Origin of the sequence: Bacteroides congonensis (assembly GCF_900130125.1) — a bacterium.
Lineage (GTDB): Bacteria > Bacteroidota > Bacteroidia > Bacteroidales > Bacteroidaceae > Bacteroides > Bacteroides congonensis.
This window is the reverse complement of record NZ_FQXY01000010.1, coordinates 922744-980414: the sequence shown is the minus strand read 5'-3', so window position 1 is coordinate 980414 and position 57671 is coordinate 922744. Positions and strand designations below refer to the sequence as shown.

At 41.9% G+C, this 57671-nt stretch carries 34 protein-coding genes and 1 pseudogene (2 of these 35 only partly in view); 16 read left to right on the top strand and 19 right to left on the bottom strand.

Annotated elements, in window-relative coordinates; translation table 11 throughout:
* The 5 genes in view from BQ7997_RS15100 to BQ7997_RS15080 are tightly spaced (at most 55 nt apart) and all read right to left on the bottom strand, a layout consistent with a single transcriptional unit that may run on beyond the window.
* Positions 1–531: the start of a glycan-binding surface protein gene (locus BQ7997_RS15100; protein ID WP_073347083.1), read on the bottom strand. 642 nt of this gene lie to the left of the window's left edge; the window shows 531 of its 1173 coding nt (coding positions 1–531); the start codon lies at positions 529–531; the stop codon falls past the left edge of the window.
* Between the two features lie 33 nt (positions 532–564).
* A complete protein-coding gene (locus tag BQ7997_RS15095) occupies positions 565–2361 on the bottom strand; it encodes a RagB/SusD family nutrient uptake outer membrane protein (protein WP_073347082.1) in 1797 nt (598 codons plus the stop codon).
* Positions 2362–2384: 23 nt separating this feature from the next.
* Positions 2385–5630, bottom strand: coding sequence for a SusC/RagA family TonB-linked outer membrane protein (locus BQ7997_RS15090; protein WP_083589290.1), 3246 nt, complete (start codon positions 5628–5630; stop codon positions 2385–2387).
* A 55-nt stretch (positions 5631–5685) separates the two neighbouring features.
* Positions 5686–6126 carry a hypothetical protein gene (locus BQ7997_RS15085; RefSeq protein WP_008646906.1) on the bottom strand — a complete coding sequence of 147 codons (441 nt, stop codon included), beginning with the start codon at positions 6124–6126 and terminating at the stop codon, positions 5686–5688.
* A 32-nt stretch (positions 6127–6158) separates the two neighbouring features.
* Positions 6159–6599 (bottom strand): hypothetical protein, encoded by a 441-nt coding sequence (locus BQ7997_RS15080; RefSeq protein WP_004324123.1) that lies wholly within the window; start codon positions 6597–6599, stop codon positions 6159–6161.
* Between the two features lie 236 nt (positions 6600–6835).
* Between BQ7997_RS15080 and BQ7997_RS15075 the strand changes: the two genes are divergently transcribed.
* On the top strand, positions 6836–10828 hold the full coding sequence (locus tag BQ7997_RS15075; protein ID WP_083589251.1) for a hybrid sensor histidine kinase/response regulator transcription factor: 3993 nt from the start codon (positions 6836–6838) through the stop codon (positions 10826–10828).
* A 17-nt stretch (positions 10829–10845) separates the two neighbouring features.
* On the opposite strand, the gene BQ7997_RS15070 is transcribed toward BQ7997_RS15075, so the two are convergent.
* The gene (locus tag BQ7997_RS15070; protein WP_073347081.1) at positions 10846–11721 is read right to left on the bottom strand and encodes a DMT family transporter; all 876 of its coding nucleotides are present in this window, start codon (positions 11719–11721) and stop codon (positions 10846–10848) included.
* A gap of 14 nt (positions 11722–11735) precedes the next feature.
* Complete coding sequence (locus BQ7997_RS15065) at positions 11736–12602, bottom strand: Rpn family recombination-promoting nuclease/putative transposase (protein ID WP_073347080.1); 867 nt, start codon at positions 12600–12602, stop codon at positions 11736–11738.
* 211 nt (positions 12603–12813) lie between these two features.
* Between BQ7997_RS15065 and BQ7997_RS15060 the strand changes: the two genes are divergently transcribed.
* Both BQ7997_RS15060 and BQ7997_RS15055 read left to right on the top strand, forming a co-directional pair.
* Entirely contained in the window at positions 12814–14565 is a 1752-nt protein-coding gene (locus tag BQ7997_RS15060) for an AAA family ATPase (RefSeq protein ID WP_073347079.1), read from the top strand.
* Positions 14555–14782 (top strand): annotated as a pseudogene (locus tag BQ7997_RS15055) (hypothetical protein); the annotation flags it as partial. The gene BQ7997_RS15060 and the pseudogene BQ7997_RS15055, both read left to right, overlap by 11 nt.
* A gap of 446 nt (positions 14783–15228) precedes the next feature.
* On the opposite strand, the gene BQ7997_RS15045 reads toward BQ7997_RS15055, so the two are convergent.
* The 10 genes from BQ7997_RS15045 to BQ7997_RS15000 form a co-directional block, all read right to left on the bottom strand.
* Positions 15229–16692, bottom strand: coding sequence for a glycoside hydrolase family 125 protein (locus BQ7997_RS15045; protein ID WP_073347078.1), 1464 nt, complete (start codon positions 16690–16692; stop codon positions 15229–15231).
* A 2-nt stretch (positions 16693–16694) separates the two neighbouring features.
* Positions 16695–18989, bottom strand: coding sequence for a GH92 family glycosyl hydrolase (locus tag BQ7997_RS15040; RefSeq protein WP_073347449.1), 2295 nt, complete (start codon positions 18987–18989; stop codon positions 16695–16697).
* A 19-nt stretch (positions 18990–19008) separates the two neighbouring features.
* Positions 19009–21114, bottom strand: coding sequence for a GH92 family glycosyl hydrolase (locus BQ7997_RS15035; RefSeq protein WP_073347448.1), 2106 nt, complete (start codon positions 21112–21114; stop codon positions 19009–19011).
* 132 nt (positions 21115–21246) lie between these two features.
* Complete coding sequence (locus BQ7997_RS15030) at positions 21247–23013, bottom strand: fimbrillin family protein (RefSeq protein ID WP_073347077.1); 1767 nt, start codon at positions 23011–23013, stop codon at positions 21247–21249.
* Between the two features lies 1 nt (position 23014).
* The gene (locus BQ7997_RS15025; RefSeq protein WP_083589250.1) at positions 23015–24457 is read right to left on the bottom strand and encodes a DUF4972 domain-containing protein; all 1443 of its coding nucleotides are present in this window, start codon (positions 24455–24457) and stop codon (positions 23015–23017) included.
* A gap of 19 nt (positions 24458–24476) precedes the next feature.
* Positions 24477–26381: a RagB/SusD family nutrient uptake outer membrane protein gene (locus BQ7997_RS15020; protein ID WP_073347075.1), complete on the bottom strand. Its 1905-nt coding sequence runs from the start codon at positions 26379–26381 to the stop codon at positions 24477–24479.
* A gap of 5 nt (positions 26382–26386) precedes the next feature.
* A complete protein-coding gene (locus BQ7997_RS15015) occupies positions 26387–29497 on the bottom strand; it encodes a SusC/RagA family TonB-linked outer membrane protein (protein ID WP_073347074.1) in 3111 nt (1036 codons plus the stop codon).
* A 31-nt stretch (positions 29498–29528) separates the two neighbouring features.
* Complete coding sequence (locus BQ7997_RS15010; RefSeq protein ID WP_073347073.1) at positions 29529–31166, bottom strand: glycoside hydrolase family 76 protein; 1638 nt, start codon at positions 31164–31166, stop codon at positions 29529–29531.
* 39 nt (positions 31167–31205) lie between these two features.
* The gene (locus BQ7997_RS15005; RefSeq protein WP_073347072.1) at positions 31206–33479 is read right to left on the bottom strand and encodes a GH92 family glycosyl hydrolase; all 2274 of its coding nucleotides are present in this window, start codon (positions 33477–33479) and stop codon (positions 31206–31208) included.
* A gap of 217 nt (positions 33480–33696) precedes the next feature.
* Positions 33697–36249, bottom strand: a complete 2553-nt coding sequence (locus BQ7997_RS15000; protein ID WP_073347071.1) for an AfsR/SARP family transcriptional regulator — start codon at positions 36247–36249, stop codon at positions 33697–33699.
* Positions 36250–36517: 268 nt separating this feature from the next.
* On the opposite strand from BQ7997_RS15000, the gene leuS reads away from it, so the two are divergent.
* The 4 genes from leuS (at position 36518) to BQ7997_RS14980 (ending at position 41869) form a co-directional block, all read left to right on the top strand.
* Positions 36518–39352: a leucine--tRNA ligase gene (gene leuS / locus BQ7997_RS14995; RefSeq protein WP_073347070.1), complete on the top strand. Its 2835-nt coding sequence runs from the start codon at positions 36518–36520 to the stop codon at positions 39350–39352.
* Between the two features lie 95 nt (positions 39353–39447).
* Positions 39448–40365, top strand: coding sequence for a YitT family protein (locus BQ7997_RS14990; protein ID WP_073347069.1), 918 nt, complete (start codon positions 39448–39450; stop codon positions 40363–40365).
* Positions 40366–40414: 49 nt separating this feature from the next.
* A complete protein-coding gene (locus tag BQ7997_RS14985) occupies positions 40415–40996 on the top strand; it encodes a non-canonical purine NTP diphosphatase (RefSeq protein WP_073347447.1) in 582 nt (193 codons plus the stop codon).
* Positions 40997–41026: 30 nt separating this feature from the next.
* Positions 41027–41869: an OmpA family protein gene (locus BQ7997_RS14980; protein ID WP_073347068.1), complete on the top strand. Its 843-nt coding sequence runs from the start codon at positions 41027–41029 to the stop codon at positions 41867–41869.
* Between the two features lie 162 nt (positions 41870–42031).
* Here BQ7997_RS14980 and nadA read toward each other — a convergent pair whose 3' ends face one another.
* Positions 42032–42970: a quinolinate synthase NadA gene (gene nadA, locus BQ7997_RS14975; protein WP_073347067.1), complete on the bottom strand. Its 939-nt coding sequence runs from the start codon at positions 42968–42970 to the stop codon at positions 42032–42034.
* Between the two features lie 491 nt (positions 42971–43461).
* On the opposite strand from nadA, the gene BQ7997_RS14965 reads away from it, so the two are divergent.
* The gene (locus BQ7997_RS14965; protein WP_044657039.1) at positions 43462–43989 is read left to right on the top strand and encodes an RNA methyltransferase; all 528 of its coding nucleotides are present in this window, start codon (positions 43462–43464) and stop codon (positions 43987–43989) included.
* Positions 43990–44357: 368 nt separating this feature from the next.
* On the opposite strand, the gene BQ7997_RS14960 is transcribed toward BQ7997_RS14965, so the two are convergent.
* A complete protein-coding gene (locus BQ7997_RS14960; RefSeq protein ID WP_073347065.1) occupies positions 44358–44936 on the bottom strand; it encodes a DUF4294 domain-containing protein in 579 nt (192 codons plus the stop codon).
* Between the two features lie 145 nt (positions 44937–45081).
* Between BQ7997_RS14960 and BQ7997_RS14955 the strand changes: the two genes are divergently transcribed.
* The 8 genes from BQ7997_RS14955 to BQ7997_RS14920 all read left to right on the top strand — a co-directional run.
* Positions 45082–47130 carry a helix-hairpin-helix domain-containing protein gene (locus BQ7997_RS14955; RefSeq protein WP_073347064.1) on the top strand — a complete coding sequence of 683 codons (2049 nt, stop codon included), beginning with the start codon at positions 45082–45084 and terminating at the stop codon, positions 47128–47130.
* A gap of 43 nt (positions 47131–47173) precedes the next feature.
* The gene (locus BQ7997_RS14950; protein ID WP_009001328.1) at positions 47174–47677 is read left to right on the top strand and encodes a sigma-70 family RNA polymerase sigma factor; all 504 of its coding nucleotides are present in this window, start codon (positions 47174–47176) and stop codon (positions 47675–47677) included.
* A 39-nt stretch (positions 47678–47716) separates the two neighbouring features.
* On the top strand, positions 47717–48892 hold the full coding sequence (locus BQ7997_RS14945; protein WP_073347063.1) for a FecR family protein: 1176 nt from the start codon (positions 47717–47719) through the stop codon (positions 48890–48892).
* Positions 48893–49024: 132 nt separating this feature from the next.
* A complete protein-coding gene (locus tag BQ7997_RS14940; protein ID WP_073347062.1) occupies positions 49025–52375 on the top strand; it encodes a SusC/RagA family TonB-linked outer membrane protein in 3351 nt (1116 codons plus the stop codon).
* Between the two features lie 16 nt (positions 52376–52391).
* On the top strand, positions 52392–53915 hold the full coding sequence (locus tag BQ7997_RS14935) for a RagB/SusD family nutrient uptake outer membrane protein (RefSeq protein WP_073347061.1): 1524 nt from the start codon (positions 52392–52394) through the stop codon (positions 53913–53915).
* A gap of 9 nt (positions 53916–53924) precedes the next feature.
* The gene (locus BQ7997_RS14930) at positions 53925–54614 is read left to right on the top strand and encodes a DUF4843 domain-containing protein (protein WP_004324150.1); all 690 of its coding nucleotides are present in this window, start codon (positions 53925–53927) and stop codon (positions 54612–54614) included.
* An 18-nt stretch (positions 54615–54632) separates the two neighbouring features.
* A complete protein-coding gene (locus BQ7997_RS14925) occupies positions 54633–56273 on the top strand; it encodes a PKD-like family lipoprotein (RefSeq protein ID WP_004324151.1) in 1641 nt (546 codons plus the stop codon).
* 15 nt (positions 56274–56288) lie between these two features.
* A protein-coding gene (locus BQ7997_RS14920; protein WP_073347060.1) for a zinc-dependent metalloprotease crosses the window boundary here: on the top strand, positions 56289–57671 show its 5' portion. It continues 966 nt past the right edge of the window; 1383 of the gene's 2349 nt are visible here — the first part of the coding sequence; its start codon is at positions 56289–56291; its stop codon lies beyond the right edge, outside the window.

The following is a 57671-nucleotide window of genomic DNA, read 5'->3' as shown; positions in this document are numbered from 1 at the left end:
CAGTTCCGTATCGCCAAACTTGATGACAGATGACGAATTCTTGCCAAATCCATATAATTCAAAATATTTGCCCTTTATCTGTAAGGACGTGCCGGGCAAAGCAAATTCATTATACAGACCGTTTATTTCCATCGCAGGGACATCCAGTTTGAATTCACAAGTCGTATTCCCCCGCTCTGTTTCATAATATAATTTGTTCGTGATTTCTTCAGGCATATCCCCCGGTAAAGGGAAACACGCCTTTTTTGACGTCGCATACACTTCCGACAAATCCACTTCCATATTATTGAAAGTAATTTTCGTCACATTGCTCAAGTTCTCCCCGACCAACACAATCATTTCACCAAATCCCCCTTTGGTCAGCGGAACCTGTAAATCCGTATCATCCGGAGAATAGATGCCCTGCACATCGGGTGCTCCAAATGAGTTCATGCCATCATCATAACCATCATTATAAGTTACAACATCCTGACAAGAGAACAGAGTTGCCAACAACACTGTCCCTATCAATATTCTATTCAAAGTCTTCATATTATTCATAAATTATTGGGTTGAACATACGGCTTAGTTCCAGCCCGGATTATTTTTATCAATAGCCATATTGGTAGAAACTTCCAACGATGGCAACGGATACAGCAAATGACGGAACTCACGACGTTTGTTAATACTTCCCTCGTCATAAGGAGTACGCGTACCATCTTCATTGATTCCACCCAAAGAATTCATTACGTCCAAATATATTCCCCAACGAAGCAAATCCCAACGACGGTCACCTTCATAAGCCAGTTCCTTTGCACGTTCTTCAAAAATGACCGAACGTAACTCCACTTTCGTTTCAATAGCACCGTCTCCGGTTACAGAAGCCTCTTTGGCATTCGAACGGATACGAATATCATTTAAGGCATCAATCGCATCCTGTGAAATCCCGTCATTCAATTCGCATTGTGCCTCTGCGTAAATCAATACAATATCAGCATAACGCAAGAATGGCCAATAAGCATCCGTACGGCCAATCGTGGGGTCTGTCACATCGGCATATTTAGTTGTAAAGGCGAGGCAATTAGATGATATGCTGTTCGTATAGGTGAGTCCGTCATTGAATGGCGCTACAGGTTCCTGCACTTTCACGTCGTCCATATTCTTACCGGTAGCCATCAACTTATATTCCGGGGTTCCCGGATAATAATATCCCCTGCCATTCTTCACCTGACTGTCATACTGGAAGCGATGCTTGACTCCTTTCGTTATACGATAATCTTCGTTATCAAACAAGCAATACCAATGAAAACGATTGCCTACCCAAGGGCCTTTCTGCAATACCCCTCCGGCATCCTGCATGCCGCAGTACCATTGATGTACTCCGTTACCATACTCTTCGTCAGCACTCCTTGTCCGTACGGAAAACATATGTTCACTTTCATCAAAACCGCTTTTCTTCCACAATTCATCAAAAGACAACAGTCTGTAAGTCCCATAACTCACATCAGGATTCCTCCCCATTATAATACCTGCATAATACGCCGCTTTCTCATAACAGTCTTTCCAGTCAAGCGATTCATAACCTGCCACCTGTGTCTTCTCGAATGTATTCGAAACCGGATTAGTCAATATTTTCGTTCCTGCATTATAACTATAGGAAGGACCGGACTTCACAATCATCTTTTCTCCTGCCGGAAGCGCACCCGCCCCCATAGTGGCATACACTTTTGCCAGCAGGCCAATCGCAGTGCCCGCAGCGACATGTCCCTTTTGATATTCGGCATCCGTATTTTTATACATCATACCGGCTGCCTGCTCCAACAAACGTATAATCTCCGCATACACATCAGGAATAGGACGACGAGGCTGGTTATAGCTGGCTCCTTCACTGATAGCGACATCAAACAACGGAATTTCACCATATGCACGGGTCAGCAAGAAATAAGAGAATGCTTTCTGAAAATAAAGTTCTCCCAACGCATTCCGTTTTACTTTCTCATCCGCACCGGTTATTTCATTTACATAATGTATGGCTACGTTTGCCCGATGAATCAAATTATAACAACCCGTCCAAATAGAAGTCGCATACTCGTCCGCCTGAAAGTTTCCCGCTCCCAAATTACTGAAAGCCCAGTCCGGCCCGGTTATATAATCGGAATCAAGTTCCAGGCAACGTGGAAAACTACTATAACGGAACATATTGTTTCCCCATTTACTATATACTCCGGTCAGCCATAAATCTACAGCCGCATTATTATTGCCCAATTGGTCGGGACCAACAAAAGCATAAGGTTCCTCCTTCAAAAAGTCACTGCAAGAAGCCAGCCCCAGACTGCCCGTTGCCCAAAGACTTAAAACAACATACAATTTATATAATTTCATAATTCTATATCTTAATGGTCAGTTTAAAAATCTACTTTTAGTCCTAATGAGAATGTACGGCTACTCGGATAAGAATATATATCCACACCACGCCGGGAAGTATCAGAACCAAAGGCGTTTACTTCCGGGTCAAACCAACTATACCCGGTAATGGTAAACAAGTTGGTAGCATTTCCATAAATATTGATAGAACTGATACCCTTAAACTTAGGTCTCCATGTATAACCGATACTAAGATTCTTCAACTTCAAATAAGAGCCGTCTTCCACGTAACGATTTGAAATTAACATAGTCCGTTCATAACTATTCACCGCTTTAGGCCATTTGGCAGAAGCCCTGTTTGTTTCTGTCCAACGAGTATTATAGGCATCTACAGGAATATTAGCCGTATTTCCCATCTTTACTTCCATCAGGTTACCATTAAAAATATCATTTCCCTGGCTTCCCTGCAGGAAAAAACTCAAAGTGAAATTCTTCCACCGGAAATTATTGGTTATACCATATACATAGTCAGGGTTCGTATCACCAATCACTACCCTGTCTGCATTCGTTATGGCAGGGTCATCGTCAAAATTCCGGTACTTTATTTCTCCAATCATACTCTTCCCCTTCGCACGGACACTTGGATCCGGGGAAGCCATGACTTCAGCCAGATTATTATAGAAACCATCTTCTACGTACCCGAAAATTGTTCCGATAGGATAGCCGTTACGCTGCAAGAATACATCATCCGCTTTATACCATAATCTTGCGGAAAACTGGTCGGAATCAAGTCCGCCAACTTTATTTTTATTGAAAGATATATTGGCGTCGATGTCCCACTTCAAAGGAGTATTCCGCAATACATAGAATTTTCCGGAAATCTCCAGTCCTTCATTCGTCACATATCCCCTGTTCACCATCATACTTGAGAAACCGGTACTGGAAGGTATTTTCACCTCCTGCAGCAAGTCGCGCGTTTTCTTATAATAATAATCCACAGTCAGGTTGACGCGATTATTAAAGAAGCCTATATCCAATCCGGCATTATACTGGGCAGTTGTCTCCCAATGCAAATCTTCCGCTACGGGCCCACGCCATTCCACTTCTGCGAAACCGCTGCTGATAGCACCACCACTAAAAGGATAATTAGCAGGATTCAACATGGGCAAAGTCCGGTAACTTCCAATCCCCTGATTACCCGTCTCACCATAGCTGAGACGCAACTTCAAATTACTGAAAATATTCAGGTTCTTAATAAATTTCTCTTCCGACAAACGCCATGCCACAGCTCCCGAAAGGAAGTTTGCCCATTTATTGTTTTCCGTGAATTTACTGGAACCGTCAACACGATAAGATGCCGTAAAGATGTATTTATCCATCAACGTATAATTGATACGCCCCAAAAATGAAGCCAATGACGAATCCGTACGGTCGCTCTTCAATTTGCCGGGAAGTGTACCCAGGCTCATATCATATTCCTGAGTCAAATCACTGGGAAATCCCGTAGCCGACATCGATTTACTTCCATAGTCCCTCTTCTCGACAGTAAAACCGCCCACGGCATTAACGGAGTGGATTTTCTTGAATGTCTTATCGAAAGTAAACAAGGACTCGGCAGTAATTCCCATACTCCAGTTGGTAGACTGTCCTGCCTTACCGTTTATATTATTAGCTTCGGAACCTTCTGATGTCCTGCGGCCATAATACGTGCCGCGTTCCCTGTTTGTATAGTTAATACCCAAGTTCTGACGGAATTTCAAAAACGGGAACAGCTTTATTTCTAAATAAGAAGAAGTAAATACATTATTGGACTTCAGGTTATCCTTTGCCGAGTTAATATAAGCATAAGGGTTGGATGCCAGCCAGCTCAATTCGTCCGAGTTCAGTGTCTCGTCGTCACTCGGGTCATAAGTAGTCGGAAACACGAGCGCGGAACGGATAACTCCATAATCATTAGAGTTCGTCCGGGAAAAGTCGGTGTCCGTATGAGAAAAGCTGATATTCACTCCCATATCAAGCCAACTCTTAATCTTGCGCCCCATATTGGCACGAATCGAATAACGTGTAAAACCAGATTCCTTGATAATACCCTGTTGTTTCAGATAGTTGCCCGAGAACGAGTGCCAGCTACCGTTTCTGGAGCCACCGGACACACTGATATTATATTCTTGCGAGAAACCGTCCTGATAAATCAAATCCTGCCAATCGGCCACACCGACTTTCGTTGCATTGCCGTACTCATCCGTGTAAATGCCCGGATTCAGAAAATCTTCCGGTGCAGGATTGTACTTACCTTGAGACTTGTCAGAATTGCTATACGACCACTTTCCCGGATAAGGCAAAGAAGTGTATGCTTTTCCATGATACTTATAACTATTCTCTACTTGCTCATTCCTGTATAGCGCATATTGATAAGCATCCAATACATCTACGCGGTTAGCAATCCGGGAAAAAGAGAAATTAGCAGTAAACCTCACCTTATCCGCCCCCGGTTCTCCACGCCTGGTCGTAATCAATACAACACCGTTCGCACCACGTGAACCATAGATAGCCGTAGCCGACGCATCCTTCAAGACTTCAATTGACTGTATATCATGCGGATTGATAAATGCCAGAGGATTGGACTCATTATTTCCGGAATTGGCATCGCTGCTTGGTGTCCCCCCCGCGTCATAAGGTACGCCATCTACAATATACAAAGGCTGTGAATCCGTAGAAAAAGAGTTCGTACCACGAATCTGTATACTGATACCACCACCGGGAGCACCGTCACTTTGATTCACTACCACACCAGCTATTTTTCCCGCAAGTCCCTGGCTCAAATCCGCCGGATTTCCCCTCATCAAGTCATCCCCTTTGATTTGTGACACAGCGCCGGATAAGTCCCTCTTTTTCATCGTACCATAACCCACTACCACGACCTCATCCAATAATTCCGCGTCATCCGACAGCTCCACCTTTATTTGGGACTGTCCACTTTTCAAAGTTATTTCTTTCGATTTATAGCCGACAAAAGTAACGGACAATACAGCCTTTTCCGGCACACCGTTCAACGTAAACCGACCGTCTACATCGGTTATCGTACCTTTGGACGTACCTTTCACCACTACATTGGCGCCAATGACCGCCTCACCATTCTTATCGACAACCGTTCCCTTAATTGTCCTGCTCTGCTGTACAGCTTCATACTCCTCCGGTGCGATAGCCCGTACGTTCACTATTCCTCCGAATAACAACGCCAGACAAGCCCCTGTTATCAACATATTCTTATGAAAATTCTTTTTCATATATATCAAATTAAATGTTAACCTTTAAAATTTGCCATTTCTTTTCACGCCGCAACTATTTTTTCTCCTTGAGATTCAAGGATTTCAGTTTGACTACTCCCGCTTTTGTTGCACTGATACCCAAACCGTCAACAGAATTTTTATATGCCGGTTCCAGTTCAAGAACAGCTTTCTTTTTTCCTGCAGGAACCTTAACCTTGGATTTAATTTTCTGGTCTTTATCATCTTTAGCGGAATAAGTTGCCATAAACATGACATCCATAGGCAAAGCCTCCTCAAACTCAATCACGACACAATCATATGCCGAGCAATCCAGGCGGGACAGCCACCAGCCGCCTCCCTGCCAATTTTTAGTAAAAGTAATGGTAGCTGTTTCCGCATCAAACTGTGCTTCCCCCCAAGATTTAAACTTTTTGGTTTCCACATTGTAATCTTTCGCCCACACTGATGATACAGTTAAAAGCAAAAGTACGGCAATTAATAAATTTTTCTTCATAATACATCGTTTTATTAAGATTAATAAAAAAGTTATCGTTTCATTTCTTCCAAAACCAGAGATTTCACACAAACCGTACCCGGTTTCGAACCACTGATACCCAGACCGTCTATGGATTTCTTATAAGTAATATCCAACATAATCGCTGCCTCTTTTTTTCCGGCAGGAATTGTAACCTTAGATTTGAGTTTCTCATTTCTTTCATCCTTCGCCGAATAGATGACTATGAACACGACATCCATGGGCAAAACCTCCCGAAACTCAATCCGTGCGGATTCATATTCCGAACAATCCTGCGCCAACCACCAGCCACCACCCTGCCACTTCTGTGTCCATGTTATTTTCATGCCTTCCATGTCAAATTGTGTATTTCCCCAGGGCTGAAAGTCTTTTGTCAATACATTAAAGTCCTTTCCGCATACGGAAGATGCTATCATAAAAGAAGTTGCAGCTATTAATAGTTTTCGTTTCATATCCTGTTATTTAATTCCGGTTTCCTATTTTGATACCTGTATCTATAGTTTATTTCGATAGCAAATATAGAGAGAGGATAACCCTCCCTCTTTCTCCAAATGAGTTTCAGGCTGTCCTTTTTGTATCTTGATACATTTGCGCTACTATCCTGATACATTTCGGAATATCAGAAGCGACCGGAAAGGGATTTCCGATTCCTAATTTTCATATCTTTGCAAAAAACGAATCAATCCATATGAAAAAACATCTCTTATCTGCATTGTTTTGTCTATTTGTCCTGACGTTGCAAGCCAGCGAAAGACTTAATTTCCGTACCTTTGATGTAAAATCCGGTATAGCTGACAACTATGTGCAATCTATCCTGTGCGACAGATACGGTTTTATGTGGTTCTCCACTCTCAACGGATTAAGCAGATATGACGGCTATCAATTCAAGACATACACCACTACACAATTGGGAGCCTACAACAACGACATTGAATTTACAGCGGAAGACGCTTCGGGCACAATCTGGATAAAAACTCCCAAATCTTATTATTTCTATAATCGCGAAAAGGATGAAATTGATGACCACATAACTCCTATACTGGAACAATCCGGAATATATGGAACTCCGGACAACTTATACATAGATAAAGATCTGAATTTATGGTGTACAGTCAATTCTACCCTCTATTATTATGTATTCAGGCAAAAAGAACTTTATACTTTATCTCTTCCTCAAAATTGCCAGGTGCTGCAAATCGATTGTTACCAGTCAAACGCTTATGTACTATTGTCGGACAGCTATATTTATCACGTCGACTGGAGAGCGCAAAACCTTTGCAAGGAAGTGCAGATTGTCCTGCCCCTCGGATGGAAACAACGAATGTACATAGACACCTTTTCCAGGCTTTGGCTTTATGTCCCCCATACCAAAGGAGTATGTTGTTATGACCCTAATGCCAAAGAATGGTTTCCCTTTCCCGGAGAAAAAGAGATTACCAACGAACTTATCACAGCCGTTATAGACGACGGAAAAGGGAATATATGGATTGGTACGGACAACAAGGGCATTTACATAAGTTATCATCAGGACGGAAAAGGATATGAGAGACTTAGCAAGGAAGTGGACAATCCATTTTCATTGCCCAACAATCATATCTGTTGTTTTTATAAAGACCATTCGGACATAATGTGGGTAGGTACAAGCAAATTGGGAGCTACCTTCACAAGTCTGCACAACGTCACATTTGAAACCTGCCGGTTGCCCCAGCAAGAAGATGTAAGTTGCCTTGTGGAAGACAAAGACGGAAATCTATGGCTGGGATTTGACGGGGAAGGACTGGCTTACTATGACAGGAAAAAAAACAACTATACTTTCATTTCGAAAAAACAGGATGCTATCCCTTCCGATATAATTGTATGTTCATATAAGGATTCAAAAGGACGGCTTTGGTTCGGCAGCTACGGCAACGGAGCGTTCTATGAGCAAAATGGAAAATTCAGCAAAGTGGCAACTACATACGAACAAAAATATTCTATCGATTATGTCCGATGCATCACAGAAGACAAATATGGGAACATTTGGTTGGGAACCATCATGAACGGAATCTACTGTCTGGATAATGCCGGAAATATAACGCCTTATACTATGGAAAAAACCGGAATGCTCACCAACAGTATCACCACATTCTCGTGTGCGGACGGAATCAATCTCTATATAGGAACCAGTAGCGGACTGTATTGCATGAACACTGAAACCAAAGAAATATCACTTCTGGAAAACAACAATTCAGCTTCAAATTTATTTGAAGAAGTACACATCAACTGTATTTATCAGGATACAAGGGGGCTTTTATGGATTGGCACCCGGAAAGGTATGGATGTATATAACAAAAATACAAAAGAACGAATTCATTTGTCTACCAAAAACGGATTGTCTCATGATTATATACGGGCAATCACTGAAGATAAAGAAAAAAACATATGGGTGACTACCGACCACGGCGTGACAAACATCATAGCGACCAACTCACCGGAACCTTCATCCAAATTTCTCTGTTATCCTTATTTTGAGGAAGACGGAATAGGAAATATGGCTTTTAACAATCATTCCATTACCTGTACTCAACAAGGTGAAATCCTGATGGGGGGCTCTGGGGGCTATCTACGTATCAATCCACGTTTCATAAACTACCGTCATGAAAGCCATCCGGTTATATATACCAGTCTTTACCTCGCCAACCAGCGCATGGAAGTAGGCAGTAAAAACAGTAACGGACGTATATTACTCCACAAGAATATCCAATTGCTGAATGAAATAACCATGGACTATTCCGACAGTAACTTTGCATTAGAGGTTTCTTCCATGGACTACAACTCCTTGCATAAATTACAATATGCTTATCGTTTGAACAAAGACGAAGAGTGGGTTAAACTGGAAGGAAACCGGATTTACTTTAATAAGCTTTCTCCCGGAACCTATCAATTGGAAGTAAAAGTATACGAGAATAATAACAGTTATAAGAACAGTAAAGCCAGTTGCCTTACGATACATGTCTTACCTCCTTTTTGGTTGTCCGTTCCGGCATATATAGGCTATACCCTACTTCTAGCAGGTGTTATCATTTTCTTCTTCCTGAAAATGAAACGTAAGCACATCCGTAACCTTAGCCAGCAAAAACGTGAAATGGAGATAATCCAGCAACATGAGATGGATGAAGCCAAAATGCGCTTTTTCACGAATGTCAGTCATGATTTACGCACTCCTTTATCGTTGATAATCATTCCTTTAGAAAAATTATTGTCTTCTAATCTGGAGAAAGGAGTAAAAGAAGAGCTGGAACTGATACACCGAAATTCGGAAACTCTTTTAAATGAAGTAAACCAATTGCTCGATTTCCGGAAATTAGACCAACAGAAAACGCAGTTAATGCTTTCCCACGGTAATCTTTCGGACTTCGTAAAAGAAGTATGCGGTTCCTTTATCCCACAAGCCGTCAAAAAAGGCATAAACATCCGTCTACACATAAACGAAACGAAAATGGATATGGATTTTGACCGTAACAAGATACAACGTATCCTGCTTAACCTTTTATCCAATGCTGTAAAATACAATTACGAGAATGGAGAAGTCACCGTTACGTTGGCCAAGATAACATCCAACGGAATAGAGAATGTACAAATACAGGTTGCAGATACCGGAATCGGCATCAAAGACGAAAACAAAGATAAAATATTCGACCGTTTCTTTCAAGAACAACATTCTACCACTACCTACGTAGGAAACGGTATCGGTCTGCATATTGTGAAAGAGTATGTCGCTATGCATCACGGGACAATCACAGTGGAAAATCATATTCCTCAAGGGACAATATTTACCATCACTCTCCCTGTCACTCACAATTATGCAGTCAATGATGAAAAACAAAATGACACTGAAATTCGAAAAGAAACGGTTGATGAGGTATCCGACACAACAGATGCTCATAAAACTTCCCTATTAATAGTTGAAGACAATGACGATTTCCGTAACTTTCTCATCAACTGCCTTAAAGACACTTATCAAGTATTTGACGCGCCTAATGGGAAAGAAGCATTGGAAATACTTGCCCACCAATCCATACAGATTGTCATCAGCGATGTTATGATGCCGGAAATGGACGGAATGGAACTATGTCGTAAAATAAAGACAGATATCCGTTATTCTCATATTCCTGTAATTCTACTAACAGCACGCACAGCCGATGAACATGAATTAAGCGGATTAAAAGAAGGAGCAGACGATTACATTACCAAGCCATTCAATCTGGAAATACTTCTTTTGCGTATTCAGAAGATATTAAAATGGACGAAGAACAACCATGAGAAGTTCAAAACCATTGATATATCTCCGAGTGAAATAACCGTAAGTTCTCTGGACGAACAACTCATAGAAAAAGCTATTCGTGCAGTTGAAGAAAATATGGATAATTCCGAATTTTCTGTTGAAGAACTAAGTTCTTATGTAGGGATGAGCCGCGGACATCTTTATAAGAAACTAATAATGATTACCGGCAAATCTCCTCTCGAGTTTATACGGGTACTACGTGTCAAACGCGGAAAACAATTACTGGAACAAAGTCAACTGAATATTTCTCAAATAGCTTATCAGATAGGACTTTCTCCCAAACAGTTTGCCAAATATTTCAAGGATGAATTCGGATATGTGCCTTCTGAATACATAAAAAATAACAATACAAACTAAATACAAGTTTTACTCTTCTATTTTTTCTCTGCCAGATAAACTCCCAATATAATGCTACCGGCTCCCAATAATGTAATCCATGTTATTTGTTCGTGGAGAATAATTACGGATGCCACCATCGTCACCAGCGGATTGAGATAGATATAATTGGAAGCTCTGACGGTTCCCAACTGTTTCAATACCACATTCCAGAGGACATAGCAGACCAAAGAAGCCAATACAGCCAGAAACAGGAGATTGGATAATACAACCGGTTTTAAAAGCATATCGAAATCCGGTCGCAGTGGATGAAGGAGAAAGGCGGGAAGTATAGTCAATACTCCATAAAAAAATATCTTACGGGTAATAAACAGGGTAGGATAACGCCCCGTCATTTTCTTTATTACCAAACTGTAAAAAGCCCACGATAAAGCAGCAAGCAAAGTAAGCAAATCCCCTACCGGGGATAATTTAAGCACAAAACTACCATTGAAGACCACCAGTCCCACCCCGATTAAAGCTAATATGGAACCATAAATCAAACCTTTGGTAGCTTTTTCACTCTGATAAAAGAGAAGGGAAAGAATGGTGGTAAGCAAAGGAGCTGTGCAAATGATGAAAGCAACATTGGATGCTTGCGTGATTCCCAAAGCTGTATTCTCTGTAAAGAAATAGAGTGAACCACCGAAAAGCCCTCCGGCCATTAGCCAAAGCTCGTCTTTCCAATTATTGCAAAACAGAAGTTTAGGAGAAATAATCCAAATACCCAGATAAGCTATCAGAAAACGATAGAAAAATATTTCTTGAGGGGTCAGTCCGTGATTAATCAGTACTTTAGTTGATATAAAAGTAAGCCCCCAGATAGCAACTACCAGTATCGCAATCAGATGATAATATCCGTGCTTCAATTTCATATTATAACATGCCTTTATAACTTGGCAATCTCGTCAAGACTCAGACCGGTGATATCAGCAATCATCGTGCTGTCCAATCCTTTGTCCTTCATTTTCCGGGCATTAGAGAGACGCTCTTGTTCAATACCTTCCAATCTTCCTTCCAACTTTGCTGAATCAATCACATCATTCTGAATCATTACCGCAGTGAGGTGTTCATCGTATGCCATACGTTCTTGTGGAGTCATAGAGTAATATTTCAGTTTCTCTCTTGCCTCTTCCAATCCGGGAGCAGTGGTATCCGGGCGTATCACACCACTCTTCAGATATCGCATCCATTCTTCCATTGGAGTAACAGCCACCTTATCAAACTCATTTACACGGATAAGTACATATTCGGGAAAGATTTCTGCGGACATGCGGGTAACAATCGCATTCTTTTCCTTGACATTCACTTGCAGCTTATCACCGGTATGCACACCGATAAAATTGTTTTGCCCGTAATACAAATAATCGCTACCTATACCGATATCAAAATAAAGAATACTAATGGAATATATCTTCTTTACATGATAGTAAGTTTCTCCGAGCGAGATATGCTCTGTAATGGCTTTAGCCACCCCATAAAGAATGCGTTCGAGATAGTAAAGCTCACGTGTATTTTGTATTTCAATGATAATGATTTCATCTTTACTATTGCGAGCTTTGATATCTACACGATTGAATTTATCATCGATACTCTGTTGGTTACTTTCGCTTTCCAATATTTCCAGAATGGTCACCTTCTCACCAAGAAAGACTGTAAGGAAACCTTCGAGAACTCCAAAATTAGCCTTTTGACGTAACAGCCGCTTAATAGCCCAGTCAAATCGTATATATCTATCTTCCAAATGATTATCCATGATTATTCTCCTTTCAAATTAGAACATAGCAAAGATATTGCTTTTACTTTGAATTACCATAAGAACGAAAGACATTTTCTTAGTAAGTATATGGCTAAGTATATGGAAAACAAAGATGGAGAGAAGTTATGGAACGTTTGTTTGGAGAAATAACAAAAAGCCCGTACCTTTGTTTATGTTCAAAGAAAACTCCTAAAATAAGGCATAAGTTATGGAAGAATATATAGCACCGGACAGGAAACGTATCCCCTATGGCATGATGAACTTTGCAGTAATCCGCCGCGACGACTGTTATTATGTGGACAAAACCCGGTTTATACCCATGATAGAAGAAGCGGACAAGTTTTTCTTCTTTATCCGCCCGCGCCGTTTCGGCAAAAGTCTCACAGTAAATATGTTGCAGCACTATTATGATATACTTGCCAAGGATAAGTTCGAAGCGCTGTTTGGCGACCTTTACATCGGAAAGCACCCTACGCGCGACCGGAACAGCTATCTGGTACTATACCTCAACTTCTCCGGAATAGTAGGCGAACTGCACAACTACCGCAAGGGACTGGACGCGCATTGTGGCACCACCTTTGAGAACTTCTGCAAAATATATGCCGACTACCTGCCACAAGATACGGTGGAAGAATTGCGGACAAAAGAAGGAGCAGTGGAGCAACTGGACTTTCTCTATCAGGTATGTGCACGTGTCGGACAGAGAATTTACCTCTTTATTGACGAATACGACCATTTCACCAATGCCATCCTCTCGGATATAGAAAGCCTGCACCGCTATACGGACGAAACGCATGGCGAAGGTTATCTGCGTGCCTTCTTCAATAAAATTAAAGCCGGAACCTATTCAAGCATCGAGCGTTGTTTCATCACAGGCGTAAGTCCCGTGACAATGGACGACCTCACAAGCGGGTTCAACATCGGAACCAACTACTCCCTCACACCGGAATTCAACGAGATGATAGGGTTCACGGAAGAAGAAGTGCGACAAATGCTCACTTACTATTCCACTACCAGTCCCTTCAACCACAGCGTGGACGAACTGATAGAAATAATGAAACCCTGGTATGACAACTACTGCTTTGCAGAAGAATGCTATGGTGAAACTACCATGTACAACTCCAACATGGTGCTCTACTTCGTCAAGAACTACATCCAACGAGGAAAAGCCCCCCGGGATATGGTAGAAGACAATATCCGTATCGACTACGAGAAGTTACGTATGCTTATCCGCAAGGATAAAGAGTTTGCCCATGATGCTTCCATCATACAGACATTGGTAAGCGAAGGCTACGTCACCGGAGAACTGAAAAAAGGTTTTCCTGCCATCAATATCACCAACCTAGACAACTTTGTGAGCCTGCTCTACTATTTCGGCATGCTCACCATTAGTGGCACGTATAAAGGAAAGACCAAACTCACCATCCCTAATCAGGTAGTCCGTGAACAAATATACATCTATCTGCTGAGTACCTACAACGAAGCCGAACTCAATTTCAGTAGTTACGAGAAGAACGAACTTGCCAGTGCTCTTGCCTACGATGGCTCCTGGAAAGCCTATTTCGGTTATATTGCCGACTGCCTGAAACGTTACACTTCCCAACGTGACAAACAGAAAGGTGAATTTTTTGTCCACGGCTTTACGCTTGCCATGACGGCACAAAACCGCTTCTACCGTCCCATTTCCGAACAGGACACACAGGCAGGTTATGTCGATATTTTCCTCTGTCCGCTACTGGATATCTATTCCGACATGAAGCACAGCTATATTGTGGAACTGAAATATGCCAAATATAAAGACCCCGAAAGCCGCGTGGAAGAACTACGTCTGGAAGCTATTGCCCAAGCCAATCGCTATGCTGACACTGATACGGTGAAAAGAGCAGTAGGCACTACACAGCTTCATAAGATTGTGGTGGTATACAAAGGAATGGATATGCCGGTATGTGAAGAGGTTTAATAAACTGTGCAAGGCATATATTGAAGCGCGATACAACCGGTTGTTCACCGTCAGCAGAGAGCAATACGAGTATATGCTGGCACGAACAGAGGTACTGCGCGAAGTGACTATCCGTGAATGTGCGGCACGCCTGGCATATTACGACGAGATGATAGAAAAAGAAGAGAAAAGCAAGATACGAACCGTATATTGTAAAGTAATACGCCAACCTTTATAGTACCCCTTTCATGTATAGTTTGTTTATCGAATATCTTCCTTTTTAAATAGTAAGCACTCTCTCTTCTTTACACTTTACGTCCGAAACCGTATAAACTTACTTCGAGTTTATAATAAATAAGTGAATAGTTTATTATAAACGGTATCCAAGTTTATTATAAACTATTTTTCGGTACTTTCAAAAGCACGGACTGAATTATCACAACAGAAATGGGCAAGAACCTTCACAGTTTCTTGCCCATTCGTTATCCTCGTAGTGCATTACACACCTCTAACCTATTGAACTTATGTAATAATATTTATATGTTCCATCTTTCATTCTCTGTTTTAATTTCTTCAAATATACGAATTAAAAACGAGAAAGTCAATAGGGAAAGCGTGTATGTATCACATTTTGTTTTTTTATGTTGTATGCTGGTTTATCCTAAAAAGAAAACCAGACTGATGTCATTGTATACTATTCAACAAGTCCACCTTCCCTTCATTGATCAACTTCAAAATAAGTTCACCAAAAAGGGTATTCTGCCAAGCAAACCATGCACGAGTAAATTTCTTCGGATTATCTTTATGGAAAGATTCGTGCATAAAGCCAGTATCGGCATCTGTATCCATCAACATCTTGATGCATGTTTTGATTTCGGCATCATTCTGGCTTGTGAAAGCCTTCATCATAATACTCATAGGCCACACCATATCATAACCGATATGCGGTCCACCGATTCCTTCGCCTGCCTTACCTTTAAAGAAATAAGGATTGTCTTCACTCCATACAAAACGGCGGGTATTCCGATAAATCGGATCATTTACATTCACATCACCCAGATAAGGCATTGCGAGCAAGCTCGGCACATTGGCATCGTCCATCAGATGATGATTGCCAAAGCCATCTACCTCGAATGCATAGATTTTACCATATTTAGGATGATTATACACCGCGTATTTCTTTAAAGCTGTTTCCACCTCCTGCGCCAGTTCCTTACATTCTTTAGACAAAGTTGACTTCTTGTTCACCTTCTCCAGAATCTCGGCAGCCTTACGCAAGGAAGATACGGCAAAAAAATTGGAAGGAACCAAGAACTGAAGAGTGGTAGCGTCATCCGAAGGACGGAAACTGGAAACAATCAAACCAACTGGTTTCACCGGCGCTCCAAAACCGTCATTACTCACAGTATCCAGTGCACGTTCCGTCTTACGTTGGAATTTATAAGGGCCTACCACTTCTTTGCGTTGTTGCTCTTTGAATGTCTTCAATACGTTATTGATTGCCTGGATCCATTCTTCGCTGAATATGCTTGTATCTCCGGTAGTCTTCCAGTAATGATAAGCCAGACGCAACGGATAGCACAAGGAATCAATTTCCCATTTACGTTCGTGTAACTCCGGCTTCATATCCGTAAGGTCACTCATCCAATGACCGTCAGGAATAGCACCGTCATTAAACGCATTTGCATATGGGTCAATATTGATACATTTAAACTGGCGAAGGATAACACCGGCCAACATATCTTTCAGTTCAGGATCCGAATTGGCCAATTGCACATATGGCCATACCTGTGCACCGGAGTCGCGTAGCCACATGGCGTGAATATCACCCGTATATACAAACGTATCCGGTTTGCCATCGCTCCCCTTACGGAAATGTACAGTCGTATCCAACGTGTTCGGAAAGCAATTGGTAAACATCCATGCCAACTTCGCATTCTTTAAAAGCTTCTGTACGCGAAGAATCTCCTTTTCCACCGCATTGGAACGGAACAGACGATTGGATATTTCCGGGCGACTATCTTTCTGAATAGCATCCGCCAAACATACATACATTTCCGTCTTACGGTTCGAGGCTTGTAGCTGACCACCACAAAGAAGTATGCCTGCCAACATACCGGCGCTGATATATTTGATTTGTTTCTTCATGATTACTTCTTCTTTTTTAATTCATTAGAGAAAGAATAAGGAAAATCGGTTTCTTTTGTACCACGTTGCTGGTTGGGATTTGCATCCATTTTGCAAAAAATGGTAGCGCCATTCATCAAATCCTGATGGGTCAGGTAGTTTTTGGTATGTTCTTTACCGTTCAATGTCATCAATGAAATGTAACGTTTATCGTATCCGTTATTCGGAGCAGAGATAGTCACCGTCTTTCCGTTTTCCAGATGTAACTTCATCTCCTTGAAATAAGGAGTACCCAAAACATATTCATCCGTACCCGGACATACCGGGTAGAATCCCATTGCAGAGAATACATACCAAGCAGAAGTCTGGCCGTTGTCCTCATCACCGCAATAACCGTCAGGAGCAGGAGTATAAAGTTTGTTCATCACTTCACGAATCCAATGTTGCGCTTTCCAGGGTTGACCGGAATAGTTGTACATATAAAGCATATGCTGAATCGGTTGATTACCATGAGCATAGTTACCCATATTCATGATCTGCATTTCACGGATTTCATGAATAACGGCTCCATAATAGCTTTCATCAAAAATCGGAGACAGAATAAATACAGAATCCATCATTTGATTGAATCCGTCTTTACCACCCATCAGGTCGATCAGCCCATGAGGGTCATGGAATACCGACCAAGTGTAATGCCAGCTATTTCCTTCTGTGAAAGCGTCGCCCCACTTCAACGGATTGAACGGAGACTGAAACGTACCGTCCTCATTTTTACCACGCATCAGTTTGTACTCGGAATCGTAGAGTTTTTTATAATTCATTGCACGCTTGGCAAAGATATCAATCTCTTTTTCCGGTTTCTTCAAGGCTTTACCCAATTGATAGATACACCAGTCATCATAAGCATATTCTAGTGTACGGGCTACATTCTCGTTAATGCCTACATTATAGGGGATATAGCCTAATTTATTATAATATTCATATCCCAGACGTCCGGTAGAGCGGACTTTCGGATGCACTGCGTTCGCTCCGTGCTTCACAGCTTCCCACAGTGTCTTGATATCATACCCTTTCAGGCCTTTCAGATAAGCGTCGGCAACTATAGAGGCGGAGTTGTTTCCAACCATGCAGTCCCTATGACCGGGACTCGCCCATTCCGGAAGGAATTCGCTTTCCTTATAGGTATTCACCAATCCTTCCTGCATCTTCGTATTCATGGATGGATACATCAGGTTGAGGAATGGGAAAAGACAACGGAACGTATCCCAAAAACCGGTATCGGTAAACATATAACCCGGAAGCACTTCACCGTTGTAAGGGCTGTAATGCATCACATCTCCTTTAGCGTCTATCTCGTAAAAACTTCTGGGGAATAGAACCGAACGATACAGACAGGAATAGAATGTACGTAGATGGTCAATATCATCATCTTTCACTTCGATACGTCCAAGAACATCGTTCCATACTTTACGCCCTTTCGCTGCGATTTGTTCAATATCATCCGTACTTAATTCTTTCAGGTTCAGTTCCGCTTGCTCAAGACTGATAAAAGAAGAAGCTACACGCACATTTACCCGTTCGCCCTTGCGAGTTTTGAAACCAATCAGTGCGCCGGCATGGTTGTCGGTCGCTTCCAGTTTGTTGGTATCAATCACACCGTTAGCTACGGCAGCCGTATAAGTAAACGGTTTATCGAATACCAGTACAAAGTAGTTTTTAAAGTTTACAGGAACACCACCGCTGTTTTTAGTGGTATAACCGATAATCTTGTTCTCCGAAGGGATTACTTTCACAAAGGAACCATTATCGAAGGCATCCACCACTACGTAAGAATGATCGTTTTCGGGAAAAGTAAAACGGAAAATTACCGCTCTCTCTGTCGGAGCAAGTTCGGTTACAACATCATGATTGGCAAGATATACCTTATAATAATAAGGGGTAGCCATTTCAGCTTTGTGAGAGAACCAACTGGCACGTTCATCCTGATTAAACACTGCCTTACCGGTAATAGGCATAATGGCAAACTGACCGTAATCATTTATCCAGGGACTTGGCTGATGGGTTTGTTTGAATCCTCTGATCTTGTCAGCGTCATACATATATGTCCATCCATCGCCCATTTTACCAGTCTGCGGAACCCAAAAGTTCATTCCCCAAGGCAGCGCAATGGCAGGGTAAGTATTTCCAGCAGATAATGCATGCTTTGACTGTGTACCAACCAGCGAACTAACGTAATCCACCGGTCCGGTAATCACTGTACTGGCATTAGTAAGACACGTACAGTATAAGCTCAATAGCAATAGATAACTTTTTTTCATCATATATTTCTTTTTTCCATCATCGTACCGGTATAGCCCCCATCTCAAAGACAAGTTCGCCACCAGCCATTATATCATTATATGAAATATAAGGCTTGGTATATTCCTGGCCATTGAGCGTGATTCTCTTTATATACTTGTTCAGAACAGAATTGTTCCTTGCGATAAGAACCAGTTTTCCATCAGGCACAGTAATTTCAGCCCTATCAAACAATGGAGTTCCAAACCAATAACGGGCACTAGCCGGTTCTACCTGATAGAATCCCAATGCCGAAAGCACATACCACGCGGACATCTGACCTACATCTTCGTTACCGCATAATCCATCCGGTTCTGCGTGATAGAGCGAAGTTAATACTTCACGAACACGAGCCGCAGTTTTCCAAGGCTGTTCAAGCATAGCATAAAGATAAAGGATATGATGTCCCGGTTCGTTTCCGTGTGCATACTGTCCTACCAGCCCCGAAATATCGGGAGAACCACCCGCTCCCACAAATTCACTCAACACAAACAATGAATCTAATTTTTCAATACATTTGTCACGACCGCCAAAACAATCAGCCAAACCATTTACATCATGAGGAACCAACCAAGTATATTGCCAGGCATTCCCCTCGCAATAATCATCCGCCCTGTGTTGGGATGCGAACGGATCGAAAGGCGTCCGCCAGTTTCCGTTACTATCTTTTCCACGGACAAATCCGGTCGATTTATCGAAATATTTACGATACGAGTGAGAACGTCCGGTGAGAAAGTTATAGTCGTCTTCCTTTCCCAAATAGCTGGCTGCTGCTGCCGCAGCAGCATCTGCTATAGCATATTCCATATCATAAGCAATGGCTTCTTGAAACAAGTCACAAGGGATATAGCCGTATTGCTTTCTGAGCGACCCACCACGTCCATCATGGTTAGCTGTCGTTTTTATAGCAGTGAAAGCACGCTCCGTATCAATATCCTTAAATCCCTTTACAATAGCATCCGCCACTACGGGTATAGCAGGATTTCCGACCATACAATCCGTTTCATTTCCCCATAAGTGCCACACAGGCAGACGTCCCTGCTTGTCATAAATATCCAACATGGAGTTAATTATGTCCGGCATTCTGTCTGGATGAAGGATAGTCATCAACGGCATTGCCGCACGATATGTATCCCACAACGAGAATGTAGTATAGGAAGTATTTACGGCATCGACATCACTGTAGACAGAAGGGGCTACCATCGTGTGATACAGAGCGGTATAGAATATACGGAGATAGCTTTTACTTGCCGTATGGATACGTACTTTGCTAAGCTCCTCATTCCAAGCAAGATTGGCATCTGCTACAGCCTTACCAAAATCCCAGCCTGAAAGTTCCGCCAACAAGTTTTTCTTCGCTCCTTCAATTGATACCGGAGATAAAGCGACTTTCAGAAGAATCCGTTCACCTTGAGTCGTAGAAAACGAAGCACGACCATATCTGCCACTATTCCCATGCAAATCAAAACTAGTGAAAGGCCTGGAAAACTGAGCGGCAAAATAAACATACTGGTCGCTCGCCCAACCTGTCGACCTGCGATAACCTACCACCATATCCGTTCCTTCCACTGCCATAGAAACCTCACGTACCTGATCGGAACCTATGCCGTTTTCCAGATCAATCACTATGGCAGCTTCCTTCGAAGCGGGAAAAGTATAGCGATGAAAGCCTGTACGGCAAGTAGCAGTAAGCTCTGCCAATATATTATAGCGGAGTAAGGGTACGGAATAATACCCCGGATGAGTTATTTCCTTGCTGCGGTCAGCATACGACCAAAGTCCCGACTGTTGATCACTCTCTCTACCACGTGCATAAGTTACGTCACCAACCACCGGCATTACGGTGATATCCCCTAAATCTCCGGCACCGGTTCCACTTAAATGAGTATGCGAAAAACCTATTACCGTATTATCGGAATTGTGATAACCGGAACACCAGTCCCAGTCTGTCGGTATGCTTGTCGGACCCAACTGTATCATACTAAAAGGTACGTTGGCCCCGACAAAGACATGACCATGTCCGCCACTGCCGATTTTAGGATCAACATATTGCGTCACCCCACCGGGAATCGCTTTCCACGCCTCACATTCTGCCAAATGTTCCATACCCTTCTCCATGTCCGGTATGCCTGTTTCTTCAATGGATTTCGAGTCTGAACAAGCGACAAATGCCAATACGGCAGCTATCAATATCTTATATGTTTTTACCATTTTCTTTTGTCCTATTCATCATTTTCATCAGAAAGTCAATACAGGTGTGGCATATTGTCCATAATCCTTATAACCTTCACGCGCAGCTGCTTTATCTTCAATATCATATATGCCATAATATCCTTTTTCACTGACAACGTCCCTTTCCGTACTCGTTCCGAAATGCCGCCAATGACCGTCCCGTCTTCTCCATAATTCTGCATCGGAACATTCCTGAAGCCGTTCCGCTATCTTTATGTCATACGCCTCTGCCACAGCTTCCATTTGTACTTTAGAACCCAAATACCAACCGCTCGTCCCTTCAGGAGCAGTCCGGCTACTATACTTCGTAGCCCGATATACATGTGTATAGTTATCATCTGCCAGGACAATCCCTTTTGACTTGGCATAATCAATAATTTTTTTTGTATTTGCATATCCGCACCAGGCATCCGGACGTTCATGTGTACCAATCAGTTCTTTCCGGTAATTTTCCGTACACCAAGATGCGGAGCCACTACCGAGTTGCGTATCTTCAGGATCGGCAGCGATGACATAACCATGAATTTCGCTCAATTTGCCATCATAATCACTGACATTATCCCCTTCTCCGATACCGACCCGAAAAATAACCCCGGAACAGTCTTTCTTATCACCGGTCAGATATTCCGAATAAGTGTTGTCCTTAAAATAAAAATCAAGAACATCCGGTGCCTTATTCTTTATTTTCAGGTTAATATCCGAGTCAATGCCGTTCAGTTCGCAACAAAAGTATCCATCTTTCTCCGTGACTTTCAAGTCTTTGGAAGCAGCACCTTCTACTACAAACGCTCCCCGGCTGCAAGGTGTCTTACCGGATGCAATCTTATATTTCACAGTACATGCAGTACCTACCCGATAACACTCCCCGTCAGGATTCAAGGTGTTTCCTGCCTCATCGCAGACTATCATGTCTGTGTAACAATCTTCTTTCTCGACAGCAAGTTCCCACAATACTTTTATCTGTCCCAAATCATAAATATAATTGGAGAGGGTCGCTTCTGTGAATTCCGGAAATTCCTTTATGAGTTTCGTTCCGTTTTCCATTAACAATGTAAGAGTCACACCTTGAGTAAAAACAGCAGGAAGAGTTACAAAATTATATATTCCTTTCTCAAGTACATTTCCACCGTTCTCCAAAGTTACGGAAGTTACTCCATCAATACTATTCCGAACCATCGGATCACCATCTTCATCCTCTTCGACGATGAACGTTCCCACCAACATCTCATGATTATTTCCCTGCAATGTGACTGACTTGACACCTGTCTCTTTCAGTTCAAATCTCAATAATGCACAGATATTTTTAAAAGCAAAAGCCTTCTTCCCTGAAGTTGTCCGGGATATCATCACACTAAGGTTATTATCAAAACCATCTTTCACTGGTTTCTGAACACTCCGAAGAAGAGTCGTGATCTGCCTACCGCTTAATACAGCATCTTCATGATAAGGATACAATGCATAATATTCCGGCATTTCGTCTGCTTTCCCTGTGAACGTAACTGATGTTCCACCCGAAGCAGTGGTGAATTCCTTGTTCGCATTTCCATATAAAACACTAATCCGGTCACCGGAAGTCCATTCCACTTTCACACCGTCAATCAATCCGGTCCGACTGTCAGTCACTCCATTTTCCAGTCCGCTCAATGTGGCGGAGAAAGTGATCTCATCCGTTAATACAGGAGTATCTTCCATTTTATTCTTCGCGTCGTCCGAGCAAGCAACTGCCGCCATGGATACCATGGCAAGCAGCAATTTATTCATATATTTTTTCATCTTATTTATTAACAGGTTTCCAAGTAAAGTTTTCCGCACCACCTTTAAAGACAGCCGTATATCTTCCTGTCAGGTCTTTAAATTCTGTCTTGGTCATGTCCAAATCCGCTTTGGAGATAACAAAGTCCCAGGCACAAACCAAGTTCGGGTCGGCAGGGTCGACCGTACAGTTTCCTTCTGCCGATACCTTTATTTCGTCCGCAGTACGCGCTTTTTTCCAAATACGCATATATTTGATAGAACCGGAGAAATATTCCATGCGCGTTCCATCCGCTTTCAGGCGGCAGAAAGCAGTCATAGGTATCTGTGCCTGATGATAAGAGTCGGTTGTATATACCCAACGCCGTACATCCTGTCCGATACGGATGGAATGTCCCTTTTTCTCACCATTGTAGAACATTCTGAAACGTTCATCCTGATCTTCTCCAGGTACTCCGTCTTCAGCATACACAATGGCATAATGCATCCACGTTTGATAGCCTAGCAAGGGAGCCCTGTAATATGGTTCCTCGATTCCGATTTTACCATCTTTGTCAAGAGGTATCGTCGCTCTGATCAAGTCGTCATTTCCACCCGTATGAAAACGTGAATAAATTCTCCATCCGCCCCAAGGTTCATCATTGCACGCTGCCAAATAAGTACTGTTGTCTTCATGTTCCTTGGTGCAATATTCATCGATTCTCACCCATAATTCAATAGTCAGAGCCGCATGCTGTGTTTCGCCGAAGTCGGCAAATTCTTTATGATAACCGAAATCAATATATCCGCCATTGTTACCATCAACAACCAGATTATAGAATGTTTCGGTTTCAATCTGTGTTTCGCGGAAAGAGTCAATCTCTGTATCTGCTTTTTGGATAGCTTCTTCCACCATAGTTTTCGTCAAGGTAACGTTTCCCAAAGATACTTGGTCGATCAAGTCCGCCAGTTCCTGTATGGCAGCATTCAATATAGATTTGCTACTTTCGGGATAAGTGCCTGGCTCTGTACCGTAAGTTGAAGTTTCCAGTATATTTTGCAATTCGGAAAGTTTATTCTTCAGTTGTTGCAGGTTTCTCTGTTCTTCGGAAACATCAAGGATTACGGAATCTTTAAACTTCTTCATGGCTTCTTCTGCTTTTTCGACAAGAACATCTACGGTTTGCCGATCGATAGTTTCTCCATGGTTCAGGCGGCTGACTAAATCATCAATTTCGGCCATTACTGTTTCAAGAATCGTTTTACTCTTTTCAGGATAAGTGCCCGGTTCTGTACCGTAAATAGAATTTCCCAATAAATAGTCTACGACATTTCGCTCTTCAGTTAATTGGGTGATATACTGTTCGCGGTTGTCTTTTTCATCATCGTCCGAGCATCCAGACAGTAATATGCAAGAAAACAACCATAAACAACTCAGCAGGATTGTCCATCCGTTCATTCCGATTCGATTTAATACTTTTTTCATCTGTCTTTCATTTTAAAGGTTAAATATCAGCGTTCCAACCCGGGTTTTGAACCAATTCCTTGTCGATGTCAAGGTCGCCTTGGGGAATAGGGAAGAAGTACATTTTCTTCTCGAAGATTCTATTTTCAAACCAAGTACGTTTGTAGAAGTCGTTGCCGTTACCATTCACATACATACCATAGAGAGGCATATTTTCCGTCTGTTCGGCAATGCCCCAACGACGGACATCGAAATAGCGGCTGCTTTCAAAAGCCAGTTCCACCCTTCTCTCCGCTCTGATCGCTTCCCGCATTTCGTTTTGAGTGGCAGGGGCGGGCAACTGCCCTACCTTTGAACCATAGGTCGGGATTCCGGCCCTTTCACGGATCAGGTTGAGATAAGTAAGAATATCGGCATGAGTCGGTTCACACTCGTTCAGCGCTTCTACATAATTGAGGTAGACTTGTGCCAGACGCAACATAATACAGATCTGTTTCCCCGTATTCCAGGCACCCAAAGGCGCACACTTCCTTACACAATAACCAGTGGGTGGACATTCCCCACCATGCAATCCAGAATTACCGTCATAACTGAAGTCTGAGTAGAAAGCCCCTTCTTCCGTGTTCAGCCATTTTTGACCGGAAAAGGTAATATTGGCATAGAAACGCGGTTCGCGTCCTACCCACGCTTTCAGCACGCCATTAGGCGCTAGTACAGTTCCATTTTCATCTACATAGCTTTCGGTAGAAAAGCCGGTATCTTCATAACCTGTGCCAGGGTTGAGGACGGGTGTTTTGCCGTTGTCAGTATATCCGCTGACAGGCAATTTACCATTCGCCATAAAGAAAGCATCTACCATTTGCTGCGAAGCACCTAATCCGCCGGATGCCCGGTAACCGCTGCCGACAGCTCCGGTATGTCTCGGAGTACGGTCATACTGCATCAATGAATAGTCCGTGTTTATACGGTAGAAAATCATTTCCGTGTTAGTAAAATCTTCTCCTCTCACAGCGTCACGACAAGACAAGTAGGCATTCAAAGCACCGTTCGTATAAACTTTGGTTAAATCATAGTTTCCCGGAACGAACCTATCGATAAATGCCTTGGAAGCAGCAGCAGCCCTTCTCCATTTCGCTTTTACCGCTTCATCCGAAGTGTCCTCCGGAAAAAGCTTTTTGCCATCCCTGTTCTGCAACTGGGCGACAAAGGTATTTTTCCCGTTGTATAAATCACTTGCAGCATATTGCAACACTTCAGCCTTAAAAGCCATTACAATACTGTTATCGATTCTTCCACAGTTGTAAGTAAGCGATTTCTCCGGCAGACAACCGCTTGCCAGTACTTTATCAAATTCTGAAACAATGTATTCCACACATTCTTCTACACTGTTTCTGGGTAACTGTACTTCCTCAAAAGGAGCATCCATGCTGATCGGATCATCAGACAGAATGGGAATCGGCCCATAGATACGCAGCAAGTAAAAATAATACATAGCACGCAGCGCACGGGCTTCTTCAATCCATTGCGCCAACAGATTCTGTTCCATATCCTTGCATTGGGGAGCACCTTGAATAAAGCGTCCGGCAGCACTGATACCTGCATAGTACTTTTCCCAATAGGACGAAACGATAGATGATTTCGGAGTAAGGGTATTGTTATTAATCAAATGTGACGGCACAAAATCCCAATAGTATTCAGCCTCATCACATCCGGCCGTCCATACCCCCGGACTGGAGTGCCTTCCGTCCGCTGCTAAACGTTGTGCAAATTCATCCGGCAGATAAACATATACGGTAGCCAAGGCTTTCTCCGTGGAAGCCTTCGACTCAAACAAGTCATTGTAAGTCAGGCGGTCTGTCGGCATTTGATCAAAGAAATCCGAACAGGAAGTATGGCATAGCAGCATGGCTGACAAGCTTAACAAAGCAATATATTTTCTCTTCATGTTTTTTAGAAATTAAAGTTGACACCAATAGAGTAAGTAGAGATATTGGGATAAGAAGTACCATTGTTGGTATTCAGCTCCGGATCCCATAGTTTGAACTTACTGATCGTAAACAGGTTTGTCCCCATCGCATAGATAGAAGCACCCTTCAGCAAGACGGCGTTTGTCCATCTTTTGGGAAGATGCCAGGTGACCTGCAAAGATTTCAAGCGTAGGAAACTGACATCCCTTTGCCACCAAGTACTTGTCTTAAAGTTGTTTTCGTTCTTATCTGAACCATAAGCAAGACGGGGATAAAAGACATCCTGACGCGGGTTGTCCTCCGTCCATCGGTCTTTGATATTGGCATAAAGGTTGCCCTCGCCACCCGAACCGGAGAAAGGCTGTATGCCCAATCCGCTTAAACATCTGTCCGCTTGCGCCACTCCCTGAAAAAGGGTACTGATGGCGAAATTCTTATATTGAAGATTGAAACCAAAGCCGTAGACAATAGCAGGCACGTCACCGCGTCCTATTTTTGTTTCATCATACACGTCAATTTGTCCGTCACCGTTCAGGTCGCGGTACTTGATGTCGCCTGCATAGACAGTGCCGAATTGTTTCGGGAAAGGGCGGGTCGTATTTTCCTTTTCCACAGCGGGCAGAGCTTCCCAAGCATTTATCCGGTCAATCTCTTCTTGCGTATAGAGCCCGTCCGCAATCAGTCCCCAACGTGCCAATGTATTATGCCCCCTTTTGTCCATCCATGGATATTGTTGGTCAGGCTGGTCATTCTCTATCACTTCATTTTTGGCATAAGTGAAGTTCCCGCGAAGAGATAGCGCCCAGTTCTTATTGAACCGTTTGTTATATTCAAGGTCGATTTCGATACCTTTGTTATCTACGATTCCCAAATTGCCGACAGGGGTAGAAGTGATTCCGATAAAACCGGGTACTGCTCCACGATCGAGGAAAATTCCGGTACGATGTTCCTTATAAAGGTCAACAACCAATGACAGATCATCATTCAGAAATTTGAGGTCGAAACCCAAATCCTGTTTATGGGATTTTTCCCAAGTCACTTTAACGGCTTCATTTTTCACTTTATACCCGTCTACTTTACGGCGGTCACTTCCGAATGTATAACCATAACTACCCGAATATTCGAGTGCTTCCATGTAAAGGAAACGGTTGGGAGTTGCCTGATTACCAATCATACCGTTGGTATAACGGACTTTGAAAAAAGAAATGACAGATTGCAGAGGTTTCCAGAATTTTTCATTGGAGAGTACCCACCCCACTCCGAACGCAGGAAAAACCCCGTAGCGGTTGGACGGATCGAAGTTTTCAGAGCCGTTGATACCGATATTGAATTCCGCAAAATAGCGGTCGTCCCATGAATAAGTGGCACGTCCGGCAAAGCCGCGGGAACGGTAAGGAAGCCCGGCAATCAGATCGATGCCCTCAGTCGTTATCACTTTGTCTTCCTGATTGAAGAGAAACAGTCCGCCCACACGGTGTTTTCCGAATACACGGGCGTAATTTAACGATGCTTCCAGATAATATTTTCGGTTGCCGGAGCTTTCAACTGCAAAATCCAGTGTCTTTGAACCTTCGTAGGTTTGCGACAAAATGGGAAACCCATATTTGTCATAAGGATTGTTTTTGTCCGCCCAATAGTATGTAGATTCCGTTTTCTTTTGTTTGACGGTACGTGAGTTGTAAGTGTCAAAAGCAAACATACCCGTCAGGCTCAATCCTTTCGTAATAAATCCCAAATCTTGGGTCAGGCGGAGATTGGAGTAAATTTGGCTGTCGGTGACAGTTCGGAATCCTCTTTTCGTCGCGCCGACATAGGGATTGTTGAATCCACTGTTGGGCTGGTTGTAGGGGATGTAATCTTTTCCGCCGACATGGAACATAACAGGATAGTCTACCGGTGAGGTGGTCATGGCTACGCGGAATATGTCAGATGTGGATTCATAGGGCTTCCTACCCTCACCCAAGTAGCCTGAAGCGCCGATATCCAGTTTGGTGGTCGGAGTGACGTTGATGTTCAAGTTGGTGGTAAAATTGTATCGGGTATATCCGATTTTCGAGTCATAGGATTCATTCGGATCTGTCTTTATCAGACCTTGCTCGTTATAGTAGCTTGCCGATGCGTAATAGTTCACGTTCTGTCCGCCACCACGCACATTGATGTTGGCACGGCGGTTGTGACCAAGATCGTCAAAGACTTCGTTCATCCAGTCTACGTCGGGATAAAGCACCCGGTCAGCCCCCAAACGGGTATTTATTACCTCGGCTTCGGAGTAAATGGGTTCGGAACCACGATTTCTGCGAGCCTCGTTGACAGCTTCCATATAAGAAGCTCCGTCCGCCAATTTCGGGATTTTGGTAAGCCGTGTCACACTTTCATAATAATCGACGCTGACAGAGGGTTTTCCGGCAATACCGGGTTTCGTCTTAATCAGGATTACACCGTTAGCTCCCCGTACTCCGTAAACAGCAGTGGCCGAAGCGTCTTTCAGGATGGTGAAAGATTCGATGTCTTCCGGGTCGATGTTGTTAAAGGATCGCTCTACGCCGTCAACAAGAACTAAAGGGGAGGAACTTCCCATGGTGGAAATACCACGTATCCAAATATCGGCATTGTCCTTACCCGGTTCGCCGGAACGTTGGACAGCCACTACCCCGGCAAGACGTCCTGCCAATGAGGTACTCAGACTGGCAGTCGGCTGCTTGATATCACCCAGTTTCAGGTTGGATTGTGAACCGATGGTGCTGATACGGCGCTGGCTGCCGTAACCTACCACTACCACTTCCTCAAGTTCCGATTTCGATTCTTTCAGTGTCACGTCTATCACTGTGTTGGAGCCGACAATCACTTCCTGACTGTCAAAGCCGACGTAGGAGAATTTCAGTGTCGAACGGCTGTTCTTCACTGTCAATGAGTAAGTTCCTTCAATTCCGGTCAGTGTGCCGTTCTGTGCTCCCACTTCCATGATGTTGACACCGACCAAAAGTTCACCTTTCTCATCGACCACACGACCTGTTATCTTTTTGGAAGATTGTGCAAATGCCATAGCACACAGGTTAATGAGTATGAACACAAACGCTAATCTTGTATTTTTCATATCTTCTTTAATTACGATAGTTCTACACTCTCTATTTTTGAATAAGCGGAAGATTAACCGCAATGGATACCGCCGTGGAAGTTCCCCAAGGGTCATTGCTATAACGGACATCCTTGTCGCTTGCCTTATATACAAAGTTCTCAGCGGATTTTTCTTCCCATACAGTCCATATGATGCCTTTTGAATTGCGGTTGTTGTAAGCTTGCAGAGCGCTTGCTTCCATCCACGGGAGATATTGTGTATCGTCCATAACATCAATGTACGAGCGCAAGTATCTCATCAGTATTCCTTTAAAGCCACGACGATCATTGTCCGAACGTTCGTCAGGTGCGTTCATGATTCCATTGCCATCGCTAAAATGCTCTACAGTATAACGGACTGTTTTCTGTGCGTTGGTTTTGTACAGTTCGTCTTTATAATGCTGATATAGCATGACAGAAGCTCCGAGAAAAGTACCCTGGTTATAAGTCGAAGCCCACTTCCATGGAGAAAGGCTCGTTAGTGTCACACAGTCATATACCATACCAGTGGATGATTCGTAAAGATAGACTGATTGTTTTTCATACAGGCTTTTCGCCTTTTCGTAGTAAGTTTCGTCTCCCGTAGCCTGCGCAAGATAGCAGGACGCTACCATTGCCGGACAATTGATGCAGGAATTGGTCTTGTCACGCTCCTCTTCTTTTTCACACCAACGCAATACGCCTTCGGGCAGCATCAAAGCTCTCGCATACATTTGGTCAAAATTTTCTTTGGCAACTTCGAGGTATTCTTGTGTACCAAACAACAGATAGGCACGTACACAGGCAATTACCGTCCAAGTGATATCGTCATTGAAGGGGTTGTACAGCCAATTTTTCCGGTTCTCATCTACAAAATTGATGTACAATTGGTGGAACATCTCTTTGTATGAGGGGTCTTGGGTGGTTTCATAGGCATCCAAGACTATTTCGAACATTTCAGAATCCTGCCATTGGTGACTGGCGTTGTTCAGCCGTTCAGCATCACTCAAGGTGTAGCCTGCGCTGTTCTGTGACTTCTTATAGTATTGTGTTTTCCAGGCACGCACTATTTCATCACGCATCACAGAGGTAAATTTATTGGGTACTTCCTGCACTCTTTCCAATTTCCATATCTGCTTGTCAGCCTGCTCACCGGTTCTCTTAATATAGGACTGTATGTTTGTGCCGTCCCCGTTGTCACCTGTTTCCAAATAGAGCCTTTCGCCGCTTGCCAGGGAAGAAGGACTGATATAGTAACAGTCCGCTCCTGCGTGTTCAGCTTTGGTTATTGTCCATTTATAGGTATAATCGTTCTCTTTTCCATACTGGCGCAGACGCGCACCCAAAGAGACAGGAGACTGTATATGTACAGACTTGCCTGTGTGTACGTTCGTCAGGTAAAAGTACACTCCGGCAGGGTCTTTGGTCAGACGCCAGCGCTGAGCGTTCACTTTCGTGTCAGTCCAAGCTACAATTTCCGCTCCCTCATCAAAAGAAGCGTTCCGGACGGACATACTTTTGGTTTCATCAGAATAAGGAGAGATTTTGTAAACAGCTCCCGAAATAAGATCCGACGCCTGCGCCTCTTCCAATAAGACAGACGCTTCGCTTGCCGAGCATCCGGCAAGCATAGTCATGGCACTTAAAGCCCATAATGTGATTTTCTTCATTATTAATGCTATTAAAGTTAAACATATCTATTTTCTAAGTCAGCGGAAAGTCAGAGGTTCGGCAGAAGGCGGGGCTGCGTCAAGCGCAGTTCCCCATAACCTGTTTGCCTTGTTACCCATTACTAATTCCAACCTTCCACCTTTAATTATATCTTTATGTCCGAACCACGGCTTGTTCCACGGTTTACCGTTGAGTGTTGCAGACTGGATGTATTTGTTCTCATCTGAACAGTTTTCTGCTATGATTTCAAAGGTTTTCCCATTACCCAATGTTATCTTTACATGGTTGAACAATGGTGAACCAATGTTGTAGGTCGGTGAACCGGGCGTGACCGGATAAAAGCCCATGGCTGAAAATACGACAAATGCACTCATTCCGCCGCCGTCTTCATCTCCCGGTACCCCCATCAAGTCGTTACGGAACCATTGTTTCATTAAAGAACGGATTCTTTTTTGAGTCATCCAAGGCTGTCCCGCATAATTATAGAGATAAGGAATGTGCAAGCAAGGCTCGTTTGCCATTGAGAATTGCCCTACATTTCCCGTATGATCCGGCAGATGAGAATAAAAAGTAAATTTGGCTTCGCCCATAGGTTCTCTGAAAGTCCGGTTCAGATTGTCTATGAACTTTTCGCGTCCACCCATCAACGCGATCAGGTCTGCGGGATTATGCTGTACATCCCAACGATAAATCCAACCATTATTTTCCCCATAGTAGTCACGCGCTCCCATACCACCGGAGAAGCGATAGTCAAAGGGTTCGATAAAGTCTCCCTTATCATCGCGGGGATGGAAGAATCCGGTTTCGGCATTATATACGTTGCGATAGGAATAAGCCGTTTTCATAAATTGTTCGTATTCGTCGTTGTATCCGAATGTACGTGCTATCTGTGCGAGGCACCACGAATCGTAACAGTTACCTAGCATGACAGAGATAGCCTGACGACGTTCAAAACCGTGTACGTCCGGACATAATTCTTCTTCACCCGGACGGAGTGCGGGGAAGTAGCCGCGTTGTTGGTAAAAAGAATCCAGTTCTGTCAACGGGGCTTTTTGCCAAGGTAACAGGGTTTTCTCTGTAATGGCACCTTTACATGCTTTGTATGCCTGTTCCAAATCAAAGTCGGTGATTCCCTTGCAATAGGCGTCCCATATGGTGGCTACCGCATGATTTCCGTTCATGCGGTGGCTGTCGCCTGTTATCTCAGGAAAGGTAGGCATCCATCCCTCAGGAGATTGCTGCGCCATACAGATAAAGGAACTGACCATCGCACGCTCTTTGTCCGGTTCAATCAGGATTCGCAAGGGGTGCACGGCGCGGTATGTATCCCAAATCCAGTCGTCTGTATAGAAAGGAATTCCACCGTCCATATGTACCTGATTGTCAAAGGCGCTGTAATAAGAGCCGTCCTCGGAAATGTTAATCATACGTTCGTAAGTCCGGTATAGCGAGGTGTAGAAAACGGTTTTTTGGTCGTCTGTCCCACCGTCTATTTCTATTTTGCCCAAAGTTTCGTTCCATATTTTCCGCCCGGTTTCTGCTACTTCATCTATATCATATGTGCAAATTTCACGGCGGAGATTTCTCTTCGCCTGTTCTACGCTGATGAATGAGATTCCGTATCGCAGGGTGACTTCTTTACGGGAGCCGTAATCGAGGACTATGGCTGCATTTTTTCCGTCCACCTGTTGACAGGCGGAATTCATCTTTCCGTCTTGCAGTCCGCCTCTAGCAATTGTTTCGCAGTTTGACTCCATAAAAAGGTAGATTACTGTCTTGTCATCCAAATGTTGACAGCCACTTATTCCGTCAGAACCTATAAGCAAGTAACCGTTCCGTGTGTTCAGCACTATTTGACTATTGCCTGTTCCCTCGTAAACAAAGGTATAAATACCGGATTGGTAGGAAGGGGCAAAATTAACCATAATATCGTCTTCATCGAGATAAACCTGATAATGATAGGGAGATATTTTTTCCCTGTCATAAGAATAGTCCCGCACAGAAGGGATTTCTTTATTTAATCCACAGACGGGACTCAGGTTAAATGCCGAAGCTCCACGATGACTTGTTACTGCCACCGGAAGGCCGTGACATAAATCAGACGTGAAATCTTTACGTTCGGGATATACACGTAGCATTCCGTTTGGCAAATGGACTGTCGGATAAGTGGGAAACAATAAATGGCTGATATTCCCCATGTAAGGATTTACATAATCCACCGGCTCTGTCTTATCTTTTGCATAAGAAGCAGATACCAAAATAAAGAAAGACAAGGCTCCAACCGCCAACGCTTTTTTTCGTATGCTTTTCATCCTATTATATAGTTTATAAATTGATGGACAAAAGTAATTTTAGCGTCTTAATCAGGTATTAATCACAACTTAACGGTTTAGGAAAAAGGCATCAAATTAGAATACAATCATCTGAAAATCAACAGTTAGTATCTTTAAAGATTCTTTTAAAAAAGAAAAGTGGAAACTTACTACTCATTAAGTCCCCACCTTTCTTTTTTGCTATATTGTGCCTCCATTAATTCCCCGTTATGTCAGCATAATCAAAATCAGGCTTTGTTCCAAGTACTCGAATATATTCTACGCAAAAATTCTCATAACATTGTTTTGCCAGTCCTTTTTTTCCTAAATGATAGAGAGCATAACATTTATTTTGTATAGCATTTTCATCTGTCGAATCACAACTCAGCATTGTTTCTGATAACTTCAGCAATAGCATCAAATCCTTTTCCTTTTTTACAAATTCATAAGCATCCAATAGTACATCGGATAACAAAATCAAATACTCGGACTTAAACTTATCTACCCATTCTTCTGTAATATCAGGTAGTAGCTCTCCCCTGCCTCCTAATTCAGCAATTCTATTTAATAAGTCTACATTAATCGTATTCCCCTCCCTTAACATTCTCAGTAAATCGCAAATCTCAATATAATCACAATTCACCGTTGGAGCTATTGTCATATACCAGTAGCTATTTTTATATGAAATATTGACTCCGCCAATTCCCTTTAATAACAATCTGAGCTTACTTATATTCACATTTCTGTTATTAGTAGCATTGCTTTTGTCCATATCCGACCAAAATATTTCATTTAGCTGTTCTGATGTTATACCATTAGCATTTTTGTAAGAATACAGAAGCATATATATAAATAAACTACGCAATATAAGAGTGAATCGAGAAGTTATATCACGCCCTTCCGAGTCATTTACCTGGAAACCTCCCAATAAGCGAATAAAAGAAGGCTGAGTTACTTCTTTTTCCTTTACTTCTGTGGTATGTATGGATTTCCAAGCATCATTTTCATCTTTTCTTGTAACGTTTTTCTGCCCCTGTTTCCATAATATCATTAAAGTCACTGATACTCCACCAACTCCAATAATCAAAATTAACCACAGCCAACCTGTTGAATGCTTCTTAGGAATAGATTGAAGTACATCCGACAAACGTAAGACTGGATATCCCAATGTATATATCTCAACACGAGTTTTTCCAACACCATCCTGATATGCCAAAACAGTAACTAATTCAGTGGTTCTCTGATTATAAAATAAGGTACAATAAGAACTGGTATCATGAAATTGATATGGTATGGAATCTGCCAAATATATTCGATCAGGGCTTTCAATTCCAAAGCAATTCAATCTGATTTGAGAGAATGCCCGATCGTTGGCGAAAGATAATGCATAAATATGCTCTTTATCACGATCCACTACCATTGCATTCCCAAACGTTTCCATCGATTCATTAGAAAAGTCCCACAGTTTCCGGCTACTCATTTTCTCAATATCTATACAATGAAGATCATAATAATTTTCCGGATTTCCCTCTTGTTTACCAGATTTACTGCCATACCCTCCTAACAATAATACTTTATTTTCTCCCCAATACCCCATTGCCGCTAAATAACGAGATTCAATCAAATGAGAAAAATCTTTTTGCTGCCAAGATATCGAATCGATGGAATGCGTAAACAGCGTCGAACTATAACGATAAAACCCATAGCCCCCGAAAAGTACAACTTTCCGTAACTCAGGTATATAACAACCGCTATGGTGCAAATATGAAAGAAGTACATCGGGAATCGCCCTTTCCCATTCGTTTTTCTCAAAACTATAACGATTTAACCGTTCTTGTTCTGCACTATAGGAAATCAATTCATCATAAACCGAATCATAAACTAAACTGGAAGCGGCTGTAAAATAAGGATGCCCGGAATTCACAATAATAGTGTCCAACTTTTCTTTCTCTATGGAATATTGATAAATAGTATCTTTTAAGGTTATAAATACTCCCCCATCTGCCGGACGCTGATATGGAGCGAATTGAAGGGAAGTTCCCGGTATGATAAAAGAAGCTTTTTTTCTCCACCTAATATGATGATCTATCTCCCAAATACCATTCCGCACTGTAGCCCGGGAAAATTTGACTTCATCATAAACTTCATTATCCCCATGTTGCAACAGACTCCATTTTCTCAAAAGTTGCCCTTGCCGATCCAAAATCCTTATATTTCGTAGATTCATCGGGGCTACATCTGTACTCGGATAAGGCTGACCGGTATGTAACCCAAAAGTTATACGGACATTATTCAACAGCGGCAGCTCCGCAGGGATACTCCATTCCTTCCCATTTAAAACACAAGTAATAAATTGCTTTTTATAATTTATCACAAGTTTCACTTGAAACCAATCCGAATTACTAAATCCGGGAATCGAATCCAGTTGTGGTATGTCCATCAAATTTTGAGTCCCTTTCATTAAAAATAATTGGCTGTGACTCCACCCTTTATTGGACAATAAATCAATGTTTAATGTATCATTCAAAACAACGCGAACAATATAACCATAATTATGCTCTTCATTACGTAAATGGACTTCAAAATTCAACGAAAAACCATCCTGAAAAGAAAATGGAGCATCCGGAGTCAAGTTTAACTCTGTCCGCTTCTCCGGTATTACTCTGTGAGATTGAAAAAAGAGCCCGGAATTTGCCTTGGCAGAATTATGCAGGACATCACATACCAATAACAACAATAATATATAAATGATTGCACTCTTATTATTCATAGGCTTTTATTATAGAAGAAACAAAAATATAGAATTATTTTATTTTAAATGTTAAATTCTTTTTTTTTCAAGATAATCATATCAGATTTTCTGTTTTTAACTTATGTACATTATAAAACAAATATTAGTAAGCCTCTTACCTTTTTAAGTTTCTATACTCGTCTAGGAATACCTAAACAAATATTAGGTAGTTCGAGACAAATCACGTAAATTTGTGCCTCAAAATGAAATAACAGTATAAATCACTATAAATAAAAACTTTATCACTATGGAGTACAATTTCAGAGAAATTGAAAAGAAGTGGCAGAAAAGGTGGGTGGAAGAGAAAACCTACCAGGTTACGGAAGATGATTCGAAGCAAAAATTTTATGTACTAAACATGTTTCCTTATCCATCGGGAGCGGGCCTACACGTAGGACATCCGCTGGGATACATCGCTTCGGATATTTACGCCCGTTACAAACGACTGCAGGGCTTCAATGTACTCAATCCGATGGGATATGACGCTTACGGCTTGCCCGCTGAGCAATATGCTATCCAAACCGGACAGCATCCTGCAATCACTACCATTAATAATATCGACCGCTACCGCGAGCAATTGGACAAGATAGGTTTCTCTTTCGACTGGAATCGTGAAATCCGTACATGCGACCCGGAATATTATCATTGGACACAATGGGCTTTCCTGAAGATGTTCAACAGCTATTATTGCAACGACGAACAACAGGCACGTCCTATCGAAGAACTGGAAAAGGCTTTTGCCATCTACGGAAACAAAGGTCTGAACGCCGCTTGCAGTGAAGATATCAGCTTTACCGCCGACGAATGGAACGCAAAGAGCGAAAAGGAAAAACAGGAAATCCTGATGAACTACCGTATCGCCTATTTGGGAGAGACGATGGTAAACTGGTGCGCTGAACTGGGAACGGTATTGGCAAACGACGAAGTAGTGGACGGCGTCAGCGAACGCGGCGGTTTCCCCGTTGTTCAGAAGAAGATGCGCCAATGGTGTCTGCGTGTATCAGCATACGCACAACGTCTGCTCGACGGACTGGATACCATCGACTGGACAGATTCTCTGAAAGAAACCCAAAGAAACTGGATAGGACGTTCGGAAGGTGCCGAGGTTCAATTCAAGGTAAAAGACAGCGATCTCGAATTTACTATCTTTACCACCCGTGCAGACACGATGTTCGGCGTTACCTTTATGGTATTGGCGCCTGAAAGCGAACTAGTGGCACAATTAACCACTCCTGAACAGAAAGCGGAAGTAGACGCCTACCTCGACCGTACTAAGAAACGCACGGAGCGCGAACGTATCGCAGACCGCAGCGTTACAGGTGTATTCAGCGGCTCATATGCTATCAACCCATTCACAGGCGAAGCAGTTCCTATCTGGATCAGCGATTATGTATTAGCAGGATACGGAACAGGAGCCATCATGGCTGTACCTGCTCATGACAGCCGTGACTATGCTTTTGCCAAGCATTTCGGATTGGAAATCCGCCCATTGGTGGAAGGTTGTGATGTCAGCGAAGAAAGTTTCGATGCCAAAGAAGGTATCGTCTGCAACTCTCCGCGTCCGGGCGTCACTCCTTACTGTGACCTTTCCCTGAACGGACTGACTATCAAAGAAGCGATTGAAACGACTAAGAAATATGTAAAAGACCATAATCTGGGACGTGTAAAAGTGAATTATCGCTTGCGCGACGCCATCTTCTCACGTCAACGCTACTGGGGTGAACCATTCCCTGTTTATTACAAGGACGGAATGCCTTACGTGATTGACGAAAGCTGTCTGCCGCTGGAACTTCCCGAAGTTGCCAAATTCCTGCCTACCGAAACGGGTGAACCACCATTGGGACACGCTACCAAATGGGCTTGGGATACAGTAAACAAATGTATCGCAGACAATGAAAAAATAGACAACGTAACTATTTTCCCGTTGGAACTGAATACGATGCCGGGATTCGCAGGTTCTTCCGCTTACTATCTGCGTTATATGGATCCTCGTAATCACAAGGCATTGGTTGATCTGAAAATTGACCAGTACTGGAAGAATGTAGACCTCTATGTAGGCGGTACGGAACATGCAACCGGACACTTGATTTACTCCCGTTTCTGGAATAAGTTCCTGCACGACGTCGGTGTGTCAGTTATGGAAGAACCGTTCCAAAAGCTAGTGAACCAGGGTATGATCCAAGGTCGCAGTAACTTTGTATATCGTATCAAAGACACCAATACATTCGTTTCACTGAACTTGAAAGACCAGTATGAGGTTACTCCTATCCACGTAGACGTAAACATCGTATCCAACGACATACTGGATTTGGAAGCATTCAAGGCATGGCGTCCCGAATACAAGACAGCAGAGTTCATTCTCGAAGACGGAAAATACATCTGCGGATGGGCGGTTGAAAAGATGAGCAAGTCCATGTTCAACGTTGTCAACCCGGATATGATTGTCGAGAAATACGGTGCGGACACACTTCGTATGTACGAAATGTTCCTCGGCCCGGTAGAACAGTCCAAACCTTGGGATACGAACGGTATCGACGGTGTACACCGCTTTATCCGTAAATTCTGGTCGCTGTTCTACAGCCGCACGGACGAGTATCTGGTAAAGGACGAACCGGCAACGAAAGAAGAATTGAAGAGCCTTCACAAACTGATTAAGAAAGTGACGGGAGACATCGAACAGTTCTCTTACAACACTTCTGTCAGCGCATTCATGATTTGTGTGAACGAACTCTTCAACCTGAAATGCAACAAGAAAGAAGTACTCGAACAACTTGTTATCGTGCTCGCTCCTTTCGCTCCACACGTTTGTGAAGAGTTGTGGGACGTACTCGGACACGAGACTTCCGTATGCGATGCCGGATGGCCTGCATACAACGAAGAATATCTGAAAGAAGATACCATCAACTACACCATCTCTTTCAACGGAAAGGCACGCTTCAATATGGAGTTTGCGACAGACGAAGCCTCGGAAGCTATCCAGGCAGCAGTACTGGCGGACGAACGTTCACAGAAATGGATTGAAGGCAAGACTCCGAAGAAGATTATCGTCGTTCCGAAGAAGATTGTAAACGTTGTAGTATAAAACAAATGAGGCACGGATTACGCGGATAACACGGTTTGGAATTAATCAGAACCGCGAAATCCGTGTAATCCGTGCCTTAACAAATTATAGACCCTATGCATAAACTGGCAAAAGCGGAAATAATGAGAGAAGTGAAAGACTATGTCTACATCACTCTCGGATTGATTAGTTATTCTCTGGGATGGGCGGCATTCCTGTTACCCTACCAGATAACAACAGGGGGCACCACCGGTATCGGAGCTATCATTTACTACGCGACAGGATTTCCAATCCAATGGTCATATTTTATTATCAATGCTGTCCTGATGACGTTTGCCATCAAGATATTAGGCCCGCGATTCAGTATAAAGACCACCTATGCCATCTTTGTGCTGACCTTTTTGCTTTGGTTTTTCCAGTTAATAGTAAACAATTATGTGGTAGCACCGGACATGACACCGGACGGAAAACCGCTACTGCTCGGTGCAGGACAGGACTTTATGGCTTGTATCATCGGAGCCGCCATGTGCGGTGTAGGACTGGGCATTACTTTCAATTACAACGGAAGTACCGGTGGAACGGATATTATCGCCGCCATCGTCAACAAGTATAAAGACGTGTCACTCGGCAGGATGATTATGATTTGTGATGTATTCATCATCAGTTCCTGCTACTTTATATTCCACGACTGGCGCCGTGTCATCTTCGGTTTTGTCACGCTGTTTATCATTGGCGTCGTGCTCGACTGGATTATCAACAGTGCCCGCCAATCGGTGCAGTTCTTCATCTTCTCAAAGAAGTATGACGAAATAGCCGACCGCATCATCAAAGATGCCGACCGTGGGGTAACGGTGCTCGACGGCACCGGATGGTACAGCAAGAAAAACGTAAAAGTACTTGTCGTATTGGCGAAGAAACGCCAGTCGCTCGACATCTTCCGCCTGGTGAAACGAATTGACCCGAATGCCTTTATCTCACAAAGTTCCGTCATCGGAGTATATGGGGAAGGCTTCGACAAACTGAAAGTGAAATAACTGATTGGAATAACTATCGGATAACTTTGCTAAAACAAGAAATAAAATGATGAAACGCAAACTTGTATTTGCTACGAACAACGCTCATAAATTGGAAGAAGTAGCCGCCATATTAGGTGAACAAATAGAACTGTTAAACCTGAATGATATCGGCTGCCATACGGACATTCCCGAAACGGCTGCCACGCTGGAAGGGAACGCCCTGTTGAAATCTTCCTTTATCTTCAAAAACTACGGCTTGGATTGCTTTGCCGATGACACCGGACTGGAAGTAGAGGCACTGGACGGAGCTCCCGGAGTTTATTCCGCACGCTACGCAGGCGGAGAAGGACACGACTCACAAGCCAATATGCTCAAACTACTCCGCGACCTGGAAGGAAAGGAAAACCGCAAAGCGCAATTCCGCACCGCCATTTCATTGATACTCGATGGAAAGGAATATCTCTTCGAAGGAGTGATAAAAGGCGAAATAATCAAGGAAAAACGGGGTGATTCGGGCTTTGGTTACGACCCCATATTCAAACCGGAAGGTTACGACAAGACTTTCGCCGAACTGGGAAATGATATAAAGAATAAAATTAGTCACCGTGCGTTGGCTGTGCAGAAGCTCTGCGAATTCCTGCAACGCTGATTATCCGTACTCTTTAAAAAATAAAACGCAATGAAGAAAATTACTCTATTTACTTTACTTACGCTCCTATTTTGTACTTCGTGTGTAACAAAAAAGAAATTCATGCTTGCAGAAATGGCGGCTACCGCAAGCAAAGATAGTCTGCAAGGGTTATTGACTGACTGCCGCCATACAAACGCTCAAATGTCGGCACAAATCAAGAATCTTTTGCGTGATACTACAAAGATGGGAAACAGTATCCGCCAGTATCAAAGCATGCTGAACATGAACATGACCGAACAGGAAAAATTGAATGCCCTGTTGAACCAGAAGAAGAATGAACTGAACGAAAGAGAACGCACCATCAACGAACTGCAACAGATGATTAATGCACAGAATGAAAAAGTGCAGAAGCTGTTGAGCAGCGTAAAGGATGCGCTATTAGGATTCAGCAGTGATGAACTGACCGTTCGCGAGAAAGACGGAAAAGTATATGTGGCAATGTCGGACAAGTTGCTGTTCCAGTCAGGAAGTGCCCGTTTGGACAAACGTGGTGAAGAAGCGCTTGGCAAACTGGCCGAGGTTTTGAACAAGCAAACGGATATCGACGTATTCATTGAAGGGCATACGGATAACAAGCCTATCAACACGGTACAGTTTAAGGACAATTGGGATTTGAGCGTGATTCGCGCCACCTCTGTTGTCCGTATCCTGATTAAGAACTATGGAGTGAACCCGTTGCAGATACAGCCTAGCGGACGTGGTGAATATATGCCTGTCGATGATAACGAAACAGCCGAAGGCAGAAGCAAGAATCGCCGTACGGAGATTATCATGGCTCCGAAACTGGATAAGTTGTTCAAGATGTTGCAGAGTTCGGAAGAATCCTATTAAGAAAAAATTACTACTTCTTAGCAATATTTCCAAAGAATAATAATAAACAGAACAAAAAAGAGAAGTACGGAATCCTTTCGATTTCCGTACTTCTCTTTTTTACTTAATATCCGTTGAATGGAAGATATTTCGTATTTCTAAAATAAATATCTCTTAATAATCCTACAACCCCAACTTCGCCGAAATATCCAGCATCCGCTGAATCGGCTTCACTGCTTTTTCCGCTACTTCAGGATCCACCGTAATTTCCGGTGCTTCATTCTTCAGACACTCATAGAGCTTCTCTAACGTATTCAACCGCATAAAGCTACACTCATTGCATCCGCATGTACTATCGTTCGGTGGGGCAGGGATAAACGTTGTTTGCGGACACTTCTTCTGCATCTCATGCAAGATACCCGATTCGGTAGCCACAATATACGTATTTTCGGGATGGTTCACGGCATACTTCAACAGAGCTGCCGTAGATCCTACCACATCAGCCAGTTTCAACACCGTACTCTTGCATTCGGGATGCGCCAGTACCAATGCTTCGGGATGCTGCGCTTTCAGCTCCACAATCTTTTCAACAGAGAACTGTTCGTGCACATGGCAAGCTCCGTCCCAAAGAAGCATATTCCTGTTCGTAACTGAGTTGATATAATTACCCAGATTCCTATCCGGACCAAAGATTATTTTCTCATCTTTGGGGAAGCTTTCCACGATCTGCTTCGCATTGGTGGAAGTCACCACCACATCTGTCACTGCCTTCACCGCAGCCGTCGTGTTGACGTATGAAATAACAGTGTGCCCCGGATGCTCTTTGACAAACTGCGCAAACTTGTCCGCCGGACAACTGTCCGCCAATGAACAGCCTGCCGCCATGTCGGGAACCAGCACTTTCTTTCCCGGGCAAAGCACCTTCGCCGTCTCACCCATAAAATGAACGCCGCACATCACAATAATGTCTGCTTCCGTCTTGGCCGCCAATTGAGCCAATGCCAGACTGTCGCCAACGTAATCGGCTATGTCTTGTATTTCACCCTTCTGGTAGTAGTGCCCCAGAATGATTGCATTCTTTTCTTTCTTCAGCTCGTTTATAGCTTTTATTAGTTCATTCATTATAATATTCTTTTTTCCTTCTTTTAAAAAAAATCCTTTGTTAGTAATGATAGCCTGTTAATAATGTTAGCAAATAAATACGATTTTTCTTGCCGGATAAGTTATTAGTCCATGTTTCTGCTTTATGAGTCGGTTATGAACTGATATAAAGGACAAGACAGCCTATCCTACTCGCTTCATTATCAATGAAAGCACCGTCAAATGGGAGTTTGCTATTAACTCCCTGTTGATAAAGTGCAAAGTTAAAAACTTTATGGATATAAACAGGCAGATAAGTGATGAAAAATATGTTGATGTCTGTGTAGAAAGTTTTGGGTTAGTTTTTTGGAATGTTCATAACGAAGGCCTCTTATACCTTCTTTTGAATAATGCAAGAATTATTTTTCAAAATCTTTGCCGATAGTTTTGACAGGTTTTAAACCGTTATCAACACCTCTGTTAACAGAAAAGAACTACCTTTGCACACATGAACATAATAAAAGAAAAGACGTATGCGTAAACTGAAAATAACAGAGTTGAACCGTATCAGTGTCGAAGAGTTCAAACAGGTTGAAAAACTGCCCCTGGTGGTAGTGTTGGACGATATTCGTAGTTTGCACAATATCGGTTCTGTGTTCCGTACATCGGATGCATTCCGCATTGAATGTATCTATCTGTGTGGAATTACGGCTACCCCGCCACACCCCGAAATGCATAAGACTGCTCTGGGTGCCGAGTTCACTGTCGACTGGAAGTATGTTAATAACGCTGTTGATGCTGTTGATAACCTCAAAAATGAAGGATATATCGTGTATTCCGTAGAACAGGCGGAAGGAAGCATCATGTTGGATGAACTGGAACTGGATAAGACTAAAAAGTACGCTATCGTAATGGGAAATGAGGTTAAAGGGGTGCAGCAAGAGGTTATCAACCATTCGGATGGCTGTATAGAGATTCCCCAATACGGAACGAAACACTCTTTGAATGTCTCCGTAACTACCGGTATTGTGATTTGGGATTTGTTCAAAAAGCTACGTTAATAACCATAAACAGAATTGGTTAATAAGTTGTTTATAACGAGTTAATAGCTTAGTTAATTCATTCATAATCAATAATTATATATTGTTTATAACTATATAAAGGCATGTAGATTTTATGGTTGTTGAGTAGTTATTATTATAGTTGTTAATAGTCCGTTTCCAGACTGTTAATACTTGAGTTCTCAACTATTAATACTTATCATGTAGGCTATTAATACCTGACAACTCAAGTATTAACTTCTGAGAAAGCAGAAATTAATACCTTGCGAGAAGCCTGTTAACGCTTGAAATGATAACCAGGATGGTTTTGAGTAGTTAGTTGATAAATTGGTTTGTAGTGCTGATAAACTTATAAATCCTTGTCTATTTTAGATTTGTCCATTCTCCACTAGCAGTACTACGCGTTCCGTTAGTTTATCCTCACCTTCAGGGTCATACTCTTTTTTCAAACTGGCACCAAATAGCGCAGCGAATGTCTGATAGAACCCGGCTTTGAAAGGGCCCATAAATGCTTTCACCAGTTCATAACTGGTAGAATTACTTTGACGGTCTATCAATTTTATCAACAGTTTCCCTTGTGCAAAAGATAGTTTTTTCATTCGGGGGGTATATTGTTCTTTCAGCCCTTTTTCCACCCGTTTGATATGTTTCTGACGAGCTTTTTCATTGGGTAAAGTTTGCAGATACTCGTAAGTTTCAATAATAGCCTGGTTAATTTCCCTGGAGATAGGATATACCTTTTTCACATTTCGCACCAGTCTGTAATACTCCTGGCGTTCCTTTTCATTCTTGAACTTTAGCGGGCGGAAGATGTACACAGTTCTTAACTGAACACATGGAATCGTATCTCCATTATAGATACACATCGGAACCAAGTATCCATTAATGCTTTGCTTTTCCTGAGCCTGTACATGCAGTGTACAGCAAACAATAGCAAACAGTGTCATTATTACTATGTTAAGCCTTCTTTTCACGATACAAAAATAGGATTAAAATTTTATTATTTGGTCTTTTCACAAAGATGTTAACCTATTTAAAGTATCTTTGCGCCCTTGCTCATAAAGTTACAGCAAGATAATACACACTTTATTGATGAAAACTACTCAACTTATCCGGTTGATAAGTATTATAAACAGCCTGTTCATAATTCCTGCTTGTAGTGCTCAAAACCCTACTGAAAGTCTTTTAGAAGATGTTCTTGAAGATTTATCTGTTAATAACGATATTGATAACTCTGTTAATACCCTGAACTGGGAAAATGAACTGGAAGAACTTTCCATCCGTTTGCAAGAACCGGTTAATCTGAATGCCGCCACCCGTGCACAACTCGAACAATTTCCTTTTTTGAGCGATATTCAAATTGAGCACTTATTGGCGTACATTTATATACATGGACAGATGCAAACCATTTATGAACTTCAGTTAATAGAGGATATGGATAGGCAGACTATCCACTATTTATTGCCTTTTGTCTGCATAAAAGCTATTAACAATGAACCTGCATTTCGGTGGAAAACTATGTTGAAAAATGCGGGGAAGTATGGTAAGAATGAAGTGCTAACCCGCATGGATATACCGTTTTATAAGCGAAAAGGTTATGAACATACCTATCTAGGCCCTGCTGTTTATAACTCTGTTAAGTATAGTTTTCGATATAGTGACCAGCTCTATGCGGGAGTCGTTGTTGAGAAAGATGCGGGAGAACCTTTTGCCGCTTTGCACAATCGTTACGGATACGATTATTATTCTTTTTATTTGTTATTGAAAAACTGTGGGCGGTTGAAAGCATTGGCTGTTGGTAACTATCGGCTCAGTTTTGGTCAGGGTCTGGTAATTAGTACGGATTATCTGATGGGAAAGACAATTTATGCTTCCTCTTTCAACAATCGCAGCAGCGGGATAAAGAAACACTCTTCTACTGACGAATACAACTATTTTCGGGGGATAGCGGCTACTGTTGCTTTAGCAAAGCATTGGGACATATCCGGATTTTATTCACACCGTTCCTTGGACGGAGTGATAAAAGATGGAAAAATTACCTCTATCTACAAAACCGGACTGCACCGAAGCCGGAAAGAAGCAGATAAAAAGCACCTGTTCACATTACAATTGACAGGTGGAAACGTAAGTTATCAACAGAACCGTATCAGACTGGGTATCACCGGTATTTACTATGTTTTCAACCGACCTTATGAACCGGAATTAACAGGTTATTCCAAATACAATCTTCATGGAAATAATTTCTATAATTTAGGAATAGATTATGCTTATCGTTGGCATCGTTTTTCTTTTCAGGGAGAGACGGCAATAGGAAAACAAGGCTGGGTTTCTTTGAACCGTCTGCAATATTCACCGGTTCAGGATGTTCATCTCATGTTGATACACCGATTTTATTCCTATAATTATTGGGCGATGTTTGCCCATTCTTTCGGAGAAGGAAGCATGGCTCAAAATGAACAGGGATACTATTTAGGACTGGAAACCTCTCCTTTCGCCCATTGGAAATTCTTTGCTTCTTTCGACTTGTTTTCTTTTCCGTGGAAAAGATATCGGGTCAGTAAATCTTCCCGTGGAATGGACGGACTGATTCAAACCACTTTTACTCCGCGCACTAATCTCTCAATGGATTTGAAATATCGTTATAAACAAAAAGAACGTGACCTGACAGGAAGTAAAGGAACGCTAACGCTTCCTATTTTTCATCACCAATTTCGTTATCGTTTGAACTATTCTTTGGGAGATGTGTTAAGCAGTCGTACAACTTTAGATTATAATCATTTTCATTCTCAGGACAGAGCTGCTAATAAAGGATATCAGGTTACACAAATGATATCCTCCCAACTGCCTTGGGCCAGGCTGTTTGCTGACGTTCAGGGCAGTTACTTTTTTACAGACGATTATGACTCGCGTGTATATGCTTCGGAAAGCGGATTGCTTTATACGTTTTATACTCCGTCTTTTCAAGGTCGTGGATTCCGGTGTAGTATCCGTTTAAGATATGAACTGAACAGACACTTTCTATTGATAACCAAGTTTGGAGAAACCATTTATTTAGACCGGAATGAGATTGGTTCCGGCAATGATTTAATCTATGGAAATAAAAAAGCAGATGTACAAATGCAACTACGTATTAAGTTTTAATGTATATTTGTCTGCCAGAAATAACAGAAGAATACGATATTAAATGGATGACAGGGCTACTTTTGACAAAATGTTTAATGAATGGTATGCACAGTTTGTATATTTTGCATACTATTTCATAAATGATGCTGAAGTATGCAGGGATATCGTAAGTGATGCTTTTGAGTATTTGTGGCGTAATTATGAAAAGATAGAAGAAGCAACGGCGAAAACTTATCTTTATACAATCATCCGTACACGTTGCATAGATTACCTTCGCAAGCAAAATATTCATGAAGAATATGTAGAGTTTACTGCGCAATTGACTGATAAAATGATAGAAGGCGATTCGCAAAATTCTGATTCTCGTGTTTTGCGTATTCGTGAAGCTATGAAGAAGTTGACTCCTTATAATTATCATATTTTAGAAGCATGCTATATTCATAATAAGAAATATAAAGAAGTAGCCGAAGAATTAAATGTAAGTGTCGCGGCTATTCATAAGAATATAGTAAAGGCTTTACGTATTCTTCGCGAAGAATTAGGCCAAAAGGGTAACCGGAATTGACTTTAAAACGTAAATATATATAGATTGAATACATTATTTATGGATGAAAAGAATATAAATATAAGTAAGTCGGAAGAAGAACTCCTGGAAATTATGGAGAATCGTTCGCGTATAACTGCTGGTCAATTGCATAATTTGGAAGAAGATGAGGAATGTTTGCAAGCATGTTCTGATTTGACGGAGGTTGTGATAGAGATGCAGAAAGAGCAAAATTTACTGGCAATTGATGTCCGGAAAGAACTGGCAGATTTTCGTAATAAACATTCTAAGAATGATCGAAGAAAAAATACACGCATACTGTGGGCTAGTGTCACAGGTGTAGCGGCGGCTGTTGCTATCATTTTAGTTTTGCGTGCAATGATGATTTCCTCACAACCGGAAATCATTAAAGTGTTTCAAGCCAATCATATTGCCCGGGAAGTCACTTTACAAGTGAATGATGAGAAAGAAATAAAGCCATTGAAAGAAGTGGTAGAATCTCTTTCGTCTTACTCTACTGCGCAGTTGTCTTCTAAGGAAATAGATTATAGTCGTGCTCTCCTTCAGACAGAAACCAAGGAAGTAGGGAAACAGAAAGTACAGATACATAGATTAAGTATTCCTAGAGGAGAGACATTTAAAGTTGTTTTATCCGAGGGGACTGAAGTATTTTTGAATTCAGACAGTCGTTTGGCTTATCCTACGGTTTTCAAAGGAAAAGAACGAGTCGTCTCTTTGGAAGGTGAAGCCTATTTTAAAGTTGCTAAAGATGCAGCACATCCTTTTATCGTGAAAAGTGGAAATCTGCAGGTCCGTGTATTGGGAACGGAATTTAATGTACGTAGCTACTCTCCTACTGATGTCCGTGTTACGCTCATTACAGGAAAAGTGGCTGTGAGCGATACTTGTGGAGTCCATAGTGTTGAAATGGTGCCGGGACAAAGCGCACAACTTTCTTCTGACGGAACATTTGCCGTGAATGAGGTGGATATTGAATCATTTTTGTATTGGAAGGAAGGATTTTTCTATTTTGACGATGTTGCTCTGGTTGACATGATGAAAGAAATAGGACGTTGGTATAATATAGATATTGAGTTCCGTAATAGCAAAATCATGGATCTTCGTATGCATTTCTTTGCAAATCGTCATCAGGACATCTATCACTTGATTGAATTATTGAATCGAATGGAGAGAGTTCATGCCTATTTTGAAACAGGAAAACTAATTATTGAGTAAAAAGCAAGCAAAAAGACATAAATCTGAATAGAAAAATATATTTCTGAAAAAAAACTCTTTTAAGGGTAACCATTCTTTTTTAAACTTCGTATACAATTAAAAGAATGAAATATTATTTAACTATTCAGGCTTATGAAAAGAAATCAGGCACAGAAGTTCATTGTTTTATTCTTGCTTTTCCTTTTTGCCTATTCATGGCGTGTAGAAGCACAGACAGGTAAAGAAAAGCAAATAACAATGGAGTTTAAAAATGAAGGTTTACCCTCTATTTTTAAACGTTTTGAAAAAGTATCGGGGTATAAAGTTCTTTTTATCTATGATGAAATTAGCTCTTATACTTCTACCGGAAAAGTAGAAAAAGCTACAGTTGATGAAGCGTTGAAGGTGATTATCGGAAAAAATCCGTTGAAATATCACATTGACGGACAATTCATCAATATCACACAAAAGGATTCTAAAAAGTTTTTTTCACAAGTAAAAGGAAAAGTTCTTTCCGAAGAAGACGGGCTTCCGGTTATTGGCGCCACTATTATAGTGGAAGATCCTAGTAATATCCGTACTATCACAGACAATAATGGTAATTTTCAGCTTTCTGATGTTCCGAAAGATAGCCGTGTCAGAATATCGTATGTAGGTTTGGAAACCCAGTTTTTGCATCCTTCATCTTATATGTCGGTAGTGATGAAATCTGATACAAGGGCGCTGGATGAAGTAGTGGTGACAGGTATGTTTAACAGAAAGAAAGAAGGATTTACCGGTTCGGCTGTTACTATCAAAGGTGAGGATCTGAAGAAATATAGTACAAACAATGTGGCTAAAGCGATAGCCGCTGTCGCTCCCGGACTTCGTATTGTGGATAATATCAATATGGGATCTAATCCGAATGGTTTGCCTGATATGCGTATGCGTGGTAGTGCAAATATGGATATGGGCACACAATCTGTAGATTTTAATTCTACCAGTAATGATGTGCTGGCAGTTCAGGGCGAGTATGAGACGTATGCCAACCAACCATTGCTTATCATGGACGGATTTGAAATCAGTATACAGACACTTGCCGATATGGATCCCGATCGTGTTGCTTCTATCGTTTTGTTGAAAGATGCGGCAGCTACGGCTATCTACGGTTCACGTGCGGCAAATGGAGTAATTGTTATCGAAAGCAAGACGCCCAAACCAGGACGGATTTGGGTGACTTATGGTGGGGAACTTCGTATTGAAGCTCCGGATATGACCGGATATAACTTGATGAATGCAAGAGAGAAGATAGATGCAGAGTTAAAAAGCGGACTTTATACATACGGTGGCGAGACTGTTGAAAAATGGCAGCTCTATCAGTCCAAATTGCGTGAAGTATTGGCGGGAGTAAATACATATTGGTTGGACAAACCTTTGCAAACAGCTTTTCAACAACGGCATACCGTTACATTGGAAGGTGGTGATGAAGCCTTGCGTTATCGGATGTATGTAGGATACAATAGTTCTCCGGGTGTGATGAAAGACAGTAAGCGTGATGTATTGACCGGATCGCTTGATTTTCAGTATCGTCTGAAAAAGGTGTTGTTAAAGAATAGCATTACGTTGGATAATTCGGTGTCTAATGAGTCTCCGTGGGGAAGTTTCAGTGAATATACCCGCTTGAATCCTTATTTGCGTCCGTATGGAGAGAACGGGGAGATACAGAAACGGCTTGATAATTTTGAAGGAGTAGGCGGTGAATCGAGTTATCTGAATCCGATGTACAATACGACATTCAACAGCAAAGATCAGAGTAAGAACTTCACAGTACGTGAACTTTTCAGGGTAGAATATAATCCTACTAATGAATTACGTTTTGAAGGAGCTTTCAATTTGTCTAAAAGTGTAGGACATCGTGATATTTTCCGTCCTGCACAACATACGCTTTTTGATAATGTGACCGATCCTACCTTAAGAGGTGATTACCGCAGAAGCCAGAGTGAAGCTGTCAGCTGGGGAATCGATTTGACAGGAAGCTGGAACAAGCAATTGAAAGACCATTATCTGACTGCTAATGCACGCATGAGTGTATTGGAGAATAATTCGGAGACTTATGGAAACTATGTGACCGGTTTCCCGAATGATAATATGGATAACTTGTTGTTTGGTAAGAAATATAACGAGAAAGTGACGGGTGATGAGAGGACAACACGCTCTATCGGTTGGGTGGCTGCCGGAGGTTATTCTTATAAATATAAGTATTCGTTCGACTTTAATATACGTTTGGACGGTTCTTCACAGTTTGGAAAAAATAACCGTTGGGCTCCTTTCTGGTCAACAGGATTACGCTGGGATTTGAAAAAAGAGAACTTCATGAAAGATGTATCTTTTATTTCCGATTTCATTTTGAGGGGTACATACGGTACGACCGGTTCGCAAGGTTTTGATCCTTATCAGGCACATGGTTATTATACATACTCTAATTTGCTGCTTCCTTATTACTCATCGGATGCAACAGGTTCGGAAATCCTGGCTATGCATAATGAGAGTTTAAAATGGCAGACAACGAAAAGCACTAACCTTGCTTTGGAACTCGGTTTCTTAGACCAGCGTCTTACCGCCCGTGTGGAGTATTACCGGAAAATAACAGATAATATGGTTACTTCGGTAAGTCTTGCCCCTTCTCTTGGTTTCGGCAGTTATCCAGAAAATCTGGGTAAGATAGAGAATAGAGGTTGGGAAATCTCTCTTTCGGCTATTCCTTATAAGAATACTGCCAAGCAGGCTTATTGGACCATTACGGTGAATGGTTCTCGCAATACAGACAAATTGCTGGAGATATCGGAAGCAATGAAACACAGGAATGATCTGAATGCATCAAATCTGAAAGATACACCATTGCCACGTTATGAAGAAGGCGAATCTCTTTCCCGTATTTGGGTAGTACGTTCATTAGGTATTGATCCCGCTTCCGGAGATGAAATATTATTAAAGCGTAACGGAGAAATGACCAGTGCCGTTAACTGGAGTGCGAATGATGTAGTACCTATCGGCAATACGGAACCTACATGGCAAGGATATATTAATTCTTCCTTTACATACAAAGGTTGGGGAGCGGATGTCAGTTTCAGATACCAGTTTGGCGGTCAGGTATATAATCAGACTTTGCTTGACAAGGTGGAAAATGCTAATCTGAAATATAATGTAGATCGGCGGGTAAGTCAGTTGCGTTGGGCTAAGCCGGGTGACAAGGCACAATTCCGTACTCTTACCCCCAGTGGTTGGGAAACGAAAGCTACTTCTCGGTTTATCATGGATGAAAATATATTCCAGGGAAGTTCGTTGTCTGTCTACTACCGTATGGATCGTACTAATACAAAATTTATCAGCCATTGGGGATTGAGCTCTGCCAAAGTGACGTTTAATATGGAAGACTTTTTCTATTGGTCTACAGTGAAACGCGAAAGAGGTTTATACTATCCATATTCCCGTCAGTTTACATTTGCTTTGAATGTTGCTTTCTAATTAAAAAACTATTTGTATGAATCAGATAATATATATATTATTAACGACAACCGTGCTGGGACTTATGTCTTGCAGCGACTGGTTGGATGTATCTCCGAAGACTTCTATTCCTACCGACAAGCAATTTGAGTCGGAATCCGGATTTAAGGATGCGCTTACGGGTATTTATTTGAAGTTGGGCACTAAGACATTGTATGCCGGAGACTTGACTTATGCATATTTGGATGAGTTGGCAGGATTATATTCCGATTATCCGGGGTATAATACAAACGCTGTTTTCAATCAAAGTATCGTATTTGATTATGAGAACATGTTTTTGAGTAAGAAAAACGGGATTTACTCAGCAATGTATAACGTCATAGCCAATATTAACAACTTTCTGGAGTACGTAGACAAAAATAAAGATGTCTTAGTAACCGAACGATATTATGAAACCATGAAGGGAGAGGCTCTTGGGCTTCGCGCTTTTCTTCATTTTGATTTGTTGCGTATGTTCGGTCCTATTTATAAGGAACATCCTGCATCCAAAGCTATTCCCTACCGTACTACTTTTGATAAAGACGCTACACCTGTTTTGTCAGCCAATGAAGTGGTCGATGCCATTCTCAAAGATTTGAATGCTGCTGAAAAACTGCTGAAAGAGAGCGATCCTCTTCATTTCTTTACCGATCAGATGGGTGAAGAGCTTACAGAGATCAATCAATTTCTCATCAATCGTGAATTTCGTATGAATCTGTATGCGGTGAAAGCCATGTTGGCTCGTGTATATTGTTACAAAGGAGATGCGGAAAGCAAGGCATTGGCTGTGGAGTATGCTAAGCAAGTAATTGCAGCTTCTGAGTATTTTACGTTGTACAAGTCGCAGACCGCTTCCAGTTACAATTCCATACGCTATGCGGAGCAAATATTCGGAATCACAGTTAATGAATTCTCCAACCTGCTTATTAGTAACTATATGGATATGGAGAATACCAATACTCAGCAACATTTCTACTTGGATGGAGATAAATTTAATGCTTTCTATGAAACGGCGGATGCGGGGAATACCGATTGGAGAAGGATTGCAGAAATGTTTGAAGTTGTTGACGGAGGAAACCAGACAAATGTCTTCTGTAGAAAATATAACCAGAAATCTTTGAATAGCGGATATACTTATTCTGGTGCCAATGCCGTTCCGTTGATACGTTTGCCTGAAATGTACTATATTGTAGCGGAGTGTGCATCTTCTGCATCGGAAAGTGCTGATGCACTGAACACTGTACGTTTTGCACGGGGTATTTCTTACACTGACGAGATACTGACTACCGGATATGACGACCTTGATAATATTTCGGAAGAAAACAAGAACCAGACTAAACGTATCAATGAAATAATGAAAGAATATAGAAAAGAATATTTTGCGGAAGGGCAACTTTTCTATTTCTTGAAAGCACATAATTACAGCACTTATTACGGCTGTGGGGTAGAAACAATGACTGAAGCCCATTATCAGATGACATTGCCGGATGATGAGTATATTTTTGGAAACAACTCTAAATGATGAAGCATTATGAAACGTATTATATATTTTGTTTTAGCTATTCTTGTTTGCGGCATCTATGCGGGATGCAGTGAAAGCGAGATAGAATTATACAATCAGACATCACGTATCAATTTCTATGGAAGCCTGCATATTCGCACATTGGTTGATACAGATTATGTGAAAAAAGATGATCCTTATGCCATAGACAGTTTCACGGTGAAAATACAGGGGGATCTTTTGAAAGAGAACCGTGATTTCTGTGTGAAAGTCAGTCCGAATAGTGATTATCAGAAACCGGTAGACTTATTGTTGGACAGCAAGTATAAATATACTGAACTGGATACGGTTTGCCAGGTATTTTATTATAAAATTAAACGTCCGGCAGTAGAAGCAGGTAGAAAAGTCTATGGCTGTTTTTTGGAGTTTGATTTGAGTAACCCTCTTCATCAGTTTGACAAAGGATTAGTAGAGCAGAATCAAATACCTTTAAATGTTAGATGGGAGTTGAAAACGGATGAATGGGGTTGTTGGAGCGGATATAAATATGGCAGCTATAGTGATGAGAAATATATGTTCATTATGGATGTATGTGAGTGTGTGTATGAGGAACTGAAAGAGGAGGATTATGACAAAGTCAAACAAGCTTACAAGGAATATAGAGAAGCAGGAAATCCTCCTATTTTAGGTGAAGACGGTGATGAAATTGTTTATGAATAAGATTAAAGGAGAAACGTTATGAGGAAATATATCATCTATATAGCAAGTTTTATCGGATCAGCTTTATTGCAAACAAGTTGTTACGATGATAAGGGAGATTACGATTATCATGATGTGAATATGATGGAAATTGTAATACCTGAAATCAAGTTGCGTATGCCGAAGGAAGAAGCGGTGGAAGTTTCAATCGTACCGCAGATTTCTCAAACATTGGAACAGAATGAGGAAAATCTTGTATTTCAGTGGAAACGTCTTAAACCGGATGTTACGTTAGGTTCAAGTCGGTTATCCGATTATACAGATTATTCTGAAGGAAAAGAATGTACGATAACTGTTGAACCCAATGAATCTCAAAACATAGGTTTGATGCTGGTTGTTTCAGACAAGAGGAATGGAACTGCATGGTATCAGCAAGGGCAGGTGACCATTATTAAACCGTTCAACCCTTGTTGGTTTGTCCTTCAAGAGAAAGAAAATAAAGGGGTGCTTGGAACTATTGAAGGTACACCGGAAGGGTATTATGTATCTCCAGATGTATTCCGTTCGGAGACAGGAACGGTGTTTCCTCTAGACGGAAAGCCGTTAGCTGTGACTACCCGACGCAAATATGGTCCTATTGATCAGATGTCTGCTATGATTTTAGGATTAACCCCTGTTCCTGTTCTTACGTTAGTGACAGATAAGGATGCGGCTTTATTTACTCCGAGTTCGTTAATAATGAAGTTCCGGTCGGATAAGATATTATTTGAGCCGGTTCGAGAGGGAAAAGCAATAAAAATTGATGCTTATAAAATGGATAAGCATGGTGAGTTGTTTGTGAATGACGGTAAGTCTTATTTTGCTTATATGGATGGTTGTTGTGTTCCTTACTCTATTAAAAATAGAGCTAATGGTGATTATCCCTCTGTTTCTGTTTATGGTACTTATGGAACAAATTTGCTCTTTTTTGATTCTTCTACACATTCTTTCTTGAGGTGTAAGGCTTTAACTGGGTTTGGTGATTATTACGGTCCTTCTAATAATGCCAAATATATTCGTTTGGGCAGTATTGTATGGGATGATGAATACCCGATAGAAGCTATCACTATTAACCCTGATGATGAAGAAGGAAGTGCCTTCAATCCGAATAATATTGATCCTTCTCTACAGGTGAGAACGATAGTCACAGGAGGAAATGGTGGTAATAATGCTTATGCCATTGCTTCTACTCAGAGCGGGAAAGATTTGACGGTATTTAAGTTTAGCAGTAATACTTCTACTTGTGCAGGTTTATATACTGTTTCTTTACCGTCGGAAATAGATGTAGAAACTGCCAAGTTTGCTGCTTCTTATGCTTATACGGCAGATCTTCTGTTTGTAGCTTCCGGTAATAAGTTATATCGGATAGACTTGAATCGTGGTCTGGTGACAGAACTTTATCAATATGAAGCGGATCCGTCAGCGCAAATTACATGTTTGAAGTTTAAAGATGCTGAAAATGAAGAAGAACTCGGCATGTCTCTCGGATTAGGCATCAATACAGCTGATAAAGGTGTAGTTGTAGAATTGCAACTGACAGTGGCAGGTGATGTGGCCCGCGAAGAAAATAGCATTTGTGTTTACGAAGATCCCGAGCAACCCATTGGGAAGATTGTTGATATTAGCTATAATTATGAATAGTATAAATCGCTCTTTATGCTAAAAGGAATTATCAGTGCAGTATTTCTTGCTGTTGCCTGTACTTTTTTGTACGGGCAACAGCCAAGTATTACTACTTTTCTAAAAGAAGGAGCACCAGTGGAAGTTATTCCCGGTATGTTTACTACTTATCGAAGTGATAAACATATATATTGGGAAATCCCGGATTCATTGATTGGGCGTGAATTTACCGTAACAACTACTATTCTGACTGCTCCCGCCCGTCCGGACCGGGATATGGAAAAGACATTCGGATATTCGGGTGATATGATAGGTCCGGTATTCTTCAGTTTCAGGAAACAGGGTGATGAATTGTGGATGATAGATCCACAACATGAAAGGATCATAGAAGATCCTGAAGGAGTATATGCGAAGATTGCTGCCCAACGTGGGAATAATAGGCTTTATAAGAGATTGCCGGTCAAAGCAAAGACTCAAGGAAGTAGTTTGATAGAAATTGGCGAAGTATTAAAAGATTTTCCTTTGTTTAATCTTGATATTGTATCTTTTGATTTATCAATAGGTACGCGTTTAAGAGAGAAAGATTGCATCAAGGAAATCAAGGGATATGATAATCGCTTGTTGGTTTACGTATCACGGGCTTATCGAAGTTCATCGATAGGAATACCCGGTAGACCGGTTCCGGCTCCTTATGTCGGTGATTGGGATACGGGTGTTTGCATTAAGCTATTATCAAAAAATCCATTGGAAGCAGTTCCTGCAAATAACGGAGCCTACTTCTCTATCGGCAAGGAGTGTTTTCAGGGCGATCAGCCCGCTGTCCGGAAAGCTGTTGTCAAACGGTGGCGTTTGGAGATAAAGCCGGAAGATAAGGAGAAATACATAAAAGGTGAATTGGTGGAGCCAATACAGCCTATTATCTTTTATATAGATCGTAATACGCCGGAAAAGTATATCGGTTGCATCATTGAGGCAGTACGTGACTGGCGTCCTGCTTTCGAGCAAGCCGGATTTAAGAATGCCATTGATGCACGATTGGCTCCCACTGCCGAAGAAGATCCGGATTTTAGTATTTATGACAGTACTTATCCGTTTATTTCATGGAAGATATCAGGACGAAATAATGCTTATGGCCCGTCTCCTTGCGAATCGCGGTCAGGTGAGATTATTGCTTGCCATATTGGTATTTTCAGTAGCGTGTTGAATTTGGAACAGAAATGGTATTTCGCCCAATGTGGAGCCAATGATCCGCAGGCATGGAACATAGAATTGCCGGACTCTTTGCTATTTGAACAGATAAAACAAGTCTTGACACATGAAGTCGGTCATACGTTGGGATTGGAACATAATTTTCTAGGTAGCTCTCATTATTCCATCGATCAATTACGTGATAATGATTTTTTAAGTCAACATAGTATA

Bases quoted from the DNA above. Each gene is read 5' to 3' on its own strand.
- BQ7997_RS15095 (WP_073347082.1), bottom strand. From the start codon at position 2,361: ATGAAATTATATAAATTGTATGTTGTTTTAAGTCTTTGGGCAACGGGC.
- BQ7997_RS15090 (WP_083589290.1), bottom strand. From the start codon at position 5,630: ATGAAAAAGAATTTTCATAAGAATATGTTGATAACAGGGGCTTGTCTG.
- BQ7997_RS15085 (WP_008646906.1), bottom strand. From the start codon at position 6,126: ATGAAGAAAAATTTATTAATTGCCGTACTTTTGCTTTTAACTGTATCA.
- BQ7997_RS15080 (WP_004324123.1), bottom strand. From the start codon at position 6,599: ATGAAACGAAAACTATTAATAGCTGCAACTTCTTTTATGATAGCATCT.
- BQ7997_RS15075 (WP_083589251.1), top strand. From the start codon at position 6,836: ATGAAAAAACATCTCTTATCTGCATTGTTTTGTCTATTTGTCCTGACG.
- BQ7997_RS15070 (WP_073347081.1), bottom strand. From the start codon at position 11,721: ATGAAATTGAAGCACGGATATTATCATCTGATTGCGATACTGGTAGTT.
- BQ7997_RS15065 (WP_073347080.1), bottom strand. From the start codon at position 12,602: ATGGATAATCATTTGGAAGATAGATATATACGATTTGACTGGGCTATT.
- BQ7997_RS15060 (WP_073347079.1), top strand. From the start codon at position 12,814: ATGGAAGAATATATAGCACCGGACAGGAAACGTATCCCCTATGGCATG.
- BQ7997_RS15045 (WP_073347078.1), bottom strand. From the start codon at position 16,692: ATGAAGAAACAAATCAAATATATCAGCGCCGGTATGTTGGCAGGCATA.
- BQ7997_RS15040 (WP_073347449.1), bottom strand. From the start codon at position 18,989: ATGAAAAAAAGTTATCTATTGCTATTGAGCTTATACTGTACGTGTCTT.
- BQ7997_RS15035 (WP_073347448.1), bottom strand. From the start codon at position 21,114: ATGGAACATTTGGCAGAATGTGAGGCGTGGAAAGCGATTCCCGGTGGG.
- BQ7997_RS15030 (WP_073347077.1), bottom strand. From the start codon at position 23,013: ATGAAAAAATATATGAATAAATTGCTGCTTGCCATGGTATCCATGGCG.
- BQ7997_RS15025 (WP_083589250.1), bottom strand. From the start codon at position 24,457: ATGAAAAAAGTATTAAATCGAATCGGAATGAACGGATGGACAATCCTG.
- BQ7997_RS15020 (WP_073347075.1), bottom strand. From the start codon at position 26,381: ATGAAGAGAAAATATATTGCTTTGTTAAGCTTGTCAGCCATGCTGCTA.
- BQ7997_RS15015 (WP_073347074.1), bottom strand. From the start codon at position 29,497: ATGAAAAATACAAGATTAGCGTTTGTGTTCATACTCATTAACCTGTGT.
- BQ7997_RS15010 (WP_073347073.1), bottom strand. From the start codon at position 31,166: ATGAAGAAAATCACATTATGGGCTTTAAGTGCCATGACTATGCTTGCC.
- BQ7997_RS15005 (WP_073347072.1), bottom strand. From the start codon at position 33,479: ATGAAAAGCATACGAAAAAAAGCGTTGGCGGTTGGAGCCTTGTCTTTC.
- BQ7997_RS15000 (WP_073347071.1), bottom strand. From the start codon at position 36,249: ATGAATAATAAGAGTGCAATCATTTATATATTATTGTTGTTATTGGTA.
- leuS (WP_073347070.1), top strand. From the start codon at position 36,518: ATGGAGTACAATTTCAGAGAAATTGAAAAGAAGTGGCAGAAAAGGTGG.
- BQ7997_RS14990 (WP_073347069.1), top strand. From the start codon at position 39,448: ATGCATAAACTGGCAAAAGCGGAAATAATGAGAGAAGTGAAAGACTAT.
- BQ7997_RS14985 (WP_073347447.1), top strand. From the start codon at position 40,415: ATGAAACGCAAACTTGTATTTGCTACGAACAACGCTCATAAATTGGAA.
- BQ7997_RS14980 (WP_073347068.1), top strand. From the start codon at position 41,027: ATGAAGAAAATTACTCTATTTACTTTACTTACGCTCCTATTTTGTACT.
- nadA (WP_073347067.1), bottom strand. From the start codon at position 42,970: ATGAATGAACTAATAAAAGCTATAAACGAGCTGAAGAAAGAAAAGAAT.
- BQ7997_RS14965 (WP_044657039.1), top strand. From the start codon at position 43,462: ATGCGTAAACTGAAAATAACAGAGTTGAACCGTATCAGTGTCGAAGAG.
- BQ7997_RS14960 (WP_073347065.1), bottom strand. From the start codon at position 44,936: ATGACACTGTTTGCTATTGTTTGCTGTACACTGCATGTACAGGCTCAG.
- BQ7997_RS14955 (WP_073347064.1), top strand. From the start codon at position 45,082: ATGAAAACTACTCAACTTATCCGGTTGATAAGTATTATAAACAGCCTG.
- BQ7997_RS14950 (WP_009001328.1), top strand. From the start codon at position 47,174: ATGGATGACAGGGCTACTTTTGACAAAATGTTTAATGAATGGTATGCA.
- BQ7997_RS14945 (WP_073347063.1), top strand. From the start codon at position 47,717: ATGGATGAAAAGAATATAAATATAAGTAAGTCGGAAGAAGAACTCCTG.
- BQ7997_RS14940 (WP_073347062.1), top strand. From the start codon at position 49,025: ATGAAAAGAAATCAGGCACAGAAGTTCATTGTTTTATTCTTGCTTTTC.
- BQ7997_RS14935 (WP_073347061.1), top strand. From the start codon at position 52,392: ATGAATCAGATAATATATATATTATTAACGACAACCGTGCTGGGACTT.
- BQ7997_RS14930 (WP_004324150.1), top strand. From the start codon at position 53,925: ATGAAACGTATTATATATTTTGTTTTAGCTATTCTTGTTTGCGGCATC.
- BQ7997_RS14925 (WP_004324151.1), top strand. From the start codon at position 54,633: ATGAGGAAATATATCATCTATATAGCAAGTTTTATCGGATCAGCTTTA.